The following is a 56,881-nucleotide window of genomic DNA, read 5'->3' on the forward strand; positions in this document are numbered from 1 at the left end:
ACTACTGGCAACAGCGGCGCGACCTTCTTGAACAGCGCGGCGCTGATCTCTTTGTTCTTGTTTCGACCCATGCAGCGTCAAACGCCGATCAGGTGCTTCACGATGACATGGTTTTGTTAGCCGCTCTAAACCCGGCCGGCGCTCACGAATGCGCCGCCGTGCGCCCGATCTCGGGCCAGCGGTGGTGCAGGTAGGCCCACGACAGCAGGCCCACGCCCATCATCAGCAGCGACGCCGTGGCCAGCAGCACCGTGGAATGCATGACCAGCGGCGCCACCACGCCCGCCACCAGCCCGTTGGCCGTGGAGCCCACGAAGGCCTGCAGCGACGAGGCCATGCCGCGGCGCTGCGGGTACAGGTCCAGCACCAGCAGCGTGACCACGGGAACCATCAGCGCCCAGCCGAACGAGAAGATGCCGATGGGCCACATTGCCCACGCGGCGTGGGCCGTGAACAGCAGGTTGGAGCCCAGGTTCAGGAGACCCATGGCCAGCATGATCACGAAGCCGTGGCGGATCTGGCGCTTCGGAGGGATGCGGCCCGCCAGCCGTCCGCTCACCCAGGCGCCGCCCATGATGCCGGAGATGGTGGTCAGGAAGAACCAGAAGAACTGCGTGGGCGCCAGGCCCAGCAGGTCGCCCAGGAAGGCCGGCGCCGACAGCACGTACAGGAACATGCCGTTGAACGGCACGCCGCTGGCCAGCGCCAGCAGCAGGAAGCGCGGGCTGGTGCCCAGCTCCCAGTAGCCGCGCAGCAGATGGCCCAGGTGCAGGCTCTGGCGGCCCTGCGGCGGCAGCGACTCGGGCAGCAGCCGCCAGTTGGCCAGCCACAGGAGCATGCCCACGCCGGTCAGGAACCAGAACACGCTGTGCCAGCCCAGGTGCACCGACAGCCAGCCGCCCACCATGGGCGCGATGGCCGGCGCCACGCCGAAGAAGATGGTCACCTGGCTCATCACCCGCTGGGCCTGGGTCGGCGGGAAGATGTCGCGGATCACCGCGCGCGACACCACGATGCCCGCGCCCGCCGACAGCCCCTGCAGCGCCCGGAAGACCACCAGCTGGCCGATGCTCTGCGACAGCGCGCAGCCCATCGAGGCCAGCGTGAACACCGCCAGCCCCCACAGCACCACGGGGCGGCGGCCGAAGCTGTCCGACAGCGCGCCGTGGAACAGCGTCATGAAGGCGAAGGCGAACAGGTAGGCCGACAGCGTCTGCTGCATCTGCACCGGCGTGGCGGCCAGGGCCTGGCTGATGGCCGGGAAGGCGGGCAGGTAGGTGTCGATGGAGAACGGCCCCACCATGCCCAGCAATGCCAGCAGGATGGCGAGGGCCCAGCGCGGGCCGCGCCAGAGGTCGGGGGCGTGAGGATGCATGGTGGCAGGCGGAGCAGGGCGCGCGGCGCGGGCGCCGGGCAAAGCGCTCGATTATGGGTCAAGCCGCCTTGGCCTGTGTGGCGGGAACTACTCTTTTGATAGCTGCCAGCGCTTCATGGGAAAGCGCTGGAGCCATAAAACACCCAAAAATCCACACCTGTGGCCATGGGGCGTGGGGTGGGTACGATCAGTGGCCGTGCTTGCCATGCCCCGTGGCCGGGGCGGCCGCGGCGCCCAGGGCGCGCACGGGGGCCTGCAGTTCCTGCGTCTGGCGCTGGCCGTCCTTGCCCTCGAAGACCAGGGTCAGCGGCACGGTGCCGCCCTGGACCACGGGCTGCTTCAGGTCCAGCAGCATGATGTGGTAGCCGCCGGGCTTGAGCTCCACGGCCTGGCCGGCCGGCAGGTCCAGCGCGGGGATGGCGCGCATCTTCATGACGTTGTCCACGAGCTTCATCTCGTGCACCTCGGTCACGCCCGCCACGGGGCTGCTGGCGCCGACCAGGCGCATGTCCTGCGCGGCCGTCAGCCGCATGAAGGCGCCCGTGGCCTTTTGCTGGGGCACGGTGGCGCGGACCCAGGCGTCCTGCACGCCGACCTGGGCATGGGCCAGGCCGGACAGCAGCAGGGCGGCGGCGAGCGCCAGGCGGGGGGTGAGTTGCTTGGTTTGCATGGGAAATTCCTGACATCAAAAAATCGAAGGGCCGCCGCGTGCGGCGGCGACTGAGAGGCGTGGTGGTTCAGACCGGAACGGGCGGGGCGCGCGGCGGAAACGGCGCGCGGCTCAGCGGCGGCACATGGGCCTGGCGCGGCGGCGGCGCGGTGCAGGGCGCCAGCTCCCGGGGGGTTGCCGGGGCCTGCACCGTGGCAGGGGGCAGCATGGACGGCAGGCACAGCGCGCATTCCAGCCCATGCGCATGCGCATCCGCGGCGGAGTCGTTGCCGCCCTTGGCTACCCAGCGCGGGCCGTCCGTGGCGCTGCAGACCCGTTCCATGCCCCTGGCATGCACCAGCGGGGACAGCATCGCCACGCCCAGCGCCACGGCAAAGCAGGCCAGCAGCAGGCGGGCCAGGTGGCGGGTGCGGCGCAGGGGCTCCATGGCGGGCATTATCGGCGCCCGCCGGGGGGAGTCAGAACGGGTCGGCCCCCGGAGGCACCAGCCGCCGCAGCGCGTTGCTGTCGCACAGGCGCCAGCTGCGGCTCTCCCCGCGGATCCAGCCCCTGGCCTGCCACTGCGCGAGCAGGCGGCTGAGCGTCTCTGCGCGCACGCCCAGGCGGGCGGCCAGCTGGCGCTGGCTGGTGGGCAGCTCGATGCGCTCTCCCTGGTGGCCGGCCAGTGCCAGCACATAGGTGGCCAGGCGCTGCGGGGTATTGCTGCGGGTGAGCCAGTCCACCTCGTTCACGCGCCGGTACAGGCGCAGGCTCAGGGCTTCGAGCAGCTGCAGCGCCAGCGCCGGGTGGCGCTCGCACGCGGCACGCACGGCCGCGCGCGGCAGGCGCCACACGTGCGTGGGGCCCGCTGCGCGCGCCGTCATGGGGTACCGGCCGTGGGGCATGAACATGGCCGCCTCGGCCACCAGGTCGCCGGCCTCGAAGCGGTGCAGCATGCGTTCGTTGCCGCAGGCGGCAAAGCGCAGCACCTCGACCGCACCGCGCTCCACCAGCAGGCAGTGGCTGGCCGCATCGCCCTCGAAGAACAGCGTCTGCCCGTCGCCATGGCTGCGCAGCCGCGCGTGCTGCGCCAGCTCGGCCAGCGCCGCCTCCGGCGCGCCGCTCAGCAGGGGATTGGCGGCCAGCAGCGCCTGTACGCGGGCGCGGTCCGCGGCCGCGACACGATCGGCGGGCACGTTGATAAAAGTCATTCCGCATTCCCCTTCAGTGCTGGCATGCTGTGCGAATACGAATAAATCCCATTCATTTTAATTTCAAGTCACAGCATGACCTCTGTCCCGACCTCCGTCTGCCCGCTGCCGGCCCGTGTGCTGGCGCATTCCATGGCGTGTGCGCTGGCGCTGCTGGCGTTGCCGGCGCATGCGCAGCAGCCTGCCGCCGAGCTGCCTGCCGTCACCGTGCGCGCCGATGGCGCGGGCGAGGGCACGGCGCCGCTGCGCCCCTCGGCGCAGGCCGAGCGCGAGCGCCTGGAGCGCGTGCCCGGCGGCACCAACCTGGCCTTGCCGCAGCAGGAGTCCCGCCTGGCCACGCTGCGCGACGCGCTCGACTACCAGCCCGGCATCGTGATCCAGGACTTCTTCGGCGCCACCGACCAGCCGCGCCTGTCGATCCGCGGCTCGGGCATCCAGAGCAACCCGCTCAACCGCGGCGTGCTGCTGCTGCAGGACGGCATGCCGCTCAACGAGGCCGACGGCTCCTTCATCATCGGCCTGATCGAGCCGCGCAACGCCGCGCTCATCAGCGCGCGCCGCGGCGCCAACACGCTTACGCCGGGCGCCACCACGCTGGGCGGCGAGGTGGACTTCCAGTCGCTCACGGGCGCCGACGAGCGCGGCAGCGTGCGCGCCGAGGCCGGCAGCTTCGGCCGCAAGGCGCTGCAGGGCGCCGTCGGCCTGCAGGGCGCGCAGTGGGACGGGCGCATCAGCGTGAGCGGCGACCGCTTCGACGGCTACCGCCACCACTCCGCCTCGCAGCGCGAGGCGCTGCACGCCAACCTGGGCTTCCAGGGCGCGGGCGGGTTCGAGAACCGCACCTACCTCTCGTGGACCGACCTGGACTTCGACATCCCCACCGTGGTGCCCAAGGACCGCGTGCGCACCAACCCGCGCGGCGTGATGGGCGACGGCAACACGCCGCAGGACCAGCTGCTCAACGTCTACAGGCGCGACCCGCGCCGCGAGGCCACGCAGCTGCGCCTGGCCAACCGCTCGCGCTGGGGCAGCGACGCGCTGCGCCAGGAGCTGGGCGTGTACTGGCAGGACACGGACGACCTGTTCAACAACCAGACCAGCTACACCATCACCCACAGCCGCACCACGGGCGCCCAGTGGCAGGCCAGCGGCGGGGCGGGCGGGCCGCTCGCCTGGCGCGCGGCGCTCGGCTGGTCGCGCAGCAGCATGGACCGCGACCTGGACGCGACCAACCCCGCCAACGGCACGCAGATGCAGCGCTTCGGCGCCTACGACCTCACGGCCGACAACCTGCAGGCGCAGTTGGGCGCCGACTGGCGCCTGGCGCCCGCCTGGACGCTCGTGGGCCAGTGGGGCTGGAGCCGCCAGTCGCGCGATGCCGCCAGCCGCCTGGACGGCCGCGCGCTGGACCAGCAGTGGACCTTCTCCACGCCCAAGATCGGCGTGAACTGGACGCCCGCGCCCACCGTGCGCTGGTGGGCCAACCTGAGCCGCAGCCAGGAGGCGCCCACGTTCTGGGAGATCGTCGCCGCCAACGTGGCGCCCAACGCCCCGGCCGCCGCCAGCAGCGAGCTGGTGCGCCTGAAGCTCCAGCGCGCCACCACGTTCGAGGTGGGCGGCCAGGGCCGCTGGGGCGAGGGAACGCGGGCGCTGCACTGGCAGCTGGCCGTCTACCGCAGCCAGGTGGCCGACGAGCTCATGAGCACCACCGACGAGAGCGGCATCAAGGTCGGCACCTACAACTACGCCGGCGGCACGCGCCACCAGGGCGTGGAGGCGGGCCTGTCGGGCAACTGGCCGCTGGGCGCGGCCGGGGGGCTGGAGTGGCGCGGCTCGTGGACCTACAGCGACTTCCGCTTCAAGGAAGGCATCTACGCCGGCAACCGCATCGCCGGCGTGCCGCGCCACCTGATCAACGCCGAGGTGCTGTGGCGCGTGGCCACCGGCTCCGGCACCTGGCGCGTGGGCCCCAGCCTGCGCTGGATGCCCACGGACACGCCCACCGACCATGCCAACACCGCCGGCAGCGAGCAGGACGCCTACGCGCTGCTGGGCTTCAAGCTCGAATGGAGGAGCGGTCCCTGGACCGCCTACCTGCTGGCCGACAATGTGACCGACCGGCGCTACGCCAGCAGCTACGCCATCCGCAACCAGGCCACGGCCGCGCAGCCGGGCTACCTGCCGGGGCTGGGCCGCAACGTGGCGGCCGGGGTAGCCTACAAGTTCTGACATGCCATCCTTTTCCTGCCTGAACCGCCGCGCGGCGCTGCGCGCGGCCGGCGCGCTGGCCCTCGGCGGCCTGCCGGCGGTGCGCGCCGCCGCCGCGCCGCTGCCGCGCATCGTGCTCTCCGGCCCGCCGGCCATCGTCTCGGCGCCGCTCATCCACATGGCCGAGACGAACGCGCTCGCGGCCGTGGCCGCGCAGACCGGGTTCACGTCCTGGCGCGACCCCGACCAGCTGCGCGTGATGGCCCTGGGCGGCAAGGCCGACGTGCTGGCCATGCCGAGCAACGTGGCGGCCAACCTCTACAACCGCGGCGCGGGCGTGACGCTGCTCAACATCTCCACCTGGGGCGCGCTGTGGATCGTCACGCGCGACGGCGCGCGCCGCACGCTGGCCGACTTCCGCGGCGAGGAGATCGCCGTGCCGTTCCGCGGCGACATGCCCGACCTGATGCTGCAGCTACTGGCCGCCAAGCAGGGCCTGGACGCGCGGCGCGACTTCCGCGTGCGCTACGTGCCCACGCCCATGGAGGCCATGCAGCTGCTCATCACGCGCCGCGTGCGCCACGCGCTGCTGGCCGAGCCCGCCGTGTCGATGGCGCTGCGCAAGACGCAGTCCTTCCCCGTGGGCCTGATCGCCCCCGAGCTGCACCGCGGCGCCGACCTGCAGCAGGAATGGGGCCGCGTGTTCCAGCGCGCGCCGCGCATCCCGCAGGCCGGCATCGCCGCCGTGGGCGCGGTGCGCGCGCAGCCCGCGGTGCTCGCTGCCGTCGCCGAGGCCTATGCGCGCTCCGTCGCCTGGTGCCGTGCCAATCCGCTGGAGTGCGGCCGCATGGTGGCAGCGCGCATGGACCTGCTCACGCCCGAGGCGGTGGCGGACGCCGTCGCCACCAGCCAGCTCGACGCCGTGCCCGCGCAGCGCGCGCGCGCCGAGATCGACTTCTTCTTCCAGCAGCTGTTCGCGCGCGACCCGGCGCTGCTCGGCGGCAAGCTGCCCGACGACAAGTTCTTCCACGCGCCATGAAGCTGCTCTGGCGCCTGCTGCGCGGCATGCCCGCCTACCTGTGGAGCGGCTGGGGCGCGGCGGCCAGCCTGCTGCTGTTCGTGGCGCTGTGGGAGCTGGGTGCGGGGCTGTACGGCCCGCTGATCCTGCCCACGCCGCTGGACACGCTGGCCACGCTGCGCGGCCTGGTGCGCGCCGGCGAGGCCTGGCCCGAGCTCGCCATCACCGCGCGGCGCGCGCTCACGGGCCTGCTGCTCGCGGCCGGCGTGGGCAGCGCGCTGGGGCTGCTGGCGGGCCTGTCGATGACGGCCTCGATGATGGCGCGGCCCTGGGTCACGCTGCTGCTGGGCATGCCGCCCATCGCCTGGCTGGTGCTGGCCATGCTGTGGTTCGGCGCGGGCGACGGCACGCCCGTGTTCACCGTGTTCGTGGCCTGCCTGCCGGTGGTCTTCATCGGCGCGTTGCAGGGCACGCGCACGCTGGACCACCACCTCAAGGACATGGCGCGCGCCTACCGCCTGCCGTGGCGCATGCGCCTGTTCGACCTGTACCTGCCGCACGTGGCGGCCTACCTGTTCCCCGCGTGGATCACGGCGCTAGGCTCGTCCTGGAAGGTGGCCGTGATGGCCGAGCTGCTGGCCACCAGCGACGGCGTGGGCGCGGCGCTGGCCGTCACGCGCTCGCACCTGGACACGAGCGCGTCGCTCGCCTGGATCTGCGCCGTGGTGGGCAGCCTGCTGGTGCTGGAGTACGCGCTGCTGGAGCCCGTCAAGCGCGAGCTGGAGCGTTGGCGCAGCGCCGGCGGCGCGCCGCCCGCGGCTTGAACGAAAGCACACGAGAAAACCCCATGACGACCCCGCCCGCTACCCCACTGCCGTTGCTGCAAGTGCGCGGCCTGCACCATGCCTACGGGCCCACGGCCGTGCTGCAGGACATAGACCTGGACCTGCCCGCCGGGCGCATCGCCGCGCTCGTGGGCCCGTCGGGCTGCGGCAAGACCACGCTGCTGCACCTGTGCGCGGGGCTGCTCGCGCCGCAGCAGGGGCGCATCGAACGGCCCGGTGCGCCCGTGGCCGTCATGTTCCAGCAGCCGCGCCTGCTGCCCTGGATGGCCACGCTGGACAACATCGCCCTGGGCCTGAAGGCGCAGGGCGTGCCGCGCGCGCAGCGCCGCGAGCGCGCGCGCGCGGCGGCGCTGGCGCTGGGCCTGCCCGAGGCGTCGCTCGCGCAATACCCGGCGGAGCTGTCGGGCGGCATGCAGAGCCGCGCCGCGCTGGCGCGCGCGCTGGTGCTGGAGCCGGCGCTGCTGCTGATGGACGAGCCGTTCTCCGCGCTCGACGTGGGCCTGCGCGGGCAGCTGCACCAGCTGCTGCTGGCGCGTCAGGCGCAGTCGGGCATGGCCGTGCTGTTGATCACCCACGACCTGATGGAGGCCGTGCGCCTGGCCGACGAGGTGCTGGTGCTGGCCGCCGCGCCCGGGCGCATCATCGCGCGCTACCGGCCGCCGGGCGAGGCGAGCGCGCGCGGCGAGGCCCTGGTGCACCGCTGCGCGGCGCAGCTCCTGCAGCACCCCGAGGTGCGCGCCGCGTTCGGCCTGCCGGAGCAGGACGCCCCGGACGCCGCCGGCGCCCTGCCCGCCGAGGAGGGCGGGGGCGCGTGGCTCCAGGCACCGCGCTGCACGGCGCCCCGCGCCAGCCATGGCTGCTGAACAAGAATATCGATGAAAAATGCCTCTATGGCTTGCTGGAAAAGCGCTGGCAGCTCCCTTTTTTGAAATGCAAACCCCACGCAACCCTTTGCGCCGCGCCCATCCGGTCTGGATGTGCGGCATGCGCCCGTTCTTTTTGCTGGCCATGGTCTCGGCCCTCGGGCTGCTCGGCCTGTGGGGCCTGGCGCTGGGCGCGGGCCTGCCGCCACCCCCGGTGGCGGGCGGGCCGATCGTCTGGCATGTGCACGAACTGGTGTTCGGCTTCGCCATGGCCGGCGTGGCCGGCTTCGCGCTGACGGCGCTGCCCGAGTTCACGGGCGAGGCGGGCGCCTCGCGCGGGCAGCTGCGGGCGCTGGTGCTGCTGTGGCTGCTCGCGCGCGCGGGCTTCTGGGCCTCGGGCTGGGCCGGCGCCGCGGCGCTGTGGCTGGCGGGCGCGGCGCAGGTGGCGCTGCCCCTGGCCGTGGCGGCGGTGCTGGCGCGGGCGCTGCGCTCGCCGGCGGGCCGCGCGCACGCCTCGTTCGGCTGGGCGCTGCTGGCGCTGGCGGGCATGGCGCTGGGCTTCTACGCCGACGCGCTCGGCGGCGCGCCGGGCCTGCGCTGGCTGCACGCCACGCTGGGCGTACTCATGCTGCTGATCGTGGTGGCCGCGAGCCGCATCTCCATGCGCATGGTCAACCGCGCCATCGAGCAGGTCACGCCGGGCGCGCCGCCGTACCTTGCGCGGCCGCCGAAGCGCCACCTGGCGGCGCTGTGCATCGCGTTGGCCACGCTCGCGCAGTTCGTGCGGCCGGGCAGCGCCCTGGCGGGCTGGCTGGCGCTGGCCGCCGCCGCCGCCGCCTTCCATCTGATGAGCGACTGGCACGTGGGCCCGGCGCTGTGGCGCAGGCGCTTTCCGCTGCTGCTGTACGCCATGTACGCGTGCATGGCGCTGGGCTATGGGGCGCTGGGGCTGGCGTACCTGGGCGCGCTGCCGGGCACCGGCGCGGGCTGGCACCTGCTGGGCGCGGGCGCGGTGGGGCTGGGCGTGTTCGTGGTGATCGCCATCGCCGGGCGCGCGCACGCCGGCCTGCTGCCCGACCCCGGTCCGTGGGTGCCGCTGGGCGGCGCGCTGATTCTGGCCGCCACGGCGCTGCGCGCGGCGGCGGCCGTGCTGGGCTGGGGCGGCATCGCCCTGGCCGCCGCGGCGGCGCTGTGGTTGCTGGCCTATGGCGTGCTGCTGTGGCGCGTGGGCCCGGGCCTGTGGCGCCCGCGCACGGACGGGCGCGACGGCTGCGACGGCCCCGCGCCGTAGCCAGGGCGGGGCGGTGCGCGGCGGGCCCGCTGGTTTGCCGCTGTGTTGCACGGCCGCGACAAAACCCGGCGGCGGAGCGGCGGATGCGCCGCATCCGCCCTTCGTTTTGTCACAGGTTAAAGAATTGCGGTTACGAATAACTATAATTCGCATTAACAAGTTTGCATTCCGTACATGCGTGCCGCGTGGCGTCTGCTCCTGATTCCACAGGCGCTTTCGGTTGGCGGCCGCCGGGATGGTGCTTGTCATCTATCACCAACCCTTCCGCCCAGCCCCGCGCAAGCCCTTGCATGCCAGCGTCCAGCCATCGCGGTCTTTTGCCAGGACGCTCATGCTTCTCACACATTCCTTTGCCTTGCGCGGGCACTGCCGCCTGCATCCCCTGGCCGCGGCCGCCACTGCCGCGCTGCTGTGCCTGGCCGGCGGCGCACGCGCCGAAGTCGTGGCTGCCGCGCCGCTGCCTGCCGTCACGGTCACGGCCACGCTGACCGAGCAGGACGCGCGCACCGCGCCGGCCAGCGTCACCGTCATCACCGCCCAGGACCTGGCCGAGCGCAATGCAGCCGACCTGCTGGACGCCGTGCGCGGCGCGCCCGGCATCACCCTGAGCGCGCGCCAGGTGGGCGGGCGCAAGACGCTCGCCCTGCGCGGCCTGGAGGGCAAGCACACCCTCACGCTGATCGACGGGCGGCGCATCAGCGCCAGCGACGACGTGATCGGCCACTCGGACTACCAGTACGGCTGGCTGCCGATCTCGGCCATCGAGCGCGTGGAGATCATCCGCGGCCCGATGTCGGCGCTCTACGGCTCGGAGGCCCTGGGCGGCGTGGTGAACATCATTTCCAAGAAGCCCAGGGACCGCTGGATCGGCTCCGTCGGCGTCACCGGCTCGCACGCCGTGGGCAGCGACGGGGCGAGCGAGGCCGGCACGTCGGTCTTCGCCGCCGGGCCGCTCACCGACCGGCTGCGCATGTCGGTCAACGCCGAGTACGCGCACCGCGATGCCGTGCCCGAGAAGGAAGACCCGCGCTACAGCGAGATCGAGGGCCGCAAGCCGCGCAGCCTGGGGCTGAACGCCGAGTTCGACCTCGCGCCCGGCCATGTGCTGGAGGCCGGCGTGACCGACGGCAAGGAGCAGCGCTTCTACGACGACGTGAGCGGCGCCAAGCCCTACTTCAACCGCTACGACCTGGACCGCCGCCAGACGCACGTGGGCTGGAGGGGCGAGGTGGGCGACTGGAAGACGCAGCTGCGCGCCTATCGCAGCGAGTTCAGCGTGCGCAACTCGCGCACCAACGGCGTGGCGCCCACGCGAGCGCAGGACATGACGGACGACGTGGTGGACGGCCACGCCAGCACGCGCTTCGGAAGCCACCAGTTCACCGTGGGCGGCGAGTGGCGCAAGGAGGAGCTGGTGAACGCCGGCCTCACCACCGGCAGCGACGACGTGACGCACAAGGCCCTGTTCGTGCAGGACGAGTTCGCGCTGGGCAAGAACCTGATCGCCACGCTGGGCCTGCGCGCCGACCACCACGGCATCTTCGGCTCCGAGCTGAGCCCGCGCGCCTACCTCGTCTGGGAGGCCAGCAGCGCGCTGGTCGTCAAGAGCGGCTTCGGCCACGCCTTCAAGGCGCCCACGCTCAAGCAGATATCGCCCAACTACGTGGGTGCCGAGGGCCCGCACACCTTCCTGGGCAATGCCGACATCAAGCCCGAGACGTCGAACTCGTTCGAGATCGGCGCCGACTGGCAGGCGAGCCCCGCATGGTCGCTGCGCGCCACGGCCTTCCACACCGAGGTCAAGGATCTCATCACCTACCGCCTGCTGCAGCAGGTCGGCCCACGGCGCATCTACCAGTACGACAACGTGGACGCCGCGCGCATCCAGGGGCTGGAGGCGGGCTTCACCTGGGCCATCACGCCACAGCTCGCGTGGAACACCGACGCCACCTTGCTGCGCACGCGCGACAAGACCACGGGCAAGCGCCTGAACGACAGGCCCAGCACCAGCGTGGCCTCCCACCTGGCGTGGCGCGCGGCCGGCTGGGATGCGCGCCTGGGCCTGCAATACACCGGCAGCCAGGACAGCTCCGGCTACCGGCTGCCCGCCTACACCCTGTGGAACGCCAGCGTGGGCCGCGCCTGGAAGCTCAACGCCACGCAGAGCCTGAACCTGCGCGCCGGGCTGGAGAACATGGGCGACGTGCGCCTGGCCGAGAAGTCGCCCAACTTCGGCTACGCCGAGCAGAGGCGGCGCGTGTTCGTGACCGCGCGCCTCGACTTCTGACTACGAAAGTGATAGCTGCTGGCGCTTTCCCGTAAAGCGCAGGAGGCCGATTTGATTCAATACGACAAGCTACGCTGGCTGCTGTGCGCCGCGCTGCTCCTGCTGGCCGGCGCGGCGCGCGCCGCTTCGGTGCTGTTCATCGCCACGGGCAACGTGCCGCAGGGCAAGTTCCACCAGCTCGCCGAGATCGCGCGCCCGCACGGCCTGACCGTCGAGGTGCGCTACCTGAACAGCCTGCCGGCCGACGTGGATGCCGGCCTGTGGCGCGGGCGGGACGCCGTGTTCTTCGACAGCTACCAGCAGGACGAGGTGCGCGACCGCCTGGTGCGCGCGCTGCCCGGCCTGGCCGCGCCCAACGCCTGGCTGTACGACCAGCGCCCTGCCTGGGGCGGCGGCCTGCCAGAGGCCGTGGCGCGCCGCCTCATCGATTACTACGCCAGCGGCGGGCGGCAGAACTATGAGGGTTTCTTTGCCACGCTGGCGGCGCAGCTCCAGGGCGGCAACCCTCTGGCGGCGGCGCCTGACCCGGTGGTCTTTCCCAAGACGGGCGTGTACCACCCGCGCCTGCCGGGTCTGGTCACGGCCGACGTGCGCGCCTACCTGCGCGGCCAGGGCGTGGACCCGGCCGCGCCCGGGCGCAAGCCCGTGGTCGCCATTGCGCTGCACCAGCAATACATAGGCTCCATGCAGACGGCCTACATCGACGACATGGTCGCGCGCATCGAGGCCGGTGGCGCCGTGGCCCTGCCGTTCTACACGCCGATGATGGGCGAGGGCGGCTTTCCCAAGGTGCTGCAGCCCGCCGGCCCGGGCACGCCGGTGCTGGCCGACGTGCTCATCAACACCCAGATCACGCTCCTTGCCGACGAGCGGCGCACGGAGTTCGAGCGCATGGGCATCCCGGTCATCCAGGCCATGACCTACCGCCGCGGCGACGAGGCCGACTGGGCCGCCAACCCGCAGGGCGTGGCCACCATGGACGTGCCGTTCTACATGGCGCAGGCCGAATACGCCGGCATCACCGACATACAGGTCGCGTCCGCCACGCGCAAGGGCGACGAGCAGATCATGCCCATCACGCCCCAGGCCGCGGCCGTGGCCGCCAAGGCGCTGAACCTGGTCAAGCTGCAGCGCAAGCCCAATGCCGACAAGCAGGTGGCCGTGATGTTCTGGAACTACCCGGCGGGCGAGAAGAACCTGTCGGCCTCGTTCCTGAACGTGCCGCGCAGCCTGCAAAGCACGCTGGCCGGCATGGCCGCTGCGGGCTACCGCACCGAGGTGCCCGACGAGATGCACCTGATCACCCTGCTGCAGCGCCTGCTGGCCCCGGCCTACCGCGGCGGCGAACTGGAGCCGCTGCTGCAGGACGGCCTGGCCGCGCTGCTGCCGGTGAAGGACTACCGCGCGTGGCTCTCCAGCCTGCCGCAGCCCACGCAGGACGCGCTGCGCAGCGCCTGGGGCGCGCCCGAGAAATCCCATTGGGTGATGCGCCAGCGCGGGCAGGACTATTTCGTCATCCCGCGCCTGCAGCTGGGCCAGATCACCCTGCTGCCCCAGCCGGGCCGCAGCGGCATGGCCCCCGGCAGCCAGGACGCGCGCGCCAAGGAAAAGGAGATCTACCACTCCACCACCGACCTGCCGCCGCACCACTACCTGGCCACCTACCTGTGGACGCGCCAGCACAACGACGCCCTGGTGCACTACGGCACGCATGGCACGCAGGAATGGCTGCCGGGCAAGGAGCGCGGCCTGTCGGTGTACGACGCGCCGCTGCTGGCGCTGGGCGACATTCCCGTGGCCTACCCCTACATCGCGGACAACATCGGCGAGGCCACCCAGGCCAAGCGCCGCGGGCGGGCAACGATCGTCAGCCACCAGACCCCGCCGTTCGCCCCCGGCGGCCTGCACGACGCGCTGACCCAGATGCACGACCTGCTGCACCAGTGGCAGGCGCAGGACGAGGGCGCCGTGCGCGAGCGCATGGCCGCCGACCTGCTGGCCGCAGCGAAGAAGGAGCGCGTGATCGCCGACATGGGCTGGACCGAAGGCCGCGCCAAGGAGCGTTTCGCCGACTTCGTGCAGGAGCTGCACAACCACCTGCACGAACTGGCGCAGACCGCCCAGCCGCAGGGCCTGCACACCCTGGGCCGTGCGCCCGAGGAACTGCACCGCCTGGGCACCGTGCTGCTCATGCTGGGCAAGAACTTCTGGGAGGCCGCGGCGCAGCACGCGGGCGTGCCCGCCGCCGACCTGGACGAGGCCCTGGTCGGCCCCTGGGACAGGCTGGCGCAAACGGTACCCTACCAACTGCTGCGGCGCCACGTGGTCGCAGGCGAAAGCCTGGACGGCCTGAGCCCGGACCTGCAAAAAGCGCTGCAGGACGCGCGCCAGGCCTATGCCAACCTGGGCGCGCAGGGGGAGCTGCCCGGCCTGCTGGCCGTGCTGGACGGGCGATACCTGCCCACCTCCTACGGCGGCGACCCCATCAAAAGCCCCGACGCCTACCCCACGGGCCGCAACCTCTATGGCTTCGACCCCTCGCGCGTGCCCACCAGGCAGGCCTGGGAGGCCGGCAAGCAGGCCGCGGAGAACATGCTGGCCGAGCACAAAAAACTGCACGGCAAGCTACCCAGGAAGCTCACCTTCAGCCTGTGGTCCGTGGAAACCATGCGCCACTTCGGCATGCTCGAAGCCCAGGCACTGTGGCTGCTGGGCGTGGAGCCCGTGTGGGACAGGGGCGGGCGCGTCACCGGCGTGAAGCTGGTCGGGCGCGAGCAGCTGGGCCGCGCGCGCGTGGACGTGGTGCTGTCGGCCACCGGCCTGTACCGCGACCATTTCCCCAACGTCATGCAGCAGCTGGCCCGCGCCGTGCTGCTGGCGTCCCGCGCCAGGGACGAGGCCGACAACCCCGTCGCCGCCAACAGCCAGCGCATCGCGCAAAAGATGATGGCCGCCGGCGCCGATGCCAAGGCCGCCGAGCTGGCCGGCGCCACGCGCATCTTCGCGTCCGAGAGCGGGCGCTACGGCACGGGGCTGGACGATGCGGCCCTGGCCACCGACACCTGGAAGGGCAAGGCCGAGGGCGACCGCAAGCTGGCCCGGCTGTACCTGGACAAGATGCAGTACGCCTACGGCCCCGACGAGTCGCAGTGGGGCCGGGCCGGAGTGGCCGGGGCCGCCGCGGCAGGCGCGGGCAAGGGCGGCAAGGCCGTCAACCTCTACGCCGAGCACCTGAGCGGCACCGAGGGCGCGGTGCTCTCGCGCAGCTCCAACCTCTACGGCATGCTGACCACCGACGACCCCTTCCAGTACCTGGGCGGCATCGCGCTGGCCGTGCGCCACCTGGACGGCAAGGCGCCCGAGCTCTACATCAGCAACCTGCGCGGCTCGGGCAGCGGCCGGGTCGAGGGCGCGGCGCAGTTCCTGGCCAAGGAGCTGGCCACGCGCCAGTTCCACCCTGGCTACATCCAGGGCCTGATGAAGGAGGGCTACGCCGGCACCCTGCAGGTGCTGGACGCCACCAACAACTTCTGGGGCTGGACGGCCACCGCGCGAGAGATCGTGCGCGACGACCAGTGGCAGGAGATGGTCGACGTCTACGTGCGCGACAAGCATCAGCTGGGCCTGAAAGACTGGTTCGAGGCAAAGAACCCCCACGCCCTGGCCCAGACCATGGAGCGCATGCTGGAGGCCGCGCGCCAGGGCTACTGGCAGGCCGACGCCGCCACCGTGCGCGAGCTGAAACAGCGCTGGCGCGACCTGTCGCGGCGCTTCGACGTGCGGACCGACAACGCGCGCTTCGCCGAATTCGTGGCCCAGGGCGCGGCCGACGCCGCACAGGCCGGCTATGGCCTGCAGGCGCCGATGCCGGCGGCCGAGGCGCAGCAGGCACGGCCCGAACCCCAACCAGAGCCCCAGCCGCCGGCCCCGCCCGTGGTCACGGGCATGCGCCTGGCCAAGGTCGAGCCCGCGAGCCCGCCGCCCTTCAACCCCGACACGGCCCTGTTCGCTCTGGCGCTGGCGGGCATCAGCGGCGCCGGGGCGCTGGCCCAGCGCCGCCGCGGCCGTTTTCCATTCCCTTTTGTCAACTCCACAGCCACACCATGACACCCAACCCCATCGAGTCGGCGATGTATTCCGCCAGCCAGCTGTTCCTCATGCCCGTGCTGATCCTCATCGCCCTGCTGTTCGTCCATGCCTTCTACGCCCTGGGCGCCTTCCTCTGGCAGGCCTGACAGCGCCACGGCGGCCAGCCCGGCGGTTTCGAGTTGGCGGCTGCCCTGGCGCGCAATCCCAGGCTGACGCTGACCGAGCTCGAGGCCCTGGCCACCAAGCGCCTGGAGTTCGCCCGCATCGCCACGCGCATCGCGCCCATGCTGGGCCTGGTGGCCACCATGATCCCCATGGGCCCGGCGCTGATGGCGCTGTCCGACGGGCAGATGCAGGACGTCTCGCGCAACCTCACGGTGGCCTTCTCGGCGGTGATCCTGGCGCTGCTCGCGGCGTCCATCAGCTACACCGTGGTCAACGTGCGCCGGCGCTGGTATGCCGTGGACCTGGCGGCGATAGAGCACGACAGGCCGCTGGCCGCCACGCCCGCGCGCGGCCACGACCCCGTGGCCGTTATGGCCGTGGAGGGTGCCCAATGAGCCGCCTGCGCCTGATGGAAGACCTGGAGGCGGACGACCCCATCCTCTCGGTCGTGAACCTCATCGACGTGTTCCTGGTCATCATCGCGGCCCTGCTCCTGGCCGTGGCCAACAGTTCCATCAATCCGTTCAGCAGCGAATCGGTGACCGTGATCAAGAACCCCGGCAAGGACAACATGGAGATCATCGTCAAGGACGGCCAGAAGGTCGACCGCTACAAGGCCAGCGGCGAAATCGGCGAAGGCCAGGGCGCCAAGGCGGGCGTGGCCTACCGGCTCAAGGATGGGTCCATGGTCTATGTGCCGGAGCCGGGGGCGTGATCACCCCCGGCTTGCTGCCGCGAAAGACGGTGCAAGCGATGGCGGTGGATCACCACCGCCACCTGTAGCGCGCTTCTATCCGGATTCAGGCGGCGCGTTCGGGCACCGGCAGGTGCATCCAGTCCTTGTAGAAGGCCTCGATGTCCGGCTCGAAGTCATGGATGACCGGATACCAGGGCGTTGGCGCTTCCACGTCGTGCATGGCACCGCACTGCGGGCAGTAGTACTCGCGGTACACCTGCCACTGGGTATCGGGCGCCATCAGCTTCGGGTACACCTCGGTCATGGCCTCTTCCGTGTCGCGCACGTAGATGCTGGCATGCAGCTTCCAGTTCTCGCGGTAGTCGCAGAAGACATGGCCGCAATCGCACTGGGTGACCCACTGCTTGTTCTTGGCCGATTGCACGATGTACAGGTGCGGTCCGAGCGGCAGGATGATGCGGTCCTTGAAGCGCACCTTGGCCTGCAGGGCCGCCAGGTACTGCTCGAAGCGGCTGTGGTCCTTGGGCATGGACAGCATGCGGAAGGTGGTTTCCCAGTCGAGGGCGCCATCCACCAGGTGGGCGACTTGTTCGTTGGTGTAAGAAGTGGACATGTTTCAGCTCCTGGATGTGGCAATCACTCTTCGACCTGCACGACGGTCGTGACGTCGGGCATCAGCGACAGGTCCATGCGGTGCTTCGAACCGTAGGACGGCACGTCAAGTTCTTCCTCCAGCAATTGCCAGTCTTCCGGCAGGCTCCAGAACTCCTTGAACTCGCTGGTGAACTTTTTCGACAGGCCGAAGCTGGTGGCGAACATGTGCTGCACCTGGACCGACGCGTGCTTGTTGATGATGCGTTCGCGCTCGCCGCGCATCCACTCGCGCACGGGGACCGCGCGGGCCAGCCGTTCCTTGCGGATTTCGGCGCGGCGCGCGTCGGTTTGGGCCGCATCGACCTTGAACGTGCCCCTGGCGTCCTGGGTGAACACGGCGCCATAGACCTTGCCGGCGTACTCGGGCAGCAGGAACTTCTCGTTCAGGTCCTTCTCGATGGCCTTCGGATCGCGGTCGATCGGATCGCCGAAGCCAGGGCCGCCACGCAGGTAGTTCAGGTACAGGTCGTGGTTGTCGTAGCAATCCTCCGTGGTCATGCATTGCTTGTCGCGCTTGACATGCGCCGTGGCGTCGATGTTGTGCTCGTAGGTTGGCGCGGTCGGATCGAGGTCGCCGCCCAGCGGCAGGCTTTCGCCGTTGGCGATGCGGCGCTCCAGGCCGGTCTTGTGCGCCTCGAAGCGATAGCCGGTGGCCGCCGGATAGCCGCCCATCAGGCCCCAGTCGCTGTTCATGAAGCCGTTGCCCATGAAGAACATGGTCCAGTCCTGGGCGTTCCAGACCATGCGCAGGGTCTCGAAGCCGCAGCCGCCGCGGTACTTGCCGTAGCCCCCTGAGTTGGCCTTGACGTTGCGCCCCAGGTAGAGCAGCGGCTCGGCCATCTCCCAGATCTCGATGTCGCCCATGTCGCCCTCCGGGTTCCAGATGGCGGCGGCGTGGTTCAGGCCGTCCTTCACGGCGCAGGCGCCGGTGCCGCAGGAACTGGCCTCGAAGCTGTTGACCGCGTGGATCTCGCCGTCCTGGTTGATGCCGCCGCCCTGCAGCCAGTTGGAAGTGTTGGCGTTGCCGGCGTTGACCTCCTCCAGGTAGCCGCGGCTGAAGTAGGACTGGGACAGGCCGCGCCACAGCGCCGCCCAGCCCGAGACCAGGAAGTGCCACGCATAGGCATGGCCGGTGCGACGGTCGTCGGGGTTGCACCAAGTGCCCTTGGGCAGGCGGAACTCGGTGGCGAAGTAGGCGCCGTCGTTGATGCGCTGCGTGGGCACCAGGGTCTGGCACATCATCACCCAGATACCCGAGGTGAAGGCCACCTGGTGCGCGTTGAAGGTGTGCCAGCCCCAGCGGCTTGCGCCCTCGAAGTCCAGGCGCCACTTGCCGTCGGCGCGGATCGTCATCTCGCAGGGCGAGTGCATGATCGAATCGAGCTTGGCGAAGGCGTTGGACACCTGCACGTCCTCGTGCTTGTAGGGCACGTCGACGAACGACACCTTGCGGTATTTGCCCGGCAGCGTCATGGCCTTGATGCGGCTTTGCAGCCCGCGGCGGCCTTCCTCGATCACCTCGTAGGCGAACTTCTCGTAGGCCTCGATGCCGTCGGCGCGGATCACTTCCTCCACCAGGTCGCGGATCATGTGGCAGCCGGCGATGCGGGTCTTCTCGTCGAGGATCCAGTACTTCGGCGTGCGCACCGAGCGCTGGGATTCATGCAGCCAGTCGCGCAATGGCTCATCGTTCACGCCGGTCTTGCGGCAGGTGATCATGTAGCCGTCGCCGAAGCGCTGGGTCTGTCCCGTGGACATCGAGCCCGGCGTCACCGAACCGGTGTCGATGACGTGCGTGACGCCGCCCACCCAGCCGATCAGCCGGCCCTCCCAGAAGATCGGCACGATGGTGGCGATGTCGCAGGGATGGACGTTGCCGATGCTGCAATCGTTGTTGGTGAACATGTCGCCCGGGTTGATGCCGGGGTTGGCCTCCCAGTTGTTCTCGATCATGTACTTGATCGCCGCGCCCATGGTGCCGACGTGGATGATGATCCCGGTCGATGTCAGCACGCAGTCGCCGACCGCGTTGTAGAGCGTGAAGCAGAGTTCGCCCTCCTGCTCCACGATGGGGCTGGCGGCGATTTTCTTGGCCGTCTCGCGTGCATGCACGAGGCCGCCGCGCAGCTTGGAGAACAGCTTTTCGTAGCCGATCGGGTCGGCGTCACGGAATTCGAGCCTGGTCAAGCCGTTGTAGCTGCCCGTGGCCTGGGTCCGCTCGATGATGCCGTCGCGGAATTCTTTCAGGGTCTGGCCGTTCTTCAGCAGATCGGCAAAGCCCACTTCTTTGTTGCTCATCATGTTCATGGCGTGTCTCCTTACTTGACTTCCTTGAGGTGGAACAGGCGGTGCTTGTCCACGGTGGTTTCAAACCCATCGGGAACGACGAAGGTGGTGGCGTCCGATTCGATAATGGCGGGGCCGACGATGTGGTTTCCGGCCTTGAGGCCTTCCATCTTCCAGAGCGCCGCATCGACCCATTTCTTGTGGCGGTAGAACGGGCGGGTGCCCAGGTAGGCGGCCTTCGGGGGCGTGGGGCCGGCGTCCGGGTCTTCCGGCAGCACGGGCTTTTGCGTGACGACCATGCCGCGCAGGATGGCGCCGGTGATGGAGAAGCCCAGCTCCGGCGAGCGGGCCGAGTTGGCATAGACGCGTCCGTAGGTGTCCTCGAAGGTTTCGACGATCCGGTCCCAGTCGGCGGCCGTGGCGGCGCTCGTCACGGGGGAGACGATTTCCAGGTCGTTGAGCTGCCCCATGTACTGCATCTTGTAGCCGGGGATCAGCAGCACGTCCTCGGGCTTGTAGCCGTTGAGCACGAACTCGTCGACCACCTTCACGGCCAGCTCGGACCAGGCTTCCTGCAATGACTTGCAGGCAGCCGCCTTGTCGGCCGCGGGCGCATGCTGGGCCACGCCGAGGTCCACCGACTTGTCGTAGCGGTATTCGAAGTCGGCGCAGGCGCATCCGAAGGCCGAGAAACCGGCCGCCCAGGCGGGCACCACGACGTCCTTGAAGCCCACGCCCTCGGTGTAGCCGTAGGTGTGCACCGGACCGGCGCCGCCGTACGAGAAGCAGGTGAACTCCGCCGGGTTGTAGCCCTTGGCGCTGATGTTGGCGCGCAGGTATTCCGACAGGGTCAGGTCCAGCAGCTCGATCACGCCGGCCGCGGCATCCTCCACCGACAGGCCCAGCGGGTCCGCGATCTGCGCCTTGATGTGGTCGCGCGCCCGCTGCACGTCCAGCTTGATGGCCCCGCCCAGGAAGTTGTCGGGGTTCAGGTAGCCCAGCACCACGTGGCAGTCGGAAACCGATACCGTGTCGAGGCCGCTTTCCGGCCAGCAGGTACCCACGCGGTATCCGGCGCTGTCGGGCCCCAGCTTGATGGACTTGCTGTAGGGGTCGAGCCGCACGAAGCTGCCGGCGCCGGCGCCCACCGAATCCATCGCCACCAGCGGCAGCGAGAGCACCAGGCGCGCCATGTCCGGGTCGCTCTTGATCGCGAAATTGCCCTTGGTGATGAGCGCCACGTCGAAGCTGGTGCCGCCGATGTCCGAGCAGGCGATGTTCTCGTCGCCCAGCGCCTCGCCCAGCAGCCTGGAGCCGATCACGCCGCCGATGGGCCCGGAGACGATGGTGCGCGCCAGCTCCTTGGCCTTCCAGCTGATGGTGCCGCCGTGCGTGGCCATGACGCGCAGGTCGAACTTGGCGCCGTGCTTTCTGAAGCGGTCCGAAACCTTCTTGAGCGTCTGGCGCGAGGGCTCGGCGCCATAGGCTTCCAGTATGGTGGTGTTCATACGGTGGCTTTCCTTGCGCGACGGGTAGTAGTCCACCGACGCGAAGACCGGGATGTCCGCCTTCAGCCGCGCGAGCTCCTCCCTGGCGATGTCGCGGGCGCGCTGCTCGCTGGCCTCGTTCTTGTGGGACTGCAGCAGGCAGATCACGATGGCCTGCGACCCGGCTTCCACCAGTTCGCGCGTGGCCTGGCGTACCTCTTCCTCGCGCAGGGGGATGACCACCTTGCCCTGCACGTCGGTGCGCTCGGTCACGCCACGCGTGCGCGAGACGGGCACGAGCGGCTCGTCGTAGCGGTGCGTGTTGAGGTGGATGCGGTCCTCCAGGGCATAGCCCAGGTAGCTCTGCAGGGCCCGGCCCATGGAGTGGATCTGCTCGAAGCCCTTGTTGCAGATCAGGCCCACGTCCAGCCCCTTGCGCATCAGAATGCGGTTGAGCATGGCCGTGCCGGAATAGACGCAGGTCGCCAGCTCGGGATAGACGTCGTCCACGGTCCGGCCCCAGTGGTCCAGCGCGTCGACCGACGAGTTGTAAATCGCCAGGGACTCGTCCCCGGGATTGCTCTGCGCCTTGCCGACGACGAAGCGGCCGTCGTCGCGGACGAAAAAGGTGTCGGTCATCGTGCCGCCGGCATCGATGCCCATCACCTGTACGGTGGATTGCACTTGCATGAATGTCTCCTATCTATGGGTAGGCATGAGGTGGGAATTCCCACGACGACTTCATCGCAACGTGCGTGCCAGGGCAGGCCGATGCCCGGCATTTTTTGAAAATCCCTTTTGAATCAATGGCATGGACGTCATGCCCTTGCACAGATGCCGTCCGCCTGCAGGCTGGCTGCAGTCCGGCTTTCCGACATGTCGCGCCGAGTGTCCGGCTTTCGGACAGCTTGAAATATCTGCAGACAATTACCCGCGCATGGGTGGGTAGTTGACCTGTTGACAGCAAATACTCCGATAACTACTTTTGCGGTCCATGCCCGTATGGGCCCCATGCCTCCTACCTGATCTGCCACATGCCGTTTTCTCAGTGCGGGCCCCTGGTCCCCCGGATCGGCGACGAGTCCCTCGTGGCCTCGGCGTGGGAGCGCTTCGTGCAAGACCGCGCCTTGCCGCGACAGGGCGTGCGCGGGGTGGTGCTGGAGTCTTGGCAGCGTTGCCAGAGCGAGGCCGTGAATCCGGGCAGCCCGCGTGCGCCGGGTGCGACCAGTGAGCACATCCACCAGTTGACGCAGCACAACCACGACCTGTGCGATGCGGCGCGCCCTGTCCTGGGCGGCCTGCGTGACCTGTTGCGCGAGTGCGGCTCCCTCATCATGCTCAGCGACGCGCGCGGGACCATCCTGCAACTCGTGGGGGAGCACCGCGTGCGCACCGCCGGCGAAGGCATCAATCTCGCGATTGGCGGGCAATGGAGCGAAGAGGTCATCGGAACCAACGCCATCGGCACCGCGATCGCGATGTGCGCGCCGGTTCAGATCTACGCCAGCGAGCACTTCTGCCTCGACGTCAAGCGCTGGACCTGTGCTGCGGCGCCGGTGCGCGATCCCCTCAGCGGCGCGCTGCTGGGGGTCGTCGACGTTTCCGGCGTCAAGGAAACCTTCCACGGGCACACGCTGGGGCTGGTCATGGCGGCGGCGCGTCAGATCGAGGGCGAGATCGCACGCCGCGACGCCACGCTCCAAGGCCGCTTGCTGAACCGGTCCATGGAGCTTTTCAAACGCTACGGCAATGACGGCCTCGTGCTGTGCGACCACCGGGGACGCATCATCCGCACCGGTGGCCCATTGCCGCAGATGCGGGACGCGCACGGTGTTGTGCAGTTGTTGGTGCCAGGCGAACGAGTGGATGGGCTCCAGCTGGATCGGCCGGCCGCTGATCGTTCCCGGCCGTATCCGGGGTGGCTGAAACCCGAATGGCGGCATCCGATACGGGACCAGGATGGGGCCTTGGGCACCTTGCTGGTGATCCCGGCGATGCTTCCCCTGCACCGTTCCCGCCCCAAGGCTACCGCCGCCCCCGCTGCAAGCGACGATGCGTTCGCCGACATCGTCGGCGACAGCGAGGTGCTGGAGGCCACGAAAGCCCGGGCGCGGCGCATCGCCATGCTCGATTTGCCGGTGCTGCTGGAAGGGGAAACCGGTGTCGGCAAAGAACTCTTCGCCCGCGCCCTGCACCGCACTGGCCGGTCGCATGCCGGGCCGTTCGTGGCCTTGAACTGCGGAGCGCTGACCCGTGAGCTCCTGGCCAGCGAACTGTTCGGCTACGCCGAAGGCGCATTCACCGGAGCGCGCCGCAGCGGCCTGCCCGGCAAATTCGAGCAGGCCGATGGCGGCACGCTGTTCCTGGACGAAATCGGCGAAATGCCGCTCGACATGCAGCCCCATTTGTTGCGTGTGCTGCAGGATGGCATCGTTGTCCGGCTCGGCGACACGCGCGAACGGCGTGTGTCCGTGCGTCTGATCGCCGCCACCAACCGAGATCTACGGCAGGAGGCGGCCGAAGGACGATTCCGCGAAGACCTCTACCACCGCCTCTGCGTTGTCAGCCTGCCTTTGCCGGCGCTGCGCGACCGCCCGGGGGACATCGAGACGATCATCGGCCATCTCAACCACAAGCTGGCGGAAAAATATGGCTGCGCGCCCAAGGCATGGGACGCATGCGTCTTGCAGGCGTTCCGCCACTATCGTTGGCCGGGCAACATCCGGGAACTGCAGAATGTGTTCGAGGCCGCATTCGCGCTCAGCGAAAACGATGTGATCGAACCGTCTGCCTTGCCCCCCGCCGTTGCGCGAGCTGCGCAGGACGCCGCAGCCGGAGCCGTGTTGCCTCCCTCCCGCTGCGTATCGGGCCGGCTGGAGGACCTGGAGAAGCAGGCCATCCTGGATGCGATCGAAAAATCGCAGCGCAACATGGCAGCCGCGGCACGGAGATTGGGCATCTCTAGAAGCACGCTCTACGTCAAATTGGCCGCAATCCGGGCGCAGAATGGATCGCTTTGATCCGTCCTGAATGGCGTTGACATCCGGATGCCATGGCTGCGTAGCTAATGACGCCCGATGCACCGCATCGGGCGTTTGCATTTCCAGCGGCGAATGAAAAAAACCGGAAGTCGCTATGCGACTTCCGGTTTTTGAGTAGCTTGGTGGGCCCTGAAGGATTCGAACCTTCGACCAACGGATTAAGAGTCCGCTGCTCTACCAACTGAGCTAAGAGCCCTCTCTTTTCAGAGGCGCCGCGTTGCAGCGCAGCCCTGGATTATGCACCAGTTTTTTGTGCTTCCAGAAAAATTGCTGCAAAAAATCACATCAACAGGTGCTCGCCCGCGTTGTCGCCGCCCAGGATCACGTAGTTCACCTTGCGGATGTCCATGAGCCTCCTGCCGCCCGCGTAGCTGATGGAGCTCTGGATGTCCTGCTCCATCTCGACCAGCGTGTCGGCCAGCCTGCCCTTGATGGGTTCGAGGATGCGCTTGCCTTCCACGTGCTTGTATTCGCCCTTGTTGAAGTCGCTGGCCGAGCCGTAGTACTCCTTGTACAGCTCGCCGTCCACTTCCACGGTCTTGCCGGGCGATTCCTCGTGGCCCGCGAACAGCGAGCCGATCATCACCATGGTGGCGCCGAAGCGCACGCTCTTGGCGATGTCGCCGTGGCTCCTGATGCCGCCGTCGGCGATGATGGGCTTGGTGGCCACGCGCGCGCACCACTTCAGGGCCGACAGCTGCCAGCCGCCCGTGCCGAAGCCGGTCTTGAGCTTGGTGATGCAGACCTTGCCCGGGCCCACGCCCACCTTGGTGGCGTCGGCGCCCCAGTTCTCCAGGTCGATCACGGCCTCGGGCGTGGCCACGTTGCCGGCGATCACGAAGGACTGCGGCAGGTGCTGCTTGAGGTAGGCGATCATGTCCCTGACGCTGTCGGAATGGCCGTGGGCGATGTCGATGGTGATGTACTCGGGCGCCAGGCCCTCGGCCTTGAGGCGGTCCACGGTGTCGTAGTCGGCCTGCTTGATGCCCAGCGAGATCGAGGCGAAGCAGCCCTGGGCGCGCATCTCGCGCACGAACTGCAGGTTGTCCAGGTCGAAGCGGTGCATGACGTAGAAATAGCCGTTCTGCGCGAGCCAGGCGCAGATCTTCTCGTCCACCACCGTCTTCATGTTGGCCGGCACCGCCGGCAGCCTGAAGCGCCGCCCGCCCAGCTCCACGCCGGCGTCGCATTCCGAGCGGCTTTGCACGCGGCACTTGCGCGGCAGCAGCAGGATGTTGTCGTAGTCGAAGATTTCCATGAGGTTCCAAGCTCCTGTAGAGGCCGCGCGCGAGGGATTTCGCGGGCGGGAAGGGCGCTTGGCTTGCGTGCCGGTTTCGTGGGCGCTGCCGTGGCAGGCAGCGCCGGACCCTGCTTGCGCAGGCACAAAAAACCGGGCGCAAGAAACTTGGGCCCGGTGATTGATTGTATACCTGTGCCGGGCGGCTTGCCCCTCCAGTCCGGCGGGCGGCAGGGGGTTTCTACAATCCCCGGATGCATTCTCCAGAATCGTTTTCCCCGGCCCCCGCAGCGCTCCTGCAGGGCCTGAATCCCGAGCAGCTCGCCGCCGTCACCCTGCCCGCGGGCCATGCGCTGATCCTGGCGGGCGCGGGTTCGGGCAAGACGCGCGTGCTCACCACGCGCATCGCCTGGCTGCTCTCGACCGGCCATGCCGCGCCGGGCGGCATCCTGGCCGTCACCTTCACCAACAAGGCGGCCAAGGAGATGCTCACGCGGCTGTCCGCCATGCTGCCCGTCAACGTGCGCGGCATGTGGATCGGCACTTTCCACGGCCTGTGCAACCGCATGCTGCGCGCGCACCACAAGCTGGCCGGCCTGCCGCAGGGGTTCCAGATCCTGGACACGCAGGACCAGCTCTCGGCCGTCAAGCGCCTGTGCAAGCAGTTCAACGTGGACGAGGAGCGTTTCCCGCCGAAGCAGCTCGCGTATTTCATCTCCGGCTGCAAGGAGGAAGGCCTGCGCCCGCGCGACGTGGAGGCGCACGATTCCGACACGCGCAAGAAGGTCGAGCTGTATCAGCTCTATGAGGAGCAGTGCCAGCGCGAGGGCGTGGTGGATTTCGGCGAGCTGATGCTGCGCAGCTTCGAGCTGCTGCAGGGCAACGACCCGGTGCGCGTGCACTACCAGCGGCGCTTCGCGCACATCCTGGTGGACGAGTTCCAGGATACGAACAAGCTGCAGTACGCCTGGCTCAAGCAGCTTGCGGGCGACGTGGTGGATGGGCGCCTGGTCACCCGGGGCAGCGTGATCGCCGTGGGCGACGACGACCAGAGCATCTACGCCTTCCGCGGCGCGCGTGTGGGCAACATGCAGGACTTCGTGCGCGAGTTTGCCGTAGAGCGCCAGATCAAGCTGGAGCAGAACTACCGCAGCTACAGCAACATCCTCGACTCGGCCAATGCGCTGATCGCCCACAACAGCCGCCGCCTGGGCAAGAACCTGCGCACCACGCAGGGGCCGGGCGAGCCCGTGCGCGTGTACGAGGCCAGCTCCGACCTGGCCGAGGCGCAGTGGATGGTGGACGAGATCCGGCAGCTGGTGCGCGAGGGCGACATGCCGCGCAAGGAGATCGCCGTGCTCTACCGCAGCAATGCGCAAAGCCGGGTCATCGAATCGGCCCTGTTCAACGCCAGCGTGCCCTACCGCGTGTACGGCGGCCTGCGCTTCTTCGAGCGCGCCGAGATCAAGCACGCGCTGGCCTACCTGCGCCTGCTGGAGAACCCGCACGACGACACGAGCTTCATGCGCGTGGTGAACTTCCCGCCGCGCGGCATAGGCGCGCGCACGCTGGAGGCGCTGCAGGACGCGGCGCGCGGCAGCGGCTGCTCGCTGCACGACGCGGTGAGCGCCGTGCCCGGCAAGGCCGGGGCCAACCTGGGCGCCTTCGTGGCCATGGTGGATGTGATGCGCGAGCAGACGCAGGGCCGGAACCTGCGCGGCATCATCGGCCTGGTGCTGGAGTCCAGCGGCCTGCTGGAGCACTACCGCAACGAGAAGGAAGGCGCGGACCGGCTGGAGAACCTGGACGAGCTCATCAGCGCGGCCGAGAGCTTCGTCACGCAGGAAGGCTTCGGCAAGGATGCCGTGGCCCTGCCGGTGGACGAGCAGCGCCCGCCCGCGCTCACGCAAAGCCCGGCGAGCCAGGGGCTGGACCCCGACGCGCCGATGGCCCAGGGCGCTCCCGGCATCGTGGACGCCGACACGGGCGAGACCCTTTCGCCGCTGGCCGCCTTCCTCACCCACGCGGCGCTCGAAGCCGGCGACAACCAGGCCCAGGCCGGGCAGGACGCGGTGCAGCTCATGACCGTGCACGCCAGCAAGGGGCTGGAGTTCGACTGCGTGTTCATCGGCGGCATGGAGGAGGGCCTGTTCCCGCACGAGAACGCCATGAGCGACCAGGGCGGCCTGGAAGAGGAGCGCCGCCTGATGTACGTGGCCATCACCCGCGCAAGAAAGCGCCTGTACCTGAGCCACTCGCAGACGCGCATGCTGCATGGCCAGACGCGCTACAACGTCAGGAGCCGCTTCTTCGACGAACTGCCCGAGGAGGCGCTCAAGTGGCTCACGCCCAGGCAGCCGGGGTTTGGCTCGTTTGCTCCCAATACAGGAGCTGCTAGCGCTTACCAGACGGGCGCTGGAGGTCGATTTGGCTTCAAACCCGAAACCTTCGCCAGCCCGCCCGTGCCGCCGCGCAAGGCGGCGCCCGCCCACGGCCTGCGCGCGGGGCTGGTGGTGTTCCACACCAAGTTCGGCGAGGGCAAGGTGCTGGCCATCGAAGGCCAGGGCGACGATGCGCGCGCCCAGGTGCACTTTCCGCGCCACGGCACCAAGTGGCTGGCGCTGTCGGTGGCCAAGCTCACGGTGGTCGAGTAGGCAGCCGGGCGCCGCGGGGCCTCAGCCCAGCATGGGCTGGCTGGGCGTGCCCGTGAGGTAGCCCACGGCCGCCCCGGCCTTGCCGCGGTAGTTGGCCTTGATCAGCGGGTCCAGCGGGTCCTTGACCACCTTGTGGATGCCGCCCCAGTCGCCCGCGTGCTGGAAGTTGCTCATGATGTACGTCCAGCCGTTGATCTCGTCCACGGCGTGCAGGCCGGTGGATTCGCCGCCCGCGGGGATGGACATGATGCGCGCGAGCTGCCTGGTGTCCACGTTGTAGGCCCACAGGAAGTTGTTCACGTGCTGGCCGCTGTCTTCGCCGATGAACAGGGTGCGCAGCTTTTCCGAGAACTTGAGGTTGTCGGGGTTGCAGACCTTGTCCGGGTTGCCGGTGTTGCCCAGCGCGTCGGCGGCGATGTCCTCGCCGGCCAGCAGGGCCTTGGTGTCCACGGGCATCCATTCGCTGGGGATGGCGGCGCCGTCCGTGTCCTTCTGGCCGCCGCGCAGGTTCAGCGCCATCACCACGCCGGCCTTGAGCGTCTTGGGAATGGAGATGCCGTTGCCCGGCACGTTGGCGGCGTCGCCGGCCACCATGGACTTCTCGCAGTTTTGCAGCGCGGAGTAGGCCACCTTGTCCCTGGCGTTCACCGTCGTGCCCTCCATCTTGGTGAAGCCCATGCTCGCGCCCTTGTACGCGGCGTAGCGGTGGGTCTCCAGGAAGGCTGCGGCCTTGTCCATGCCGGGGTTGATCTTGATCCACTCGGCCTTTCCGTTGGCCACGATCCTGGTGTAGCTGGCGTCGCCCGGGTCCTTGGCCTGCACGCTCATGATGTCCGCGGGCTTGAGCGTGTTCGCGAGCTGCTCGATCTCGGCGCTGGTGGCCGAGCCGAGCCTGATCCACGTGAGCGGCGCGGCGCCGCCCGCTGCCGGGTCGATGGAGAAGCCCGCGCCCACCCTGGCGGCGTACAGCGTGCCCGAGGACAGGTCCTTCTCGCGGTCGGCCACGAACACGAAGTAGGCGCTGTTGGTCGCGTCGTCGCCCATGAGGGCCGTGCGCTGGTCGGGCATGACCTGCACCAGCTCGTGCGAGATGCGGCCCATGCAGAAATGCTTCCTGATGCCGGCCGTGCCGTCGGGGTTCACGGTCACCTCGGGCATGTGGCCGTAGTGGTAGGGGTTGGCCTGGGCCGGGTCGCCGTACAGGTTCCGGCTGTAGGCCTGGAACATGGCGTTGCTCCCGATGGTGAATGCGTCGGGCTCGTACTCCTCGCTCGACAGGTGCGTGCCCCAGGGCGACAGGCTGGCGCCGCAGGTGATCCACAGGCCGTACACCTTGGAGGTGTCCACGTTGTGGTACTTCACCAGGCTCAGCTTGCCCGTGGCCTGATCCTGGTCCAGCGTGAGCACGGCGATGGGCGAGGGCAGCTTGCCGTACATGTCGGTCTTGCCGTCCTGGGCCCAGGTGGTGTATTCGAACTGGACCACGGCGAACACGGGCTTGCCCTTCACGCCGTCCACCTTGGCATTCGGAACGGTGAGCAGCGAGGTGCCGTCGGGCGCGTCGGAGAAGAACTGGCGCCCGCCGCCCGCCACGGTCGCATCGATGATGGGCTGGTTGCGGATGTCGTAGTAGCCGCCCGCCAGCAGCATGCCGCCCTTGCCGTCGCTCACCATGTCGCCGGTGATGAAGAAGGGCTGGTAGGCCAGCGCGAAGCTCTGCGTGGAGCCGTCGTCGAACGTGGCCTTGAGCGCCGAGCCCACCGTCGTGGTGGCCATGGCGGCGGGGTTGGCCAGCGTGGGCGCGGCCATGCCCGTGAAGCTGGCGGACTTGAACGCGGCCGTGCTGTCGCTGCCGCCGCCGCACGCGGCCAGCAGGCCGGTGGCCGAGGCGCCTGCGCCCAGGGGCAGCAGCGGCAGGCCGGCGAGCATTTGCAGGGTCTTGCGGCGGGAAGGCGTGGGGGTGTGGGGCATGGTGCTTTCTGGAAGAGTGAACGGGGTGCAGCGTCGGGGGAAGGCGGCGGGTGCCGTCTTTCTGCTGGACCATGGTAGGAAGCGGCCGTGACGGCGGCGTGACGGGCGCATGACATGCGTGTGACGGGCGTGCCACGGATCCGCCGCGCGGCGCTTCGCACCGGCCCTACCGGCCCTGGCGGTGGCACAATCCTCATATCCGCCCAGGCGGCCGTAGTATTCAGCGGCTTGCTACAAATTTTTATGATTCTGGCGAGTTGTTCCTCCATGGCAGGTGAGCCCCTGATGGGCGAGAAGCGGCGTTCCGGCCATGCACTGTTGCGGTACATGCGCGCGCTGTGCGTGGCCTTGTGTGCCTGGTGCATCGCGCCGCTGGCGCAGGCCGCGGCCTGCGAGGGTGAGCGGCATGTGCGCCTGACACGGGCCGTCGAGCTCAGTGCCGAAGACCTGGCCTACTTCCGCGCCATGGCGCCGCTGCGCGTGCTGTCGGCCGATGCGCCGCCGTTGGTGCGCTACGAAGAGGAAAAGGGCGCCTACACCGGTATCAGCGTCGATGTGTGGTGCTTCGTTGCCGGCAGGCTGGGCCTGCGCTACGAGTTCATCCCGGGGCGGGACCGGACGGTCGCCCAGAGGATCCTGCAGGTGCAGGAGGGCAAGGCCGATGTCTTCATGCCGCTGAGCCTGGAGAGAGAGCGTGCGCAGCGCGGCCTGTTCACGCTGCCCTTTTACGAGAGCTACTACGCCGTCATCGCCCGCAAGGGGCGGCGCCTGCCCATACACGACCTGGCCGACCTGGCGCAATACCACGTCGGCGTGGTGCGCGGCGTGGCGCTGGAGCCCACGCTCAAGGAGATCGTTCCGCCGCACCAGCTCGTCAGCTTCGACGAGGCCAGCAGCGCGGGCATGTTCCTGGCCTTGCGCGACGGCAGCATTGACGTGGCCGTGTTCAACAAGAGCATCTTCGCCGAGAAGCGCTACCTGCACGAGTACTTCGACCTGGAGGACATCCTCACCCTGCACGGCAATCCCCGTAGCTACCGGTTCTACTTCAGCCCCACGCCGCAGCATGAGCGCGTCGTGGCGGCGTTCGACCGCTACCTGGCCGCCATGGATGTGTCCGGGGCCATCGCCGCGCACGAGGAGGGCGAGCGCCAGTTCATCGAGCGCTATGTGGCGCAGCGCGGCCAGCGCATCTTCCTGCAGGTGGCCAGCGTGTCCGCCGCGGTGCTGGTACTGGTGCTCTACCTGTCCCTGCGCAGGTACCACCGGCTGGTGCGCCTGCTGGAGGGCAGCAACAGCCAGATACGCCAGCAGCAGCAGGCCCTGCAGGCGGCCAACCAGGAGCTGGAGCGGCAGAGCCAGACCGACGGCTTGACCGGGCTGGCCAACCGCCGCGAGTTCGACCATGCGCTGCGCCGCGAGCAGGCGCGCCAGCAGCGCACGGGCGCGCCGCTGAGCCTGCTGATGGCGGACGTGGACCATTTCAAGTGCGTCAACGACCACTACGGGCACGCCATGGGCGACGATTACCTGCGCGCCATCGCACGGGTGCTCAGGGCCGCGGTGGGGCGGCCCACCGACCTGGTGGCGCGCTATGGAGGCGAGGAGTTCGTCTGCCTGCTGCCCGACACCGCCGCCGAGGACGCGCTCAAGGTGGCCGAGCGCATCCGCCAGGGCGTTGCCGATCTGGGCCTGCCCAATGCGCTGGCCACCATTCCGCGGCTGACGCTGAGCATCGGCATTGCCACCACGTCGGGCACGGCCGCCACTTCGCAGCAGCTGTTGGCCCAGGCCGATGCCCAGCTCTACGCGGCCAAGCATGCCGGGCGCGACCGGATCCACGCCGTGGCGCCCTGACGGCCGCCGAGCGGCCCGTGGTCAGCTGATCAGCGGGGGCTCGTCGCTGCTCTCGGGATCGGCCTGCTGCGGCGGCTCGAAGCTGTCGCGGAAGGTGAACACCACCGAGGTCAGGAACATGGCGGCGAGCATCATGGCCGTGGCCACCATGATGCTGCTGGCCATGCCCGAGCCCATGCCCACCGCGGCCAGCAGCGTGACCAGCAGGCTCATCGCCAGGCCCGCGCCGAGGAACACGCCCATCCACGACAGGCCGTACACGGTGAAGGCGCCGAAGTTGCGCCAGCAGGCCACGATGCTGAAGAACAGCGCCTTCACGGGCGCCACGTTGTGCCAGTGCACCAGGCCGGGCGCATGCCAGAACAGCAGCGACAGCGGCACGTACAGCAACAGCGACAGCCACATGGCGGCCTGGAAGTCCCCGGCTTCGGCCACCTCGCGCGTGAGCGGCTCGCCGCCCAGGTACACACGCGCGAACTGGCCGCCGTCGATGAGCGCCGACAGCGCCATCACCGCCAGGAAACCCAGGGCATAGAACGCGCCCAGGGTCATCATGGCCTGCAGGCGCTGCCTGCCCGTGCGAAAGGCCACCAGCAGCAGGGCGGGCGTGGGCGTGCGGCCCTGGCTGGCCTCGGCCGCGGCCACCATCATGGCCAGTGTGGCCGAGGGCAGCAGGCCCAGTGCCACGGCAGGGCCGACCAGCGGCAGCATGGTGGCCAGCGACATGGCGGCCATGGTCATGAAGAACAGCGCGGCCAGCGCCATGGGCTGGCGCCAGAACACGGTGATGCCCTGGCGCACCCATTCGAGGCCCGTGCGTGCGGGGACGATGTGCAGTTTCATGGTGTGGCGACTCTACCCCAGAGGGTGGCTCCGGCAGGCAGGTGCGTCAAGGATGTACGGGATGCTGTACGCGCTCGCGCAGCACGCGCTCGAAATGCGCGGGGTCGTGGGGCTTGAGCATGCTGGCCTGGCGCGGCAGGTGGAAGTCCCACAGGCGCGATATCCAGAAGCGCAGCGCGCCGGCGCGCAGCATGGCGGGCAGCAGCTCGCGCTCGGCGGCGGTCAGGGGGCGCACGGCCTGGTAGGCGGCCAGCATGGCGGCGGCGCGCTCGCCGTCGTGGCGGCCCGTGGGCAGATCTATGCACCAGTCGTTCAGGCACACGGCCAGGTCGAACAGCCAGGTGTCCACGCCGGCGAAATAGAAGTCGAAGCAGCCCGTGAGCTCGGTCCCCTCGAACATCACGTTGTCGCGGAACAGGTCGGCATGGATGGGGCCGCGCGGCAGCGCCGCGTAGCCGCTGCCGGCCGCCACGTGGTTCTGGTAGGCGAGCTCCGACTGCAGCAGGGCCGCCTGCCCGGCGCCGACGTGCGGCAGCACCACGGGGGCGGTCTCGTTCCACCAGGGCAGGCCGCGCAGGTTGGGCTGCTGGCGCCCGTAATCGCGCGCGGCCAAGTGCATGCGCGCCAGCAGCAAGCCGACGGCCGCGCAGTGCGGCGCCTGCGGGGCCAGCTGGCTCTTGCCGTGCAGCTTGGTGGCCAGCGCCGCGGGCTTGCCGGCCACGGTGTGCAGGATCTCGCCGTGTTTGTCGGCCTGCGGGTCGGGCACGGGAATGCCGGCGTGCGCCAGGTGCTTCATCAGGTGCAGGTAGAAGGGCAGCTGCTCGAACGTCAGGCGCTCGAACAGTGTGAGCACGTATTCGCCCTGCGCGCTGGTGACGAAGTAGTTGGTGTTCTCTATGCCGCCCTCGATGCCGCGCAGCGCGAGCAGCTCGCCCAGTTGCAGGCGGCGCAGCAGGTCGCTCGCCTCTTTGCTGGAGACTTCGGTAAAAACGGCCATGGGTCAGTGAAAAGCGTGCGGCAAAAGCAGGGACGGGCGCGCGCCTGTCGGCGGCGGGGCGGAGGAGGGGTTGGGGGTCAGAACTTGCGCAGGTTCCACACGCGCGGCGCGGTCACGGTATCGGATTCGTTGAAGTTGCCGGGCCGTGCGCGCGCGCCGTCGTTGGACTGCACCTCGTAGGGCGGCATGGGCGTGCCGGTCTTGGGCTGCACCGTGATGCTCTGCGTCTGGCCGCCCACGCGCAGCTCGTCGACCCGGCTGCCGGCGTCCTCGATCACGATGCGCTGTACGCGCTGGTCACGACGGCCATCTGCTTTTTGCTCTTTTTCCAATAGCTGGCCGCGCTCTGCCATATTGGGCTGAGCTTGATCCTGGCCTGAATTCTGGGCCAGGGCGGGGGCGCTGGCGATGGCCAGCAGCAGAAGGCAATGAACGGCGCGCATGGCGCGATTGTAGGTCGTGGGCGCCGGGATCAGCGCTGCGGCGGGCAGCTGCCGCCCGTGCAGGCCACGGTGTACTGGGCGATGAAGCTGCGGAAATTCTTTCCGAGCCTGCCCATCTCCGCGCAGGTGTCGCCGCGCGCGTCGAAGGCGAAGCCCTGGGTGCCCGCGGCGTTGAACAGTTCCACGCGGCTGAGCCCCACGGCGGCGAACTGCGCCGGCTCGTACCACTGCTGGGCGCAGATGTTGTGGAAGACGAAGGTGCCGTACACGAGCTCGGTGACCTCGGGCTTGTTGAGCTGCGCCCGCAGCACGCCGGCGTCGAACCGCGCCGCCGTGATGCCCCCGCCCTTGACGGACTTCTGCAGCAGGGGCGGCATGTTGTTCCTGGGTTCGGCATCGGCCAGGGCCGGCATGGATGCGGCGCAGGCCAGCAGCGCGAGGATGTGTTTCATGGGCGGAAAAAGAATGAGGCGGGGCATGCGATTGTGCCGACTTTCCGGCGGTGCTTGTGTGCACAATCGCCCCATGAGCGACACCAAAACCCTGGTGCTGGTCGATGGTTCCAGCTACCTCTACCGCGCCTTCCATGCCATGCCCGACCTGCGCGCCGTGCCGGGCGACCCCGCGAGCGCGGCCACGGGAGCGATACGCGGCATGATCAACATGCTGCAGGCGCTCAAGAAGGAGGTGCACGCCGACTACGCGGCCTGCGTGTTCGACGCCAGCGGCCCCACCTTCCGCGACGCCATCTACCCCGACTACAAGGCCAACCGCGCGCCCATGCCCGAGGACCTGCGCGCGCAGATCGAGCCCATCCACGAGGTGGTGCGGCTGCTGGGCTGGCCGGTGCTGGCCATCGAGGGCGTGGAGGCCGACGACGTGATAGGCACCCTGGCCAGGGCCGCGGCCGGCCAGGGCATGCGGGTCGTGATATCGAGCGGCGACAAGGACCTGAGCCAGCTCGTGGACGAGCACGTCACCATCATCGACACCATGAACGGCAAGCGGCGCGACGTGGCCGGCGTGACGGCCGAGTTCGGCGTGCCGCCCGCGCTGATGGTGGACTTCCAGGCCCTGGTGGGCGACGCCGTGGACAACGTGCCGGGCGTCCCGAAGGTCGGCCCCAAGACGGCCGCCAAGTGGCTCACGGAATACGGCTCGCTGGACGCGCTGGTGGCCCACGCCGGCGCCATCAAGGGCGTGGCCGGCGAGAACCTGCGCGGCGCGCTGGACTGGCTGCCCACGGCGCGCGAGCTCGTCACCATCAAGACCGACTGCGACCTGAGCGGCCATGTGGCCAACCTGCCTGCTATGGATGCGATAGCTTTTGGCGCAGAGCAGACGGGCGATCTGGCCGATTTTTATCAAAAATACGGTTTCAAGAGCCTGGCCCGCGCGCTCAAGCCCGAGGCCGCTCCCGCCGGCGCCAGCGGCGACCTGTTCGACCCGCCCGATGCCAGCACCGTCGCCACCCAGGCCCAGCACCGCGACGTGGCCTACGACATCATCCTGGCCTGGGCGCAGCTCGATGATTGGCTGGCGCGCCTGAAGGCCGCGCCGCTGGCGGCCATCGACACCGAGACCACCTCGCTCGACGAGCTGCGCGCCGAGATCGTGGGCATCTCCTTCAGCGTGGAGCCCGGCGCCGCCGCCTACATCCCCCTGGCCCACGACGGCCCGGACGCGCCCGCGCAGCTGCCGCTGGCCGAGGTGCTGGCGCGCCTGAAGCCGTGGCTGGAGGACCCGAGGCACCCGAAGCTGGGCCAGCACGTGAAGTACGACCGCCACGTGTTCGCCAACCACGGCATCGACGTGCGCGGCTATGTGCACGACACCATGCTGCAGAGCTACGTGCTGGAGGTGCACAAGCCCCACGGCCTGGCCAGCCTGGCCGAGCGCCACACGGGCCGCACCGGCATCAGCTACGAAGACCTGTGCGGCAAGGGCGCCAAGCAGATCCCGTTCTCGCAGGTGCCCGTGGACAAGGCCGCGGCCTACTCCTGCGAGGACTCCGACCAGACGCTCGACGTGCACCGCGTGCTCTGGCCGCTGCTCGAAGCCGACGAGAAGCTGCGCGGCATCTACGCGCTGGAGATCGCCTGCAGCGAGACGCTGTTCCGCATCGAGCGCAACGGCGTGCTCATCGACGCGGGCCGGCTTGCCGCCCAGAGCCATGCGCTGGGCCAGCGCATCCTGCAGCTGGAGCAGGAGGCCTACGACATCGCGGGCCAGCCCTTCAACCTGGGCAGCCCCAAGCAGCTCGGCGAGATCTTCTTCGACAAGCTCGGCATGCCCGTCGTCAAGAAGACGGCGACCGGCGCGCGCAGCACCGACGAGGAGGTGCTGGAGAAGCTTGCCGAGGACTATCCCCTGCCCGCCAAGCTGCTGGAGCACCGCAGCCTGTCCAAGCTCAAGGGCACCTACACCGACAAGCTCGCGCAACTGGCCGACCCGCGCACCGGCCGCGTGCACACGCACTACGCCCAGGCCGTGGCCGTGACCGGGCGCCTGTCGAGCAACGACCCCAACCTGCAGAACATCCCCATCCGCACGCCCGAGGGCCGGCGCGTGCGCGAGGCCTTCGTCGCCCCGCCGGGCCGCGTGATCGCGAGCTGCGACTACAGCCAGATCGAGCTGCGCATCATGGCCCACATCAGCGGCGACGAGGCCCTGCTGCGCGCCTTCCACGAGGGCCTGGACGTGCACCGCGCCACGGCGGCCGAGGTGTTCGGCGTGGCGCTCGGCCAGGTCACGAGCGAGCAGCGCCGCTACGCCAAGGTCATCAACTTCGGCCTGATCTACGGCATGAGCAGCTACGGCCTGGCCAGGAACCTCGGCATCGACAACACGGCCGCCAAGAACTACATCGACCGCTACTTCCAGCGCTACCCCGGCGTGTGGCAGTACATGCAGGACACCAAGGCCCAGGCCAAGGCGCGCGGCTACGTGGAGACCGTGTTCGGCCGGCGCCTGTACCTGCCCGAGATCAACTCCCCCAACGGCCCGCGCCGCAGCGCCGCCGAGCGCGCCGCCATCAACGCGCCCATGCAGGGCACGGCCGCCGACCTCATCAAGAAGGCCATGGTGCAGGTGCAGGACGCGCTGGACGAAGCCAAGTCCGAAGTGCTCATGATCATGCAGGTGCACGACGAACTCGTCTTCGAGCTGCCCGAGGGCGACGTGGACTGGCTGCGCGCCGAGGTGCCGCGCATCATGGCCGGCGTGGCCGAGCTCAAGGTGCCGCTGCTGGCCGAGGTGGGCGTGGGGCCGGACTGGGACAAGGCGCATTGAGGGCCGCCGACTGCCCTCAAGACGGCGGAAGAATCCAGCCCGGATGCTTGTTCATCAGCCCCTGCGTGGTGGCCTTGACCTCCTCCATCGCCGCCAGGGCCACGGAGGTCGGCACGCCCAGCCTGCGCGTCACGATGCCCACGGAGCGCACGGGCCCGTCGGCGATCTCCGATAGCCGCAGCCCGCGCAGGCTGAGCATGGGCATCATGCCCAGGTAGGGCAGCACGGCGATGCCCAGCCCCTTCTTCACGAAGCCCGCGATCGTGCCCACCTGGTCGAACTGCATCTTGGGTCGGAACTCCACGCCGCGCTGCAGGTAGGCGGCGCTGATGTAGCGCATGGCCGTGCTGGCGTGGGTCATGCTGATGAGGGGCAGGTCCACCAGGTCGTCCAGGTGCATCGTCGGCTTCAGGCGCTGCCGCCAGGGGCCGCACGACAGCAGCACGAAGCGGTCGCGCAGCACCTCCTCGTATTTCAGGTCGGGGTGCGACGGCGCCACGGACGCCAGCGCGAAGTCCGCCTGGTAGTTCAGCAGGCGCTGGATGCACGCATCGTTGGAGCAGTCGTGCACGGTGATCTGGGGCAGGTGGTAGCGCCGTTCCAGCGCCGCGCACACCTGCGGCAGGATCACGTGGGCCAGCGAGGGCAGCGAGGCGATGCCGATGTGGCGCGCCTCGCGCTCGGCGGACGACAGCATGCGCTGCAGGCCCGCGTCGTACTCGCCCACCACCGCGCGCGCGATGGCGGCGAGCCGGCTGCCGCTGGCCGTGAGCTGCACGCTGCGCGTGGTGCGCTCGAACAGCGGCAGGCCCAGGGCTTCCTCCAGGTCGCGGATCGCCTTGCTCAGGGAGGGCTGGGTCATGAACAGCTGCTCCGCCGTCTTGCTGAAGTTCAGGGACTCCGCCAGCGCAAGGAACATGCGGAGTTGCCGGGGTGCGATATTCATTCCTTGATTCTATAAATGGATAGATAGAAAGAATTTCAAAAATATATGCCCGCTGCCTAGCATTCGCACCGTCGTGATGACCGATGAGGAGGCGGATGTGCTGGATCTGACGGGAAAGGTGGCCCTGGTGATGGGCTGCGGGGCGGTGGCCGACGGCTGGGGCAATGGCCGGGCCACGGCAGTGCTGCTCGCGCGGCAGGGTGCGCGGGTGTTCGGCACCGACCTGGCGCTGCCGCACGCGCAGGAGACGGCGCGCCTGGTCCGCGGCGAGGGCGGCACGTGCGAGGTGATGGCATGCGACGCCACGCGCTCCGACCAGGTGGCCGACGCCGTGGCGCAGTGCGTCGAGCGCTTCGGCCGCATCGACATTCTGGTGAACAACGTGGGCGTGTCGCAGCCCGGCGGCCCGGTGGATATGGACGAGGACGTGTGGGACGCGCAGATCCAGGTCAACCTCAAGAGCGCGTACCTCTCGTGCAAGCACGTCATTGCGCACATGCGCAGCCAGGGCGGCGGGGCGATCGTGAACGTGGCCTCGGTGGCCGGGCTGCGCTACATCGGCAAGCCGCAGGTGGCCTACGCGGCGGCCAAGGCGGGGCTGCTGCACTTCACGCACACCACGGCGGTGATCCACGCGGCCGAGGGCATCCGCCTGAACTGCGTGGTGCCCGGCCTGATGCACACGCCGCTGATCGAGGGGCTGGCCGCGAAGTACGCCAGGGGCGACACGCAGGGCTTCATCGACCACCGCAACAACCAAGTGCCCATGAAGCGCATGGGCACGGGCTGGGATACCGCCCACGCCGTGCTGTTTCTCGTGGCGGACGAGAGCCGCTACGTGACGGGCACGGAGATCGTGGTGGACGGCGGCCTCATCGCCGCCACGCGCTAGTTTTCAAAAGAACCATGAAAGGAGACAACACCATGATCCATCGCCGTATCTGGCTGGCCTGCGCTGGCGCGGCCCTTGCCTGCAGCGTGCTGCCCTCTGCCTGGGCGCAGGGGTATCCGGGCCAGTCCATCCGCCTGATCGTTCCGTTCGCGCCCGGCGGCGCGGTGGACCAGACGGCGCGCATCATCGGCAACCGGCTGGGCGAGGCGCTCGGGCAGCCCATCGTGATCGACAACAAGCCCGGCGCCAGCGGATCGGTGGGCGCGGGCGAACTGCACCGCGCCAGGCCCGACGGCTACACGCTGATGCTGGCGCTGGACTCGCAGGCGGTGAACCACCACATCGTCAGGAACCTGCCGTTCGACACCTTCAAGAGCTTCGACTACCTGAGCCTGCTGGTCACCACGCCGCAGATCCTGGTCACGCGCAACGACGTGCCGGCGAAGAACTTCGGCGAACTGGTGGCGTACCTCCAGGCCCACCCCAAGAGCTCCTACGGCTCGGCGGGCACGGCCTCGGCGGGCCATGTGAACAGTGCGCAGCTGTCCCTCGCCAAGGGCCTCAAGACCGAGCACGTGCCCTACAAGGGCGCCGCGCCGCTGCTCACCGACCTGCTGGGCGGGCACATCGACTACGCCTTCGCGGGCCTGTCGGTCATGCTGCCGCACATCAAGTCCGGCAAGATCCGCGCGATCGCGGTGAGCTCGCCCAGGCGCTCGGCGCAGCTGCCCGATGTGCCGGCGGTCAACGAATTCATCCCGGGCTTCGAGTTTCCCACCTGGATCGGCCTGGTGGCGCCGCCCGGCATGCCCGCGGACGTGCGCGGCAAGATCATCAAGGCCGTGCACGACGTGATGCATGATCCGCAGGTCGCAAAGCGCTTCGGCGACAGCGCGTTCGACATCGTGAACGGCAGCCCCGAGGACTTTGCCGCGCGCGTGCGCAAGGATTCGGACGTGATGGCGGATCTGGTGGCACGAAGAATCGTCACCGCCGACTGATTTCCAACCAAGGAGCACCATGGCCCGTATTCCCTACGCCGACTGCACCAGCGCCGCCGCGCGTCCGCTGGCCGACCGCATCGTTGCCGAGCGCGGCAGCATCCTGCACCTCTACCAGATGCTGCTGCACAGCGCCCCGGTGGCCGAGGGCTGGCTGGGCTACCTCACGGCCATCCGCCAGAAATCGAACCTGCCGGGCGACGTGCGCGAGCTGGTCATCATGCGCGTGGCGCTGCTCAACCATGCGCCCTACGAAGCCGACCAGCACGCGCCCATCGCGCTGCGCGAGGGCGTGTCGCAGGACAAGCTGGACGCTCTTAAAGAGTGGCAGGGTTGCCCCCTGTTCGACGCGCGCGAGCGCGCCGTGCTGGCCTACACCGATGCGATGACGCAGCAGGTGCAGGTCAGCGACGAGATCTTCGCCGCCGTGGCAGCGCACTTCGAGCCGCCGCGCCTGGTGGAGCTGACGGCCACGGTGGCGGCCTACAACATGGTCTCGCGCTTCCTGGAGGCGCTGCAGATCCACTCGCACGACGCGCGCTGACCCTGTTTCAGCCCGATGGCGCGACGCGGCCGTCGCCTTGCGGCAGGGCCGCGATCACCGTGGACCGCGGCCAGCACTGGCTGGACGAGAGCGAGACGATGGTGGCGAGCAGTTGCTCGTGCACCTTGGTCGCCGCGATCGACATGGGCAGGGTGGCCGAGCGGCAGGCATAGATGGAGCGGGACATCGCCGGTCGGCCGACGGGCAGCGCCAGCAGCTGCCGGGCGGCCAGCATGTCGTGGACGGCGGCGAACGACAGGATCGTCGAGCCGATGCCAGCGGCCACCAGGGCCAGGATTTCGTGGATGGTGTTCACCTCCACCACGATGCGGGGCGCGACGCCGGCCTTGGCCATGTAGGCGTCGAGCACGCGGCGCAGGCTTTGCGTCGTGGTGGGCAGCACCATCGGAAACCGCGCCGCGTCGTGCAGGGCCATGTGGGTCGCGTCGCCGGCCGGGCCGCCGCGGTGCCGCGCCAGCTGCTGCGCCGTGGTGACGAACGCCAGCTCCTCCTGCAGCACATGCATGAAGCGCATGCGCGCGTCGTCTTCCGTGCCGAAGGTCATGCCGATGTCGACCAGGCCGTGCAGCAGCTGCTGCGGTATGTAGCCCGAGCTCATTTCCACCATTTGCAGGTGGATCCGGGGCCACTGGCGCACCACCGCCTGCACCAGCGGCACCGTCACGAACTTGGCCACCGACTGCGGCAGCGCGATGGCGACCCAGCCGCCGGGCTGGTCGACCGCTTGGCGCACGTCGTCGTAGGCCACGTCCACCCGCCGCAGGATTTCCACCGCATGGCCCAGCAGGCGCTCGCCGACGGCCGTCAGCGCCACGCCGCGCGGATGGCGGTCGAACAGCGCCGCGCCCAGCTGCTCCTCCAGCTGCTTGATCTGCACGCTCAGCGCGGGCTGGGCGATGTGCAGGCTGTGCGCCGCCGACGAAATCGATCCGGCCGATGCGACCGTGACAAAGCTGCGCAGGGCGCGAAGGTCAAGTCGCATGGCTGTCGGGAAAGAGCGTGCTACCCATACTTTTTCATTATGCGCGGGATACGAAACTGGTCTTTGTCAAATACCTGCCGGCGCCACAGACTGCCGCCATCGCGATTCGCGAGATATTTTTCAAGGAGATGTGTCATTTTCAGAAGACGACCGCACCAAACATCAGAAGTCGATTGCACTGTGCCGGTGAAAGAAAAAAACTGACTAAATTCAGTACGCGCTAAACCTGCCTGTAGGGGCCAACCGACAAGCTGGGTACCTTGGCTCGGGGTCGAACTTGGCGTTGAGTTCATTGGGCGCTGTCAGATAGGGTCTTGCTCTCATCACACAACCTGCTATGATAGTAATAGATGACTTTCTTTTGGATTGGCGATGAGCGAACACCCTAAGCACCTTCCGGCTGATGAACGGAGAGCGGCCACCGTAGAGGCGGTGATCAATCTGGCGGCTGAGCAGAATCCCAGCGACATCACCACCACGGCGATCGCGCAGCGCATGGGCCTGACCCAAGGCGCGCTGTTCCGGCACTTCCCCACCAAGGATGCCATTCTCGAAGCAGTGATGACATGGGTGGCGGAACGTCTTCTTTCCCGAGTAGACAGGGCGGCACAGAACGTGACTTCTCCTCTTGCCGCGCTGGAAGCGGTCTTCATGGCTCATATCGACTTCGTTTCCGAGCATCCGGGTGTGCCACGGATGCTCTTCGGAGAATTGCAGCGGCCCGGAGAAACACTCCCTAAAAGGATGGTTCAGACCTTAATTCAACGGTACGGAGAACGCTTGCGCCATCTACTGGAGCGGGGCAAGGCGATAGGCGAGCTTGATGCCAACCTCGATATCGAGGCTGCCTCGGTATCGTTCATCGGCTCCATCCAGGGCTTGGTGATGCAGTCACTCATCGCGGGTGACGCCGCTCGCATCCGTCGCGATGCCTCTGGTGTTTTTGCAATCTATCGTCGTGGCATTGGGAGTGAGTCATGAAATTTCCACCCTTACAACGCCGCACACTGGCACTTGTCGTAATCATCATTCCGCTTCTACTACTTTTCATCTATGTTGCTTTGCGTTCAGGGCCATTGGCTCCTATTGCAGCTACTGTCAGCACGGTAGAGTCCCGCTCCGTTGCCCCAGCATTAGCTGGTATAGGGACAGTACAAGCGCGCTTTACTTACAAAATCGGCCCCACCGTTGCCGGGCGCGTCAAGCGGTTGGATGTGCATGTCGGCGATATCGTTAAGGCAGGGCAAGTGCTCGGTGAAATGGATGCGGTGGACCTGGACGATCGCGTTAGCGCTCAGCAGGCTGCAATCAAGAGTTCCGAAGCTGCACTTCGACAGGCTGCGGCCAAAGAAACTTTCGCGCAGACACAGGCCACACGCTATGAGCAGCTTTTATCGGTGCGTGGCACCAGCGAAGAAACGGTAGTCACCAAACGGCAAGAACTGGCTGTGGCGAGCGCGGCATTGGTCGCCTCGCGAGAAGATATCGCGCGTCTGCGCGCAGAGTTGGAAGCGCTCCGCGCTCAACGCGGAAACTTGCGGTTGGTGGCACCGGTTGCCGGACTGGTCGCAGCACGCGATGCAGACCCTGGCACCACGGTGGTGGCGGGGCAAGCGGTAATCGAAGTAATTGACACCGCAAGCCTGTGGGTTGATACACGCTTTGATCAAATCAGTGCCGAGGGACTGGCTATAGGGCTTCCAGCCAAGATTGTTCTGAGATCACGGCGATCTCAGGCAGTGGCGGGACACGTATTGCGAATCGAGCCTCGTGCCGATGCCGTGACTGAGGAAACCCTGGCAAAAATCGTTTTCAACGCGCCTCCAGTACCTCTTCCACCATTGGGTGAGTTGGCGGAGGTGACTGTGCAACTGGGCGAATTGCCTGCCGCGCCGACCATCTCCAATGCCGCAATTCGGACAGTCGATGGAAAACGCGGTGTATGGAAGCTGGTTGAAGGAGGTTTGACTTTCACTCCGGTCGTGCTGGGCCGCTCCAGTCTTGATGGCCTGGTTCAGGTGCTCGAGGGCTTGAGCGTTGGCGACCAGATCGTGCTCTACAGCGAAAAGACACTCAGCGCCAAGAGTCGGATTAACATCGTCGATCGTCTGCCAGGAGTCTCACCGTGATAAGCCTGGCCGGACGTGACATCCTTCATGCCTGGGGGAAATTCATCTTTACGGGCATCGGCCTGGGCCTGTTGATTGGCGTCACGCTGACCATGGCGGGTGTGTATCGCGGCATGGTCGATGACGGTAAGGTGTTGCTGGACAACAGTGGTGCCAACTTGTGGGTGGTACAGAAAGATACCCTGGGCCCTTATGCCGAGTCTTCCAGCATCCCTGATGACCTGTGGCGCAGCATCCGCACCCTGCCGGGCGTCGCAGAGGCCGCCAATGTGACCTACCTGACCATGCAGGTCGGAAGAGGTGAAAAGGATGTGCGCGCCATGGTCGTGGGCATTGCGGCAGGCGAACCGGGAACATCGGGTTGGCCACCTCAATTGGTCGCGGGGCGCCAGATTACACGTGGCCACTATGAGGCGGTCGCGGACATCGCCACCGGGTTTCGGCTGGGCGATGAGGTGAAAATTCGCCGCAACCATTACACAGTAGTTGGCCTGACCCGCCGCATGGTGTCCTCCAGTGGCGACCCAATGGTGTTCATCCCACTCAAGGATGCGCAAGAAGCGCAATTCCTCAAAGACAACGACGCCATTCTGATGCAGCGTCGCCGCACCGAAGCCAATCCGGCCTTTAACCGCCCCGGCGTGCCTGGTCTGCTCGATGCTGTGATTGCCTCACAAACCAGTAACAACTCGGTAAATGCGGTGCTGGTGCGTATCCAATCTGAATACTCCCCGCAGGAGGTGGCTGAACCGATACGGCGCTGGAAACGGCTCACGGTTTATGACCGCGCGCAGATGGAAGAGATTTTAGTGGGAAAACTCATTGCCACATCCGCCAAGCAAATCGCCATGTTCCTGGTGATTCTGGCTGTGGTCAGCGCCGCCATCGTGGCGTTCATCATCTACACCCTGACGATGGACAAAATTCGCGAAATCGCAGTGCTCAAGCTCATCGGCACACGCAACCGCACGATTTCGGGAATGATCTTGCAGCAGGCGTTGGTACTTGGGGTCATCGGTTTTGTCGTTGGCAAGATCACGGCTACCTTCGCTGCACCCTTGTTTCCCAAATACGTATTGCTGATGCCCATTGATTCAATCTTGGGTTTCTTCGCGGTGATGGTTATTTGTGTGCTGGCCAGCGTTGTCGCCATCCGTATGGCGCTGAAGGTCGATCCGGCCGAAGCGATTGGAGGCTGAACATGACGGCAAAAGGCATTCACATCGAAGGCTTGAGCAAGCGTTACGGAGAGGGAGACACTGCGGTTCTCGCCTTGAAGAACGTGAACATGCAGGTTGCGCCGGGCGAGGTGGTTGGTCTGATCGGCCCATCCGGTTCCGGCAAGAGCACGTTGCTCAAGTGCCTGGGAGCCGTGATTGACCCCACCGCCGGTCGCATGGTGCTGGGAAACGAGGTGATTTTCGACGATGAATGGAAAGTGCGCGACCTGCGGGCTTTGCGCCGCGACAAGATCGGTTTCGTGTTTCAAGCGCCGTACCTGATCCCGTTTCTCGATGTCACCGATAACGTGGCGCTCTTGCCGATGCTCGCGGGTGTCGGCAATGACGATGCGCGAAAACGCGCGCTCGAACTGCTCACCGCGCTGGATGTGCAGCACCGCGCCAGGGCCATGCCGTCACAACTCTCAGGCGGAGAACAGCAACGCGTGGCTATTGCTCGCGGCTTGGTCAATCGACCACCAGTGATCCTGGCTGATGAACCAACAGCACCGCTGGATTCGGTGCGTGCGATGTCTGTCATCCGCATCCTCAACGACATGGCTCGGCGTTTTGAAACCGCCGTCATCGTCGTCACGCACGACGAAAAAATCATCCCGACGTTCAAGCGCATTTACCACATCCGCGATGGCGTCACTCACGAGGAAGCGGGTGAAGGGCGCAGTTTTGAATGACTGCACCACTCGTTATCGATGTCGCTGAGAAAAGAAGAGGTCTCATGAACAGCACTAAAAAACCGTTCCTGGTCATTGCCACCGTGCTTTTCACGGTGATGACCATATCAGTCAACCCTGCTGGCGCGCAGGCAGAATCCGCAAAGCCGATGGCGCTACGTGGTGTGATGGACAAATTAGGCCGCGACATGCAAGCCATTACAGGCGCAATTTCCAAGGAAGAGTGGGCGGTGGTTGCCGAGTTGGCGCCGAAGATTGCCAACCACGCAGAGCCTCCCGTCGCGGAAAAAATGCGCATTCTTGCTTGGCTCGGAACCGATGCTGGGAAGTTTCGCAGCCACGATGGGCAGACGCACGAATCTGCTACAGCTATGGGCGACGCAGCCAAGCGTGGTGATGGTCTAGCCGTTATCTCTGCTTTTTCGAAGGTGCAACAAAGCTGTCTCATTTGTCATCAGAGCTTCCGTAAGCCGTTCCTGGAGCATTTCTATGAAAACCGATGACCTGACTTGCACGGGCCAATGCACGAAACCCAGTCAAAGTCCAGCCAGAGCCCTGACATCTCTCGCACTTGTTGGTTTGTTGGCTGGTTGTGCGGTCGGGCCTGACTTCAAACGCCCCGAAGCGCCGACTACATCCAAATACACCGTTGCCACCATGCCAGCGCAAACCGCCTTGTCCACAATCCCCTTGGGGGAAGTGCAAACCCTCCGGGTCGGTCGGGAGGTCAGTTCGGAATGGTGGCACAGCCTGGGGTCATACAGACTCGATGCACTGATTGCATTGGCTTTACAAAACAGTCCCACGTTAGCCTCCGCAAAATCGACACTGCGGCAGGCGCAGGAGCTTCATGCTGCGCAAGCGGGATCAACGCGCTACCCCCAAGTCGATGCGAGTATCGGTGCGCAACGCCAACGCATGAGCTCCAGCGGTCTCGGATTGGCCGGCGAGGCACGTGAGTTCAGTCTTTACAACACCAGTGTTGGCGTAAATTACCGCCTCGACTTGGCCGGAGGGAATCGTCGTGCGCTGGAAGCGCTGGCCGCTCGTGTGGACTACCGGAGCCATGAACTGGCGGGCGCGCAACTGACCCTTGCGGCAAATATCACCACCACCGCCATTGTCCGAGCAAAACTCGCGGGTCAGCTTGCGGCCACCAAAGCGATGGTCGAAGCACAGGACGAGCAGATCAATGTCACCCGCGAGCGGGTGCGTTTTGGTCAAGCAGCACCGGACGAACTGCTTGCACAGCAAACGCAGACCGAACAGACTCGTTCTGGACTACCCCTGTTGCTCAAGCAACTGCAACAAAGTGAGCATCTTCTGGCTACGCTTTCCGGCCAGGCCCCTGGTGACGCGAAGGTGCCGGATTTCACTTTGGCCGAGTTCAAACTGCCCACCGAATTGCCTCTTGTGATGCCTTCTGATCTGGTGCGCAGACGGCCTGATATTCAGGCGGCAGAAGCATTGCTTCACGCGGCGAATGCCGAATATGGGGTGGCGATCGCCAAGCTGTATCCACAAATCAACCTCAGTGCAAACCTTGGCTCACAAGCACTCACAACCGGGGCTCTTTTTGGCGGCAACTCTGCTGTTTGGAGTGTGCTGGGGCAGTTGACCCAGCCACTATTCAATCCGGGACTACCCGCAGAAAAACGGGCATCGCTGGCGGCATTGGATGCCGCAGCGGAAAATTATCAGGGCGTTGTGCTCGACGCTCTGCGCAACGTGGCGGACACATTGAGCGCACTGGAGCACGATGCACAGGCATTGAGTTCACTCGCGTTTGCAGACTCAACTGCACAGTCTTCCCTTGAATCCACGGGGCGTCAGTATGCGCTTGGCGCAGCCAGCTACACGCAATTGCTGATTGCAAGGCAGCAGGCTCAACAAAATAGCATTGCCTTGGTCGCAGCGCAGGCGCAACGACTTGCCGATAGTGCCGCTCTATTTCAGGCGATGGGTGGTGGTTATGATGGAATGAAGGTCAAGCCTTACTGAGCAACTTCGTTCCGTCGGAACGCAACTGACCGGAGGGTGAAATATGCCGATACAAGGTCTGCCGGGTAATCCCGAGTTCCTGGCACAAATCGCTGACCTTGGTTTCCGGTTGCCCCATAGCCGCCATGGCCAAGCGCAGCTTGGCCGCCGTCATCTTGAACGGCCGCCCGCCTTTCCGTCCGCGTGCCCGTGCCGACGCTAAACCGGCAACTGTGCGTTCGGCGATCAGCTCGCGCTCGAACTCGGCCAGCGCAGCGAAAATGCCAAAGACCAGTTTGCCGGCGGCGGTCGTGGTGTCGATGGCCGCGCCGTGGCCGGTCAGCACCTTGAGGCCGATGCCATGTCCAGTCAGGTCATGTACGGTGTTGATCAGATGCCGCAGGTCGCGGCCGAGCCGATCCAGCTTCCACACCACCAGCGTATCGCCATCGCGTAGCGCTTTCAGACAGCTTGCCAAACCGGGCCGATCCTCGCGCTTCCCGGACGCTTGATCCTCGTAGAGATGTGCCGGATCGACGCCGGCAGCAATCAGCGCGTCGCGCTGCAAATCGGTCGCTTGAGAGCCGTCCGCTTTCGATACCCGCATGTAGCCGATCAACATTTTGCACCTGTCACATATACGTTCGATTATGTGACAGTGTGCGCCGGAAAGCTCAGGCCGTCAAAATTTGTCACTTAACCGGTCATTTTGTCTAAGACATGCAAAGGGTCCGTCAGGCTCATAATGTGACAGAAATTCCGGGGGAATGCCTTCCTTCGCGAAGGTGGCGCGCAACTGTTCCAGGGAAGCTGGGTCGCGCCGACCATAGGAAGCCAACGCAAACAATGAGCGTGCCGTCTCGGGGTCGTACCGCGCTTCAATGATGGCCTCGTCGATGGCCTGGACTGCACGCTGCCTGTGATTGATGGGTTCGGGCTTCGGCGCTTTCGTCGGCAGGCCACTGGTGAACCCGGTTTGGGGCTCGGACCAGAATAGCTTTGCCTCCTCGCCTGGCGGGCTTATGTCCCTCACCTCAATCAAGCTGATTGCCGTTGCCGCCGCCTCCAGCATCTGCAACCGTACTGCCGGATTCAGGGTTTCATACGGTCGCCACAGACTTTGCCCAGCACGCAGCGGATGCCCGCAGCCTTCCCAGGCTTGGCGGAGATACCCCGCGCAGGTTCCGCACGCGGAAAGCGGGGTGTTCAGCTCATCGAGCAGCGTGCGTAGCAGCCGAAACCACAATCCGGCGTGGATGCTTCGGCGCGGCAGCTCCACGTGACCGGTTGTCAGTGCCTGCCAGGTACGCTGGTCCATCGCCGCAATCGCGTCGCTGGCGGTGCGCGGTTCGGCGTCGGCGTTCTCCCAGCCGATAAACCGCCCTGGCACGCCCCAATAGGATTCCAGCCAGCAGCCATGCAGCGGGCAACTCAGCATCAGGGGCAGCTTCCACGCGAGCAGTACGGCTTGGTTCTCCGGATCGTTCAGGCAGAGCGGACAGGCGCGGTTTATCGGCTGGCTGGGCAGCCAGGCACGCCAGCTCGTGATGGATCGCGTCTTACGGCGGAATCTCGGCAGCAGTACCGAGAGCTGGAACGCATAGGTTTCCAATGCGGCTGGAATCTGATCATCAAGGCCGTCCAGTAGCCAAGGCACCCAGCCAGCGAAACTCATGCAGCGCAGCCGATCCAGCTCGATACCGCTCCGCTGGGAGAGCATCGCCAGCAGCGCCAGTGGTGGCGCGGTGTCCAGATCATCAACCTGGCCGTGACCAAGATCGTGCTCCAGCAGCTCGGACACTTCCATGTGATAGCAAAGGGCCACGCGGTTGAGCCACGAAGACAGGGCTTCGCCTTCCCTGGGTACCGGATGCAGTGGCCAGCGCGCCGCTGGCTTCACATCAGTTCCCGCTCGAATTGCCGCCGCCGCTCACTTGGGCCGGTGTAATCGGCCATGCTGAGCGTGCGGTGGTTGATCGCTTCCTCGCCGCTCTCCACGGCGACGATGGCCGCCGCCATCAGCAAGTGCGCCAGTTCGCCGATAGTGCCCTCGCTGCGTGTGAGCAGGTAGCGAGCCATGTCCAGCGTGGCAATCGACGAGGGTCGCCGCAATGGAAGCGAAGCGGCGAAGCTGGCCAGCAGTGAGCAGCAATCGTCGTTGGCCTCCCACACCGGCAGCATCATCGGCTCGAACCGATTTTCCAACTGGTCATCCGAGCGGATCGCCAGGTAGGCGTCGCGCGTGCCGACCCCAACCAGCGGGATGCGCAGCTCATTGCCGAGGAAACGCAGCAGGTTGAGGAATTCCCGGCGGTTGACGCTGTTGCCGGCCAGGACGTTGTGCAGTTCGTCGATCACCAGCATGCGCACGCCGACCTTGCGCAGCAGTACCAGCGCCAGTTGCTCTATTTCCGGCAGCCGTGGGCGCGGTCGCAATGGTGCACCCATCGCCGCAAGCAGCGCAACGTAGAAGCGGATCACCGACGGCTCGGACGGCATCTGCACGACCAATACCGGGATGTGCTCCTGGTCGGCGTCAGAGCTGGCCGGGTGGGCGCGGTGGAACTTCTCGACGATCATCGACTTGCCGTTGTTGGTTGGACCGACCAACAGCAGGTTGGGCATGCGTTGTTTGTTTGGCCACGTATACAGGGCTTCCAGCCGGTTCAACGCCTCGACTGCTCGCGGATAGCCGATCCAGCGGTCGGCGCGCAGGCGATGGATGCGCTCGTCCGCCGGGAGACGGGCCAGGCCCTGGGCCGCCGGCAGCAGGTGGGACAGGTCGATGATGGGATATTCGTCCACGGCTACCACTCCTCAATCTGGTCGAACGGTTTGGCAGGTGGCTGGTTGTCCGCCTGCGCGTCTGCCATGTCCGTGTCCGCTGGTGGCGTGGCTTTGATAGGTTGTTCCGTTGACTTGAGATGCTGGCGTCGATCCGCGTCGCGCCGCGCCTTGCGCGTGGCTTTCTGCGCAGTGGTCACGATTTCGCGCATCTGCCCGATCATGCGGAACAGCGCCGACTCATCCACCTGTTCGCGCCCTTGTTGCCGCAATTTCGCCAGTGCCTGCCGTTGCTCCCAGAGGGTGACAGCCGGGTGCGACAAGGTACGGTATGGAATTTCCAGATAGTGCTGCCCCTCCGGCTCCAGCACCCAAATGCGGCTAATGTCGCGTGGGTCGCGCCGGATCAGGAACGCAGGCAGGCGGTCGCGCCGAGCTATCCACGGCTTGAGCGCATCGGCGTAGTAGTGGATGTGGTCGATGACGAAGCCAGTGCGGGTCAGGGTGCGGCGGAGGACGGGCAGGAAATCGACCAGAAAGGCAGTGGCGCGGGTGACGACGGTCGGCACGCCGACGCGCGCCACGGCCTCGGCCCAGCGCGCCGCCGGTGGCTGAAGCAGACCGTTGTGCACCGAGCCGTGGTAGGTGCCGACCGCCAATGTGAGCCAGCGCTCCAGCTCGCGCAGCGTCAGGGCGGCCTTATTTTCGGAATCGTAGTCGCCGCGCTGGTCCGGGTTGGAGAAGGTTGTTCCCGGTAGATCGTCGTGGATCATCTGCATCGCCGTGCCGATGATCCGTTCCACGATGCCGCCATAGTGCGGCTGCCCGAGAGGCCGATAGTCCAACCGGATGCCATGCTGCTCGCAGCCACGGCGCAGCGCCTCGCTCTTGAATTCGGCCGCGTTGTCCAGGTAGAGCAGCGCGGGCTTGCCACTCATCGGCCAGACCATTTCCACGTCCAACCTTTCCAACCAAGGGCGCTTGTCGCAGGCGACATGCGCGAGGCACAGACCAACCGAAACGGCAGACGGTGCTTCCAGCGTGACGACAATGCCGAGCACGCAGCGGGTGAACACGTCGATGGCGAGGGTCAGGTACGGACGGCCAATCGGTTGCCGGTCGCGCTCGTCCACCACGATCAGGTCGATGACTGTGTGGTCGATCTGCACCTGCTCCAGCGGTGCGGAAACTGGCGGCGGAACACCACCGGCACCTTGCAGGGTGCGGGACGCATCTTGGCCTTCCCGAAGGCGAGTGGTCTTGAGTGGATCAAGGCTGGCGATCCGCAACGCCACCGTGTTGCGCGCCGGCACCCGCAGCTTCTGCAGCTTGCACGTCCGCGCAACTTCGCGGTGGAAGGCCGCCAGGCTGCGCTTCTGCTTGGTCAGGAAGCGCTTTTGGAGCAACTCGCGGATGATTCGTTCGACCGACTCCGGCAAGCGGCCTTTACCTTTGCCACCGCTCGACTGCCCAAGAGCCAAGTCAGTGACCAGTCCCGAACCTTGCCGGGCACGGCGGATCAGGACGTAGACCTGCCGCCGGGACAAACCCAGTGCCTGGGCTGCCGCGTCGGCCGCTTCATGCCCGACCGTCTCCGACTGCGCCAGCGGCCCAATGATCTCCGCACGACGACGCGCACGCTCCCATGCCTGTTCTGGCAGGGTGGCTACGCCGTGCTCGGCAATCGGTACGGTATCGGTCGCCATGCTCACCTCGCTTTGGTGCACACGAGTATTAAGCATAGACGAGATTGGTGCAGCCGACTGCTGATATCGGTCTGTCATGAGTGGGCTGCACAACAGCCGTTATGCCCATTCAATTGGTGCAGTCGTCTTCTGAAAATGACAACACGATTGATAAGATGAAAGCTGCCCTCGCGCAAGGCTCATCCGCCGCGAAGGCCTCGGAGTTCGTGGTCTATCCGGACGCGCCCCATGCCTTCCATGCGGACTACCGCCCGAGCTACCGCAAGGAGGCGGCGCAGGATGGCTGGCAGCGCATGCTGGCCTGGTTCAGGCGCAACGGCGTAGCGTGAGCGGCGTCCGGGATGCAGCGACGGCAAAAGCCCCTCGGGGCTTTTTTTGATGGCGCGTGTTTTTTGTTTTAAGAGAGAAATAAGCGTTTCCCCAATAGGGACAAGCGCGAATAGCTATGACATTGGTAGCAATCATTCTGGCCACCCTGGCCGCAGGCATTGGCAGTGTGTGGCTGGCGGCGGCGCTGCTGCGCGTGGGCCTGGGTGGGCGCGGGCGCGTGGGGCCGCAGCATCTGCTGAGCCTGGCGGCTGGTGCGCTGCTGGCCACGGCCTTCATGCTCATCCTGCCCGAGGCCTTCGAGGGCGAGGCCAGCGCGCGCAACCTGTTCGCCACGCTGCTGCTGGGGCTGGTGTTCTTCTTCCTGCTGGACAAGGCAGAGCTGTGGCACCACGGCCACGAGCACAGCCCGGGCGAGCAGCACATCCACGGCCATGCCCATGCGGCGCACGATCACCGGCACCACCATGGGCATGGCGGCTGGTCGCTGCTCACGGGCGACAGCGTGCACTGCTTTGGCGACGGGGTGCTGATCGCCTCTGCCTTCGTGGCCGACATGCGCCTGGGCGCGGTGGCCGCGCTGTCGGTGCTGGCGCACGAGGTGCCGCACCACATCGGCGACCTGGTGGTGCTGCGCCACAGCAGCCGCCACCGCAATGCGGCCCTGCTCAAGGTGTCGTTGGCCGGTGCCGTGACGGCCCTGGGCGGCTTCGTGGGCTACTACCTGGTGGGCCTGTGGGACGGGGCGCTGCCGTACTTCCTGGCCATCGCGGCCAGCAGCTTCATCTACGTGGCCCTGGCCGATTTGATTCCACAGCTGCAAAAGCGCCTGACGGCCGCGCAGACGCTGGTGCAGATTGCCTGGCTCGCGGCGGGCATGGCGGCAGTGGCCGTGGTCGGCGAGCTTGCACACCACGGGCATTGAACCTGGAAACGGCAGTTGACCGCTTGCCATCTTCTTGAAAGCCGCGCCATACTTGAACTCGCTGGCTCCGATCACGCTCGCCTTTTGGGTGACAGCGCCATGCACTTGTCGGCACCGCTCTCGGCGTGCCATGCGGCGTTGCTCCGCCTTGCCTGGCACGCCAATAGCGGCACTGGCAAGCGCATCCAACTGCCGTTTCTAGGCTGAAACGGAGCGCCCCGCCAGGGCGGCGCGGCGGCTCTGGCCTGTGCGGCGCCAGCTTCTCCGATGGTCCCTGCCTGGTTATCCGATCGAATGCAAATCGGCGCTCATCCGGCCAGCGCCTCGCGCACCGCGGCCATCTGGCGGCGCGAAACGGGCAGGAGCTCGGCCAGCCCGTGCAGGCGCACGGCCCAGCCCTCGCCCTCGGCCTCGTCGTAGTGCTTTTCCAGCGCGCGCATGGCGCGGCGGGCCACGAGGGTGCTGCGGTGCACGCGCAGGAAATGCGCGGCGTGGCGCGCCTCCAGCTCCGACAGCGCGTCGTCCACGATGAAGCTGCGCGTGGCGGTGCGCACCGTGACGTACTTCTGCTCGGCGCGCAGGTACAGCACGTCGGCCAGCGGCACGCGCTCGGTGCGGCCGCGCTCCTGGATCAGCAGGGCCTCGCCCTCGGGCGGCTGCGCCGCCTGCGCGGACGCGCCCTGGCCCGTGGCGCGCCGGACCTTCGCCAGGGCCTGCTGCAGGCGCTGCAGGCGCACGGGCTTGGTGAGGTAGTCCACCGCGTCGAGCTCGAAGGCCGACAGCGCATGGTCCGCGTGCGCGGTGACGAACACGATGGCCGGCGGGTGCGGCAGGCGCCGGATCTGGTGCGCCAGCGCCAGGCCGTCCTGGCCCGGCATGTGGATGTCGAGCAGCACCACGTCCACGGCCCGGCCGCCGCTGATGGCCAGCTGCGCCAGCGCGTCGGCGGCGTGGGCGGCCTCCGCCACCGTGTGGCGCGCATCGCAGTCGCCCAGCAGGGTGCGCAGGCGGCTGCGCGCCAGGGCTTCGTCGTCCACGATGAGGATGTGCATACGTATCGGCGGCTATCCGCGGCGCATGAAGCCGGCGCGGCGCGGCCCCGCCTGCCTCATTTCAGTATTTCCAGCAGGCGGTCCAATCCCCCCTGGTTGATGGCCACCTGGGCCTGGGCGCGCACTGCGGGCTTGGCGTGGTAGGCCACCGACAGGCCGGCCGCGCCCATCATGGGCAGGTCGTTGGCGCCGTCGCCCATGGCGATGCACTGCTCGGGCTCGATGCCCAGCAGCGAGGCGACCTCGAGCATGGTGCGGCGCTTTTCAAGGCCATCGCAGATGTCGCCCCAGGCCTGGTCCACCATGCGGCCCGTGAGCTCGCCGCAATTGGTGCTGCTGCGCACCTCCAGCACGTTGGCGCGCGCGAAGTCGATGCCGAGCTGCTCGCGCACGCGGTGAGCAAAGAAGGTGAAGCCGCCCGAGACCAGCAGGGTCTTGAGCCCCGCCGCCCGGCAGGCGCGCACCAGCTCGGCGGCACCCGGGTTGATACGCAGGCGCTCGCCGTAGACGCGCTCCAGGTCGGCCATGGTCACGCCCTTGAGCAGCGCCACGCGCCGGCGCAGGCTTTCCTTGAAGTCGGTGATCACGCCCTGCATGGCGGCCTCGGTGATGGCCGCCACCTCGGCCTTGCAGCCGACGAAGTCGGCGATCTCGTCCACGCATTCGATGTTGATCAGCGTGGAGTCCATGTCGAAGGCGATGAGCTTGTAGTTCTTCAGCGCCAGCGGCGGCGTGATGCCCTGCACGACGAGGCCGGGGGCGATTTCGGTGGGAGTGGAACGCATGGGGCAGCGGGAGCGGGTAAAAAAGGGGATTGTCGTTCAGGGCCGGGGCAGGTAGATCTGGTCGGACCAGGTGGCCAGCCATTCGGGCTTGAAGGCCACGAACACCGCGCACAGCATGCCGGTGACCACGGCGTCGCCCCAGGCCATGAGCCAGCGCGCCACCAGCGACAGCTGCTCGCCCACGCCCGGCAGCACGTGGCCGGTCCATTGCGACAGCGAGCCGGCCACGAACATGCATGCCGCCGTGCCCAGGAAGGCCCGGCCCAGCACGTAGACGAAGGGGCGCACGCCGTCGAGTGCGTGCGTGCCGGCGCCGCGCCGCAGCAGCGCGCCCAGCGGCAGCGCCAGCGTGGCCGGCACCACGCCCTGCCACACGGCCAGGCTCAGGGCGTCGGCCCATGACAGGCCGGGCGAGACCAGCGCGGCGATCGCCCCCACGGCCAGCAGCACGGGCACGGCCAGCGGCCAGCCCAGCATGAGCAGCACCAGGCAGGCGCCCGACCATTGCAGCTGCAGCGGCATGTGGTGCAGCGTGGGCAGGGCCCAGGCCCAGGGCAGGATGACCAGGGTGGCCAGCAGCGGCGTCCACAGCGCGGAGGGAGCGCCATGCGTCTCGTGCGCCAGGGGCTCGCGGCTGCCCAAAAGCCGCCAGGGCCTGAAGGCCAGCGCGATGGCCAGGGCGAGCAGGGCGAATGCGGCTTCGAGGACCATGGCTCAGGCCGCCTGCGCCGCTTCGGCCGGCGGCTGGCCCAGGCTGCGCAGCACGTCGCGCACCATCTGCGCGCGCGCGGTGGCCTCGGGCAGTTCGCGCTCTATGCGCAGCTTTTCGTTGCCGGCCAGCTTGATGTGCCGGTTCTTCTGGATGAGCCCGATGATGGCCATGGGGTCCACCGGAGGCCGGGGCTTGAAGGTGATGTGGATGATGCCGGGGGCCGCATCCACCTTGACCACGCCGTAGGGCGCGCTGAGCACGCGCAGGCGGTGCACGTCGATCAGCGTCTGCGCCTGCGGCGGCAGCTTGCCGAAGCGGTCCACGATCTCTTCGAGCAGCGCGTCGATCTGGTCGCTGGTGCGCGCCGTGGCCAGCTTCTTGTAGAACGACAGGCGCAGGTGCACGTCGCCGCAGTAGTCGTCGGGCAGCAGCGCGGGCGCGTGCAGGTTGATGTCGGTCGCCGCCTGCATGGGCGCGAGCAGGTCGGGCTCCTTGCCGGCCTTGAGGCAGCGCACGGCCTCGGACAGCATTTCGTTGTAGAGCTGGAAGCCCACCTCCAGCATGTTGCCGCTCTGGTTCTCGCCCAGCACCTCGCCGGCGCCGCGAATCTCCAGGTCGTGCATGGCCAGGTAGAAGCCGCTGCCCAGCTCCTCCATCTGCTGGATGGCGTCCAGGCGCTGCTGGGCCTGCTTGGTCAGGCCGTCCATGTCGGGCACCATCAGGT

47 protein-coding genes, 1 tRNA gene and 1 pseudogene (1 of these 49 cut by a window edge) are annotated in these 56,881 nt (G+C 67.5%); 25 read left to right on the top strand and 24 right to left on the bottom strand.

Annotated features, from left to right (window positions below; genetic code table 11):
* Positions 1-142: 142 nt before the first annotated feature.
* From ACX12L_RS00005 to ACX12L_RS00020, 4 genes are all read right to left on the bottom strand, one after another.
* Positions 143-1,375, bottom strand: coding sequence for a multidrug effflux MFS transporter (locus tag ACX12L_RS00005; protein WP_459260678.1), 1,233 nt, complete (start codon positions 1,373-1,375; stop codon positions 143-145).
* A 187-nt stretch (positions 1,376-1,562) separates the two neighbouring features.
* Positions 1,563-2,045: a copper chaperone PCu(A)C gene (locus tag ACX12L_RS00010; RefSeq protein ID WP_459260679.1), complete on the bottom strand. Its 483-nt coding sequence runs from the start codon at positions 2,043-2,045 to the stop codon at positions 1,563-1,565.
* 67 nt (positions 2,046-2,112) lie between these two features.
* On the bottom strand, positions 2,113-2,472 hold the full coding sequence (locus ACX12L_RS00015) for a DUF2946 family protein (RefSeq protein WP_459260680.1): 360 nt from the start codon (positions 2,470-2,472) through the stop codon (positions 2,113-2,115).
* Positions 2,473-2,503: 31 nt separating this feature from the next.
* The gene (locus ACX12L_RS00020; RefSeq protein ID WP_459260681.1) at positions 2,504-3,235 is read right to left on the bottom strand and encodes a Crp/Fnr family transcriptional regulator; all 732 of its coding nucleotides are present in this window, start codon (positions 3,233-3,235) and stop codon (positions 2,504-2,506) included.
* 75 nt (positions 3,236-3,310) lie between these two features.
* Here ACX12L_RS00020 and ACX12L_RS00025 point away from each other — a divergent pair, with 75 nt between their 5' ends.
* From ACX12L_RS00025 to ACX12L_RS00070, 10 genes are all read left to right on the top strand, one after another.
* Positions 3,311-5,464, top strand: coding sequence for a TonB-dependent receptor family protein (locus ACX12L_RS00025; protein ID WP_459260682.1), 2,154 nt, complete (start codon positions 3,311-3,313; stop codon positions 5,462-5,464).
* Position 5,465: 1 nt separating this feature from the next.
* Positions 5,466-6,482: an ABC transporter substrate-binding protein gene (locus ACX12L_RS00030; RefSeq protein ID WP_459260683.1), complete on the top strand. Its 1,017-nt coding sequence runs from the start codon at positions 5,466-5,468 to the stop codon at positions 6,480-6,482.
* Positions 6,479-7,285 carry an ABC transporter permease gene (locus ACX12L_RS00035; RefSeq protein ID WP_459260684.1) on the top strand — a complete coding sequence of 269 codons (807 nt, stop codon included), beginning with the start codon at positions 6,479-6,481 and terminating at the stop codon, positions 7,283-7,285. The genes ACX12L_RS00030 and ACX12L_RS00035 overlap by 4 nt, the downstream gene beginning before the upstream one ends.
* Before the next feature lie 23 nt (positions 7,286-7,308).
* The gene (locus ACX12L_RS00040) at positions 7,309-8,169 is read left to right on the top strand and encodes an ABC transporter ATP-binding protein (RefSeq protein ID WP_459260685.1); all 861 of its coding nucleotides are present in this window, start codon (positions 7,309-7,311) and stop codon (positions 8,167-8,169) included.
* A gap of 67 nt (positions 8,170-8,236) precedes the next feature.
* A complete protein-coding gene (locus ACX12L_RS00045) occupies positions 8,237-9,460 on the top strand; it encodes an NnrS family protein (RefSeq protein WP_459260686.1) in 1,224 nt (407 codons plus the stop codon).
* Positions 9,461-9,791: 331 nt separating this feature from the next.
* Positions 9,792-11,747, top strand: a complete 1,956-nt coding sequence (locus ACX12L_RS00050; protein ID WP_459260687.1) for a TonB-dependent receptor plug domain-containing protein — start codon at positions 9,792-9,794, stop codon at positions 11,745-11,747.
* Between the two features lie 51 nt (positions 11,748-11,798).
* A complete protein-coding gene (gene cobN / locus ACX12L_RS00055; RefSeq protein WP_459260688.1) occupies positions 11,799-15,854 on the top strand; it encodes a cobaltochelatase subunit CobN in 4,056 nt (1,351 codons plus the stop codon).
* The gene (locus ACX12L_RS00060; RefSeq protein WP_459260689.1) at positions 15,851-15,982 is read left to right on the top strand and encodes a hypothetical protein; all 132 of its coding nucleotides are present in this window, start codon (positions 15,851-15,853) and stop codon (positions 15,980-15,982) included. The genes cobN and ACX12L_RS00060 overlap by 4 nt, the downstream gene beginning before the upstream one ends.
* A 33-nt stretch (positions 15,983-16,015) precedes the next feature.
* Positions 16,016-16,396: a MotA/TolQ/ExbB proton channel family protein gene (locus tag ACX12L_RS00065; RefSeq protein ID WP_459260690.1), complete on the top strand. Its 381-nt coding sequence runs from the start codon at positions 16,016-16,018 to the stop codon at positions 16,394-16,396.
* Positions 16,393-16,716, top strand: a complete 324-nt coding sequence (locus ACX12L_RS00070) for a DUF2149 domain-containing protein (protein WP_459260691.1) — start codon at positions 16,393-16,395, stop codon at positions 16,714-16,716. Before ACX12L_RS00065 ends, ACX12L_RS00070 begins: the two co-directional genes overlap by 4 nt.
* 85 nt (positions 16,717-16,801) lie before the next feature.
* Here ACX12L_RS00070 and ACX12L_RS00075 read toward each other — a convergent pair whose 3' ends face one another.
* The 3 genes from ACX12L_RS00075 to ACX12L_RS00085 are packed head-to-tail and all read right to left on the bottom strand — an operon-like array spanning position 16,802 to position 21,815.
* Positions 16,802-17,311, bottom strand: coding sequence for an acetone carboxylase subunit gamma (locus ACX12L_RS00075; protein WP_459260693.1), 510 nt, complete (start codon positions 17,309-17,311; stop codon positions 16,802-16,804).
* Between the two features lie 23 nt (positions 17,312-17,334).
* On the bottom strand, positions 17,335-19,659 hold the full coding sequence (locus ACX12L_RS00080) for a hydantoinase B/oxoprolinase family protein (protein ID WP_459260694.1): 2,325 nt from the start codon (positions 19,657-19,659) through the stop codon (positions 17,335-17,337).
* Between the two features lie 11 nt (positions 19,660-19,670).
* Positions 19,671-21,815: a hydantoinase/oxoprolinase family protein gene (locus ACX12L_RS00085; protein ID WP_459260695.1), complete on the bottom strand. Its 2,145-nt coding sequence runs from the start codon at positions 21,813-21,815 to the stop codon at positions 19,671-19,673.
* A gap of 344 nt (positions 21,816-22,159) precedes the next feature.
* On the opposite strand from ACX12L_RS00085, the gene ACX12L_RS00090 reads away from it, so the two are divergent.
* Positions 22,160-24,145, top strand: a complete 1,986-nt coding sequence (locus tag ACX12L_RS00090; protein ID WP_459260696.1) for a sigma-54-dependent Fis family transcriptional regulator — start codon at positions 22,160-22,162, stop codon at positions 24,143-24,145.
* Between the two features lie 141 nt (positions 24,146-24,286).
* Here ACX12L_RS00090 and ACX12L_RS00095 read toward each other — a convergent pair.
* Positions 24,287-24,362, bottom strand: a tRNA-Lys gene (locus ACX12L_RS00095).
* 84 nt (positions 24,363-24,446) lie between these two features.
* Positions 24,447-25,424, bottom strand: coding sequence for a GMP reductase (locus tag ACX12L_RS00100; RefSeq protein ID WP_459260697.1), 978 nt, complete (start codon positions 25,422-25,424; stop codon positions 24,447-24,449).
* Between the two features lie 233 nt (positions 25,425-25,657).
* Between ACX12L_RS00100 and ACX12L_RS00105 the strand changes: the two genes are divergently transcribed.
* Positions 25,658-28,057 carry a UvrD-helicase domain-containing protein gene (locus tag ACX12L_RS00105; protein WP_459260698.1) on the top strand — a complete coding sequence of 800 codons (2,400 nt, stop codon included), beginning with the start codon at positions 25,658-25,660 and terminating at the stop codon, positions 28,055-28,057.
* A gap of 21 nt (positions 28,058-28,078) precedes the next feature.
* Here ACX12L_RS00105 and ACX12L_RS00110 read toward each other — a convergent pair whose 3' ends face one another.
* Entirely contained in the window at positions 28,079-30,028 is a 1,950-nt protein-coding gene (locus ACX12L_RS00110) for a PhoX family protein (protein WP_459260699.1), read from the bottom strand.
* Between the two features lie 267 nt (positions 30,029-30,295).
* Between ACX12L_RS00110 and ACX12L_RS00115 the strand changes: the two genes are divergently transcribed.
* Positions 30,296-31,885 (top strand): sensor domain-containing diguanylate cyclase, encoded by a 1,590-nt coding sequence (locus tag ACX12L_RS00115; protein WP_459260700.1) that lies wholly within the window; start codon positions 30,296-30,298, stop codon positions 31,883-31,885.
* Positions 31,886-31,906: 21 nt separating this feature from the next.
* Here the strand turns inward: ACX12L_RS00115 and ACX12L_RS00120 are convergent, their stop codons facing one another.
* The 4 genes from ACX12L_RS00120 to ACX12L_RS00135 form a co-directional block, all read right to left on the bottom strand.
* Positions 31,907-32,728 carry a BPSS1780 family membrane protein gene (locus ACX12L_RS00120; RefSeq protein ID WP_459260701.1) on the bottom strand — a complete coding sequence of 274 codons (822 nt, stop codon included), beginning with the start codon at positions 32,726-32,728 and terminating at the stop codon, positions 31,907-31,909.
* 46 nt (positions 32,729-32,774) lie between these two features.
* Positions 32,775-33,725, bottom strand: a complete 951-nt coding sequence (locus tag ACX12L_RS00125; protein WP_459260702.1) for a homoserine kinase — start codon at positions 33,723-33,725, stop codon at positions 32,775-32,777.
* A 77-nt stretch (positions 33,726-33,802) separates the two neighbouring features.
* Positions 33,803-34,168, bottom strand: coding sequence for a hypothetical protein (locus ACX12L_RS00130; RefSeq protein ID WP_459260703.1), 366 nt, complete (start codon positions 34,166-34,168; stop codon positions 33,803-33,805).
* A 29-nt stretch (positions 34,169-34,197) separates the two neighbouring features.
* On the bottom strand, positions 34,198-34,620 hold the full coding sequence (locus ACX12L_RS00135) for a hypothetical protein (protein WP_459260704.1): 423 nt from the start codon (positions 34,618-34,620) through the stop codon (positions 34,198-34,200).
* A 73-nt stretch (positions 34,621-34,693) separates the two neighbouring features.
* On the opposite strand from ACX12L_RS00135, the gene polA reads away from it, so the two are divergent.
* Entirely contained in the window at positions 34,694-37,459 is a 2,766-nt protein-coding gene (gene polA, locus ACX12L_RS00140; RefSeq protein ID WP_459260705.1) for a DNA polymerase I, read from the top strand.
* 16 nt (positions 37,460-37,475) lie between these two features.
* On the opposite strand, the gene ACX12L_RS00145 is transcribed toward polA, so the two are convergent.
* A complete protein-coding gene (locus ACX12L_RS00145) occupies positions 37,476-38,405 on the bottom strand; it encodes a LysR family transcriptional regulator (protein WP_459260706.1) in 930 nt (309 codons plus the stop codon).
* Positions 38,406-38,481: 76 nt separating this feature from the next.
* On the opposite strand from ACX12L_RS00145, the gene ACX12L_RS00150 reads away from it, so the two are divergent.
* From ACX12L_RS00150 to ACX12L_RS00160, 3 genes are read left to right on the top strand one after another with little or no spacing between them, the layout of a single operon-like run.
* On the top strand, positions 38,482-39,297 hold the full coding sequence (locus ACX12L_RS00150) for an SDR family NAD(P)-dependent oxidoreductase (RefSeq protein WP_459260983.1): 816 nt from the start codon (positions 38,482-38,484) through the stop codon (positions 39,295-39,297).
* Between the two features lie 32 nt (positions 39,298-39,329).
* Positions 39,330-40,298 carry a Bug family tripartite tricarboxylate transporter substrate binding protein gene (locus ACX12L_RS00155; RefSeq protein ID WP_459260707.1) on the top strand — a complete coding sequence of 323 codons (969 nt, stop codon included), beginning with the start codon at positions 39,330-39,332 and terminating at the stop codon, positions 40,296-40,298.
* Between the two features lie 19 nt (positions 40,299-40,317).
* Positions 40,318-40,842 (top strand): carboxymuconolactone decarboxylase family protein, encoded by a 525-nt coding sequence (locus ACX12L_RS00160; RefSeq protein ID WP_459260708.1) that lies wholly within the window; start codon positions 40,318-40,320, stop codon positions 40,840-40,842.
* A gap of 7 nt (positions 40,843-40,849) precedes the next feature.
* On the opposite strand, the gene ACX12L_RS00165 is transcribed toward ACX12L_RS00160, so the two are convergent.
* Positions 40,850-41,845, bottom strand: a complete 996-nt coding sequence (locus ACX12L_RS00165; RefSeq protein WP_459260709.1) for a LysR family transcriptional regulator — start codon at positions 41,843-41,845, stop codon at positions 40,850-40,852.
* Between the two features lie 372 nt (positions 41,846-42,217).
* On the opposite strand from ACX12L_RS00165, the gene ACX12L_RS00170 reads away from it, so the two are divergent.
* The 6 genes from ACX12L_RS00170 (at position 42,218) to ACX12L_RS00195 (ending at position 47,887) form a co-directional block, all read left to right on the top strand.
* Positions 42,218-42,826, top strand: coding sequence for a TetR/AcrR family transcriptional regulator (locus tag ACX12L_RS00170; protein ID WP_054257778.1), 609 nt, complete (start codon positions 42,218-42,220; stop codon positions 42,824-42,826).
* Positions 42,823-43,974 carry an efflux RND transporter periplasmic adaptor subunit gene (locus ACX12L_RS00175; protein ID WP_054257779.1) on the top strand — a complete coding sequence of 384 codons (1,152 nt, stop codon included), beginning with the start codon at positions 42,823-42,825 and terminating at the stop codon, positions 43,972-43,974. The genes ACX12L_RS00170 and ACX12L_RS00175 overlap by 4 nt, the downstream gene beginning before the upstream one ends.
* Positions 43,971-45,173, top strand: coding sequence for an ABC transporter permease (locus tag ACX12L_RS00180; protein WP_054257780.1), 1,203 nt, complete (start codon positions 43,971-43,973; stop codon positions 45,171-45,173). Before ACX12L_RS00175 ends, ACX12L_RS00180 begins: the two co-directional genes overlap by 4 nt.
* Before the next feature lie 2 nt (positions 45,174-45,175).
* The gene (locus ACX12L_RS00185; protein WP_054257781.1) at positions 45,176-45,886 is read left to right on the top strand and encodes an ABC transporter ATP-binding protein; all 711 of its coding nucleotides are present in this window, start codon (positions 45,176-45,178) and stop codon (positions 45,884-45,886) included.
* Positions 45,887-45,984: 98 nt separating this feature from the next.
* On the top strand, positions 45,985-46,389 hold the full coding sequence (locus tag ACX12L_RS00190) for a cytochrome c (RefSeq protein ID WP_256497086.1): 405 nt from the start codon (positions 45,985-45,987) through the stop codon (positions 46,387-46,389).
* Complete coding sequence (locus tag ACX12L_RS00195) at positions 46,376-47,887, top strand: efflux transporter outer membrane subunit (RefSeq protein ID WP_256497083.1); 1,512 nt, start codon at positions 46,376-46,378, stop codon at positions 47,885-47,887. The genes ACX12L_RS00190 and ACX12L_RS00195 overlap by 14 nt, the downstream gene beginning before the upstream one ends.
* Here the strand turns inward: ACX12L_RS00195 and ACX12L_RS00200 are convergent.
* Genes ACX12L_RS00200 through ACX12L_RS00215 form a run of 4 tightly spaced genes read right to left on the bottom strand, consistent with a single transcriptional unit; the run spans position 47,874 to position 52,392 of the window.
* Positions 47,874-48,488, bottom strand: a complete 615-nt coding sequence (locus tag ACX12L_RS00200; protein WP_194117431.1) for a recombinase family protein — start codon at positions 48,486-48,488, stop codon at positions 47,874-47,876. The genes ACX12L_RS00195 and ACX12L_RS00200 overlap by 14 nt on opposite strands.
* Positions 48,489-48,548: 60 nt before the next feature.
* Positions 48,549-49,766 (bottom strand): TniQ family protein, encoded by a 1,218-nt coding sequence (locus ACX12L_RS00205; RefSeq protein WP_459260710.1) that lies wholly within the window; start codon positions 49,764-49,766, stop codon positions 48,549-48,551.
* Positions 49,763-50,671, bottom strand: a complete 909-nt coding sequence (locus ACX12L_RS00210; RefSeq protein WP_459260711.1) for a TniB family NTP-binding protein — start codon at positions 50,669-50,671, stop codon at positions 49,763-49,765. The genes ACX12L_RS00205 and ACX12L_RS00210 overlap by 4 nt, the downstream gene beginning before the upstream one ends.
* Before the next feature lie 2 nt (positions 50,672-50,673).
* A complete protein-coding gene (locus tag ACX12L_RS00215) occupies positions 50,674-52,392 on the bottom strand; it encodes a Mu transposase C-terminal domain-containing protein (RefSeq protein ID WP_459260984.1) in 1,719 nt (572 codons plus the stop codon).
* 104 nt (positions 52,393-52,496) lie between these two features.
* On the opposite strand from ACX12L_RS00215, the pseudogene ACX12L_RS00220 reads away from it, so the two are divergent.
* A pseudogene (locus tag ACX12L_RS00220) lies at positions 52,497-52,685 on the top strand (dienelactone hydrolase family protein); the annotation flags it as partial.
* Positions 52,686-52,801: 116 nt separating this feature from the next.
* A complete protein-coding gene (locus ACX12L_RS00225) occupies positions 52,802-53,608 on the top strand; it encodes a ZIP family metal transporter (protein ID WP_459260712.1) in 807 nt (268 codons plus the stop codon).
* 308 nt (positions 53,609-53,916) lie between these two features.
* On the opposite strand, the gene ACX12L_RS00230 is transcribed toward ACX12L_RS00225, so the two are convergent.
* The 4 genes in view from ACX12L_RS00230 to mfd are tightly spaced (at most 56 nt apart) and all read right to left on the bottom strand, a layout consistent with a single transcriptional unit that may run on beyond the window.
* On the bottom strand, positions 53,917-54,660 hold the full coding sequence (locus ACX12L_RS00230) for a LytR/AlgR family response regulator transcription factor (RefSeq protein ID WP_459260713.1): 744 nt from the start codon (positions 54,658-54,660) through the stop codon (positions 53,917-53,919).
* Between the two features lie 56 nt (positions 54,661-54,716).
* Positions 54,717-55,445 (bottom strand): phosphoserine phosphatase SerB, encoded by a 729-nt coding sequence (gene serB, locus ACX12L_RS00235; RefSeq protein ID WP_459260714.1) that lies wholly within the window; start codon positions 55,443-55,445, stop codon positions 54,717-54,719.
* A 36-nt stretch (positions 55,446-55,481) separates the two neighbouring features.
* Positions 55,482-56,156: a hypothetical protein gene (locus ACX12L_RS00240; protein WP_459260715.1), complete on the bottom strand. Its 675-nt coding sequence runs from the start codon at positions 56,154-56,156 to the stop codon at positions 55,482-55,484.
* Positions 56,157-56,159: 3 nt separating this feature from the next.
* Positions 56,160-56,881: the end of a transcription-repair coupling factor gene (mfd, locus tag ACX12L_RS00245; RefSeq protein WP_459260716.1), read on the bottom strand. Its footprint extends 2,755 nt past the window's final position; only the last 722 of its 3,477 coding nucleotides appear in the window; the start codon falls outside the window, past its right edge — the gene reads right to left on this strand; the stop codon is at positions 56,160-56,162.

The organism is Alicycliphilus sp. T452, assembly GCF_054512775.1.

Excerpts from the sequence above, each read along its gene's own strand:
- ACX12L_RS00090 (WP_459260696.1), top strand. The coding sequence starts at position 22,160 with ATGCCGTTTTCTCAGTGCGGGCCCCTGGTCCCCCGGATCGGCGACGAG.
- ACX12L_RS00175 (WP_054257779.1), top strand. The coding sequence starts at position 42,823 with ATGAAATTTCCACCCTTACAACGCCGCACACTGGCACTTGTCGTAATC.
- ACX12L_RS00195 (WP_256497083.1), top strand. The coding sequence starts at position 46,376 with ATGAAAACCGATGACCTGACTTGCACGGGCCAATGCACGAAACCCAGT.
- ACX12L_RS00075 (WP_459260693.1), bottom strand. The coding sequence starts at position 17,311 with ATGTCCACTTCTTACACCAACGAACAAGTCGCCCACCTGGTGGATGGC.
- ACX12L_RS00030 (WP_459260683.1), top strand. The coding sequence starts at position 5,466 with ATGCCATCCTTTTCCTGCCTGAACCGCCGCGCGGCGCTGCGCGCGGCC.
- ACX12L_RS00225 (WP_459260712.1), top strand. The coding sequence starts at position 52,802 with ATGACATTGGTAGCAATCATTCTGGCCACCCTGGCCGCAGGCATTGGC.
- ACX12L_RS00130 (WP_459260703.1), bottom strand. The coding sequence starts at position 34,168 with ATGCGCGCCGTTCATTGCCTTCTGCTGCTGGCCATCGCCAGCGCCCCC.
- ACX12L_RS00010 (WP_459260679.1), bottom strand. The coding sequence starts at position 2,045 with ATGCAAACCAAGCAACTCACCCCCCGCCTGGCGCTCGCCGCCGCCCTG.
- ACX12L_RS00020 (WP_459260681.1), bottom strand. The coding sequence starts at position 3,235 with ATGACTTTTATCAACGTGCCCGCCGATCGTGTCGCGGCCGCGGACCGC.
- serB (WP_459260714.1), bottom strand. The coding sequence starts at position 55,445 with ATGCGTTCCACTCCCACCGAAATCGCCCCCGGCCTCGTCGTGCAGGGC.
- ACX12L_RS00240 (WP_459260715.1), bottom strand. The coding sequence starts at position 56,156 with ATGGTCCTCGAAGCCGCATTCGCCCTGCTCGCCCTGGCCATCGCGCTG.
- ACX12L_RS00100 (WP_459260697.1), bottom strand. The coding sequence starts at position 25,424 with ATGGAAATCTTCGACTACGACAACATCCTGCTGCTGCCGCGCAAGTGC.
- ACX12L_RS00190 (WP_256497086.1), top strand. The coding sequence starts at position 45,985 with ATGACCATATCAGTCAACCCTGCTGGCGCGCAGGCAGAATCCGCAAAG.
- ACX12L_RS00155 (WP_459260707.1), top strand. The coding sequence starts at position 39,330 with ATGATCCATCGCCGTATCTGGCTGGCCTGCGCTGGCGCGGCCCTTGCC.
- ACX12L_RS00085 (WP_459260695.1), bottom strand. The coding sequence starts at position 21,815 with ATGCAAGTGCAATCCACCGTACAGGTGATGGGCATCGATGCCGGCGGC.
- ACX12L_RS00105 (WP_459260698.1), top strand. The coding sequence starts at position 25,658 with ATGCATTCTCCAGAATCGTTTTCCCCGGCCCCCGCAGCGCTCCTGCAG.
- ACX12L_RS00025 (WP_459260682.1), top strand. The coding sequence starts at position 3,311 with ATGACCTCTGTCCCGACCTCCGTCTGCCCGCTGCCGGCCCGTGTGCTG.
- ACX12L_RS00165 (WP_459260709.1), bottom strand. The coding sequence starts at position 41,845 with ATGCGACTTGACCTTCGCGCCCTGCGCAGCTTTGTCACGGTCGCATCG.
- ACX12L_RS00145 (WP_459260706.1), bottom strand. The coding sequence starts at position 38,405 with ATGAATATCGCACCCCGGCAACTCCGCATGTTCCTTGCGCTGGCGGAG.
- ACX12L_RS00120 (WP_459260701.1), bottom strand. The coding sequence starts at position 32,728 with ATGAAACTGCACATCGTCCCCGCACGCACGGGCCTCGAATGGGTGCGC.
- ACX12L_RS00125 (WP_459260702.1), bottom strand. The coding sequence starts at position 33,725 with ATGGCCGTTTTTACCGAAGTCTCCAGCAAAGAGGCGAGCGACCTGCTG.
- ACX12L_RS00040 (WP_459260685.1), top strand. The coding sequence starts at position 7,309 with ATGACGACCCCGCCCGCTACCCCACTGCCGTTGCTGCAAGTGCGCGGC.
- ACX12L_RS00035 (WP_459260684.1), top strand. The coding sequence starts at position 6,479 with ATGAAGCTGCTCTGGCGCCTGCTGCGCGGCATGCCCGCCTACCTGTGG.
- ACX12L_RS00015 (WP_459260680.1), bottom strand. The coding sequence starts at position 2,472 with ATGGAGCCCCTGCGCCGCACCCGCCACCTGGCCCGCCTGCTGCTGGCC.
- ACX12L_RS00110 (WP_459260699.1), bottom strand. The coding sequence starts at position 30,028 with ATGCCCCACACCCCCACGCCTTCCCGCCGCAAGACCCTGCAAATGCTC.
- ACX12L_RS00185 (WP_054257781.1), top strand. The coding sequence starts at position 45,176 with ATGACGGCAAAAGGCATTCACATCGAAGGCTTGAGCAAGCGTTACGGA.
- ACX12L_RS00050 (WP_459260687.1), top strand. The coding sequence starts at position 9,792 with ATGCTTCTCACACATTCCTTTGCCTTGCGCGGGCACTGCCGCCTGCAT.
- ACX12L_RS00135 (WP_459260704.1), bottom strand. The coding sequence starts at position 34,620 with ATGAAACACATCCTCGCGCTGCTGGCCTGCGCCGCATCCATGCCGGCC.
- polA (WP_459260705.1), top strand. The coding sequence starts at position 34,694 with ATGAGCGACACCAAAACCCTGGTGCTGGTCGATGGTTCCAGCTACCTC.
- ACX12L_RS00115 (WP_459260700.1), top strand. The coding sequence starts at position 30,296 with ATGGCAGGTGAGCCCCTGATGGGCGAGAAGCGGCGTTCCGGCCATGCA.
- ACX12L_RS00230 (WP_459260713.1), bottom strand. The coding sequence starts at position 54,660 with ATGCACATCCTCATCGTGGACGACGAAGCCCTGGCGCGCAGCCGCCTG.
- ACX12L_RS00170 (WP_054257778.1), top strand. The coding sequence starts at position 42,218 with ATGAGCGAACACCCTAAGCACCTTCCGGCTGATGAACGGAGAGCGGCC.
- ACX12L_RS00070 (WP_459260691.1), top strand. The coding sequence starts at position 16,393 with ATGAGCCGCCTGCGCCTGATGGAAGACCTGGAGGCGGACGACCCCATC.
- ACX12L_RS00160 (WP_459260708.1), top strand. The coding sequence starts at position 40,318 with ATGGCCCGTATTCCCTACGCCGACTGCACCAGCGCCGCCGCGCGTCCG.
- ACX12L_RS00080 (WP_459260694.1), bottom strand. The coding sequence starts at position 19,659 with ATGAACATGATGAGCAACAAAGAAGTGGGCTTTGCCGATCTGCTGAAG.
- ACX12L_RS00045 (WP_459260686.1), top strand. The coding sequence starts at position 8,237 with ATGCAAACCCCACGCAACCCTTTGCGCCGCGCCCATCCGGTCTGGATG.
- ACX12L_RS00005 (WP_459260678.1), bottom strand. The coding sequence starts at position 1,375 with ATGCATCCTCACGCCCCCGACCTCTGGCGCGGCCCGCGCTGGGCCCTC.
- ACX12L_RS00215 (WP_459260984.1), bottom strand. The coding sequence starts at position 52,392 with ATGCTTAATACTCGTGTGCACCAAAGCGAGGTGAGCATGGCGACCGAT.
- ACX12L_RS00060 (WP_459260689.1), top strand. The coding sequence starts at position 15,851 with ATGACACCCAACCCCATCGAGTCGGCGATGTATTCCGCCAGCCAGCTG.
- ACX12L_RS00150 (WP_459260983.1), top strand. The coding sequence starts at position 38,482 with ATGACCGATGAGGAGGCGGATGTGCTGGATCTGACGGGAAAGGTGGCC.
- ACX12L_RS00200 (WP_194117431.1), bottom strand. The coding sequence starts at position 48,488 with ATGTTGATCGGCTACATGCGGGTATCGAAAGCGGACGGCTCTCAAGCG.